The sequence below is a fragment of the Carboxydocella sporoproducens DSM 16521 genome, assembly GCF_900167165.1.
GTDB lineage: Bacteria > Bacillota.
Genome location: NZ_FUXM01000010.1, coordinates 1 through 57,671 on the forward strand (window position 1 = coordinate 1; position 57,671 = coordinate 57,671).

Genomic DNA, 57,671 nt, shown 5'->3' on the forward strand with positions numbered 1-57,671 from the left:
GAACCGGCCCAGATCAAAGCCGGACAGGTATTTGCCCTGGTGGTGGAAACGGCCACCACCCCTTATACCTGGGAAGAAACTGTTTATGAACAGCAGCCTGATGGCAGTGTTGTAGAAAAGAAAGTAAGACGAAGTCGGCCCTGTCCGGGAGCAAAATATGTACAGGCCCGCTTTCCTGATGGACAGCAGGTGCTGCTGGAACCGACAAATCCGGCCGGGACACCGGCTAACACCTGGCAATTGCCTGTTAATCCCCGGTCGAAAAACAGAGCTCGCATCCATTTCACTGATCCCTATTTACCGGATGGACTTTATCCGGTTACCATTATCGCTGGCGGGGCGGGGGATAATGGTAACCTTTCGGCCCGCACGGTGATAAAAGTGGTGATTAAGGGCAGTATACTGGAAGGAATTAAGAGCAGATTGACATATTGAAAAAAATCAAAAGAGGTCCCTTGCATTACATGCAAAGGACCTCTTTTCTTGTCTTAAAAAAGGCAAAATCGGCTTTGTTTATACTTCCATGATGATGGGCAAAATCATGGGTCTTCTCCTGGTCTTTTCATAAAGATATTTACCGATGCTGTCTCTAATTCCGGCTTTGATCGAAGCCCAATCAGCATTCCCTCTGACCTGGGTCTTCTCAATCGCGATCTTCACCTTCTCTTTGGCTTCTTCCATTAGCTTTTCCGCCTCACGGACATAGACGAAACCTCGTGAAACAATATCTGGACCTGCTACAATGGCACCGGTCTCTTTGTTCATTGTCACCACTACAATCAAAATCCCATCCTGGGCCAACTGCTTTCTATCCCGCAATACAATATTTCCCACATCGCCTACACCCAGGCCGTCAACCAGTACTTTACCGGCAGTGGTGCGACCTGCCACCCGTCCACTTTTGCGTGTAAACTCCAGCACCTGACCATTTTCAGCCACAAAGATATTGGCTTCATCCATTCCCATTTCTTTTGCCAGCTGGGCGTGTTTAATCAAATGGCGATATTCCCCATGTACCGGGACGAAAAACTTAGGCCTAACCAGGTTGAGCATCAGTTTTAGCTCCTCCTGGCTAGGGTGCCCGGAAACGTGAATACCGGAAAACTTTTCGTAAATTACTTCCGCCCCTTGTTTAAACAGGCTATTGATTACACGGGAAACCATGCGCTCATTTCCAGGGATGGGAGTAGCTGAAATAATTACCGTATCACCTGGTAAAATTTCCACTTGACGATGGTCTGCATTAGCCATGCGGGTAAGGGCAGACATAGGTTCACCCTGGCTACCAGTGGTCAAAATCACAACCTCATTGGCAGGATAGTCGTTGATATCATCCAGATCAATCATGATATCTTCCGGATAAGTCAAATACCCCAGCTCTGTGGCAATATTAACAACATTGACCATACTCCGCCCTGAAACAGCAACTTTTCTGCCATATTTGTGAGCCGCATTAATTACTTGCTGCAAACGATGAACATTGGAAGCAAAAGTGGCAACAATTATCCGGTTTTTGGCATTCTGAAAGGTTTCATCGAAAGTCAAACCTACTGTCCGCTCAGACATGGTATAGCCAGGGCGTTCCGCATTGGTACTATCTGCCAGTAAAACCAGAACTCCCTGATCGCCAAGCTCAGCGAATTTATGAAAATCGGTTACTTCCCCATCAACAGGAGTTTGGTCAAACTTGAAGTCCCCGGTATGCACAATCACACCTAACGGAGTTCTGACCGCTATTGCTACCGCATCAGGTATGCTGTGGCTGACCCGGATAAACTCCACTTTAAAAGGTCCGATGGTCACACTGTCTCTGGGTTTTACTGCCACTAACTTGCACTGCCCTAAAATCCCCGCCTCTCTCAACTTTCCCTGCAAAAGCCCTAAAGTCAATCTGGTCCCATAAACCGGCACATTCAGTTGTTTCAAGACATAGGGTAAAGCGCCGATATGGTCCTCATGTCCGTGGGTGAGGACTATCCCCCTGACCATTTCCTTATTTTCCAACAGATAGGTGATATCCGGAATCACAAAATCAATACCAGGCATATCATCTTCAGGAAACATCAAACCTGCATCAATAACCAGAATGTTATCCTCATACTTTACTACCATCATGTTTTTGCCAATTTCCCCCAGACCACCCAGGGGAATTAATGTAATTTTACCCTTGGCCGCAGCCATGGATACACCTCCTGACTTTTCTTTCTCTGCCCATCTTTGTGCCAGGAGAAGCAATCTTTTACCTCAGGTGATTCCGGATATAAGCCGCCCTTGCCACTTCGTAACAATTATACAGGAAAGCCAGTTCATTTACAAGTATTCCCCAAGAAAAGAAAAAAATCCGGGGCACCCCGGTTATAGCAATTTTGCTATTGCTGCTTTTATTTCTTCAGTAGCAGGGACTAAAGGCAGGCGTACACTGCCAACCTGAAAACCTTTAAGAGCCATCGCAGTTTTTACCGGTACTGGATTGGTAGTAATAAACAACCCCTTAAAAACAGGTATCAGTTCCCGATGCAAGCTGGCAGCAGTTTCGATATTGCCAGCAAGATAGCTTTCAATCATTTTTTTCATCTGCAGGCCTACAATATGAGCCGCTACACTAACTACTCCATAACAGCCCAGGCTTAACATGGGTAAAGTCAGACTATCATCACCGCTATAGACACGGAAGTTTGCCGGAACCAGACGTAGCAACTGACTTACCTGATCCAGGTTGCCGGAAGCCTCTTTAATAGCCACAATATTGGACACCTGAGCCAGTTCTGCCACCGTCTCCGGCAATAGATTGATTCCTGTTCTGCCCGGAATATTATAGAGCATAATGGGTAACCCAGTGGATTCTGCTACTGCCCGGAAGTGAGCTTTTAACCCGTTTTGACAGGGCTTATTATAGTAGGGAACTACCAGCATTACCCCATCTACACCCAGTTTTTCTGCTTCTTTGGTCAGAGCTATAGATTCTTTGGTATTATAGGAACCGGTTCCAGCAATAACCCGGGCTTTATTGCCCACCGCCTCCTTTACCGCCGCATAAAGCTTAATCTTTTCTTCTTTAGTAAGCGTAGGGGATTCACCAGTGGTCCCAGTCACAACTATTCCATCACTGCCGTTATCGACCAGGTACTGGGCTATCTTCTGAGCCTCAGAGTAGTTTACTTCATCATTTTCTGTAAAAGGAGTAATCATGGCGGTTATTAACCTGCCAAAATCCATTAATGTTTCCTCCCTTCTTATTGGTCCAAATAAAACTCAGTATGCAAGGCCCGTATTGCCCTTTCCATATCCTGATTTTTGACCAGTACCCAGATGGAGGTATAGGAATCAGCGGATTGCAGGATATTGATCTGTTCTCGATAAAGGGCGCGGGCAATTGCAGCCATTACCCCGGGAATGCCAGTCATACCAGCACCTACCACAGCTACTTTAGCGCATCCAGGGGTGAGATAAACTTGATAACCTAAATTAGCTAAGATGCTATATGCTTTTTCCGCCAGGTCATCTTTTACAGTAAAAGCTACCATTTGCGGATCAGCATTTATGAAATCCACACTGATGCCAGCTTCCGCCATGGCATGGAAGATTTTGTATTGTTCAGTGATGCCGTTTTCCTGAGCAAGGACAACTTTAACCTGGGTAATTCCAGCAATATGAGCTATCCCGGTAATCATTCGCTCTCGTTTAACACCATTATTGCCCTGAGCCTCCTGGTTACCAGTTACCAGTGTCCCCGGATGTTCGGAAAAAGTATTTTTAACCCAGATTGGGATGTTTTTTTGCATAGCAATTTCCACGGCACGGGGATGGATCACTTTGGCTCCTTCCTGGGCCAGCTGGCAAATTTCATTGAATGTAACCACATCCAGCAGTTTGGCTTTATCTACTATGCGCGGGTCAGCAGTCATAATGCCGTCAACATCAGTATAAATGTCAATATATTCGGCATTCAGGGCCACCCCCAGGGCAGAAGCAGTAGTATCACTGCCGCCCCGGCCCAGAGTGGTGATCTCACCTGCTTCAGTCATGCCTTGAAAACCTGCTACTACAGGGATTATATTGCGTTCCAGCAACTGCCGAATTCTTTTGGGTTCTACCCGCAGAATGCGGGCATCACCAAAATGGTCATCGGTAATTATCCCCGCCTGCCAGCCAGTCAGAAAAGAAGCTGCCAGCCCTCGCTCCAATAAGCCTGCCACTAAAACAACCCCGGAAATTATCTCTCCACAGACAGCCAGTAAATCCAATTCCCGCCGTGGCACTTTAGGGTTAGTTTTACGAACCAGATCCAGAAGGGTGTCGGTAGCATAAGGATCACCCCGCCGGCCCATGGCCGAAACGACTACTACCGGCAGGTATCCCTGTCGCACCGCACCAATAATTTTTTCCAGTACTTTTTCTCTGGTCTGCTCATTTGCTACCGATGTCCCACCAAACTTCTGGACAATAATCTTCATAAATTCGCACCTCGTCAAATACAATTATATTTGACCAGGAGTTCCGCTATTTGCACCGCATTTGTTGCTGCCCCTTTACGCAGCTGGTCGGCAACTACCCAGAGATTTAAACCATTGGCAAGGGAATTATCCTCCCGGATCCTGCCGACAAAAACTTCATCCCTATTGGAAGTGAAAAGTGGCATCGGGTACTGTTTTTCCTGGACATTATCAACCACAATAATACCAGGGCTATTGCGCAGTATTTCCCTGGCTTCAGCCGCAGTCAGCTTCCGCTCGGTCTCAATATTAATTGATTCGGAATGGCTGCGATAAACAGGAACCCGTACAGTCGTAGCTGTAACAGCAATATTGTCATCATGCAGAATTTTCTTGGTTTCCCGTACCATTTTCCACTCTTCTTTGGTATAATCCATGTCTTCAAAGACATCGATGTGAGGAATCAGGTTAAATGCGATTGGATAGGGAAACACCTGGGGCGGATACTCTTCCCCCGCCAGTACAGCCTGAGTTTGTTTGGTTAGTTCTTCAATGGCCTCAATTCCGGCACCAGAAACTGCCTGGTAAGTAGAAACAACAACCCTCTTAATTTTAGCAGCTTGATGCAGCGGATTCAATGCCACCACCATTTGAATAGTGGAACAATTGGGGTTAGCAATAATGCCTTTGTGCCATTTTACATCTTCGGGATTGACCTCTGGCACTACCAGGGGTACATCAGGTTCCAGCCGAAAGGCACTGGAATTATCAATAACTACACAACCAGCTTTGGCCGCGGAACGGGCAAATTCCTTACTGGCAGAGCCGCCAGCAAACAGCGCTATATCCACCCCTTGAAAGGATTCATGGGTAGTCTCCTCTACGATATAGCTTTTTCCCTGATATTGAATTTCCTTACCTGCAGAACGCTGGGATGCCAGTAATTTCAGGCCATTGATGGGAAATTCTCTTTCCGCCAGCACTTTTAGAATCTCCTGTCCTACTGCGCCAGTGGCACCTACTACAGCTACATTCAATTTTTTCACGTTCATCCCTCCATCTCTCTCTGTTATTTCGGTGGTCCTAACAAAACAGGCTGGATTTGGCGCCCGTTTAATGCCTCTATAATGGTATCAGGAATAAGTTCCATTTTAGCCACCAGTGAGTTGGGTTTTTGCCAGGGGTTATCCTGACAGAAAGGCACCAGATAGATATTTTTGCTGTTTAATAGTAATCCGATATTTTTAGCATTCATACCCAGTCCATCATTAGTCGAAACTGCAATGACCACCGGGCGGCCATTGCGCAAATGAGCTTTAGTAGCCATCAATACCGGGCCGTCGGTAATGCCATTGGCCAACTTGGCGATAGTATTGCCGGTACAGGGAGCGATCACTATCAGGTCTAACAGCTTGCCAGGACCGATGGGCTCTGCTGTGACTATTTCGTTTATTACAGGACCGCTACAATATTTAGAAAAGCGATTCAGCCAATCTTCTGCCTTGCCGAACTTGGTATCCGTCTGGTATGCCGCTTTGGACATAATCAGAGTGATCTCGGCACCCTCCTGAGCTAGCTGGTCCAGTACCGGTTCTACGGCAGCAAAGGTGCAAAAGGAGCCGGTGATAGCAAACCCGATTTTTTTACCCATGAGACGCATATCAGGCATCCCCCTTTTTAGTCAATCCAAGTTCCTGCATAATGATTTTGGGAATCACCTCAACCAGGATTTGGGCCGCTGTCACCGGTGCCACCTTGCCGGGGAGCCCCGGAGCCAGTACGGCTTTTATGCCGAGTCCGGCAGCAGTTTCAAAATCAACCCCGCCGGGATGGGAGGCCAAATCCAGAATATATGCGTCCGGGCGAACTTTTTTTAATTTTTCCCTGTCCAGCACCAGAGCTGGGACTGTGTTGAAGATAATATTCATACCAGGTAATACTCTGTCGATCTCAGCAAAGGCTACGGGAACATACCCGCATTCATAAATTCTTGCCAGGTCTTTTTGTTTTCTGGCTGCCACATAGGTATGCGCCCCAATGCCTTTGAGCATGCGAGCCAGAGTAATGCCAGTCCTGCCAAAACCGATAACCAGGGCATTAGAGCCATGGATAGTGATCGGTAAGGCTTCCATTGCCATCTGGATAGCCCCTTCAGCAGAAGGAATAGAATTGTAAATAGCAACATCATCTAGTTCCATATACTCGATAACCCGGTGACCAGTGCGTGCTACCAGTTGTTTTAAAGCCTTTTTAATCACTCCCACCAGGATTGGGACCCGTAATGGCAAATGGGCAAGCGTCTCCTCCGTTAAAATTAAAGGAACAGATAAATGGGGAGCGTAAACTCTGCCGCCATCTCCAATTCCTGGTACCGGCAATAACAGCACATCTGCGTCTTTCAGAGCCTCGTGGATGCTGGCAGCTTGAATAATCTTAGGTCCAGATTTAAGATTGGGAACCCCGATGACTTTTAAAATCGCCCCCATTTCCGCCAGGGCATTCACCAGAATAATCTGCCTCTGGTCCCCACCAACTACGGCTATGGTTACCCCGTTTAATACAGGCGTCATTTTTTCCCTCCCTCCCTGAGCCTAAATCCCAATATACTCTCATGGTAGTTGTAGTATATGGTGCTCAGGGAGAAGGCGTGCCTGTTAGAGTTCCAAAAAGTTATCTAAACCGTATATTAAGCCCTGGGTATGATAAATCTGGCGAATACCCAGCAATACCCCGGGCATAAAGGACTCCCGGCTGATGGAATCATGGCGAATGGTGAGGGTCTGGCCTAAACCGCCAAAAATAACTTCCTGATGAGCGACATACCCTGGTAATCGTACGGAATGAATTCTAATCCCACCAAAATTGCCACCACGGCTAGCAGGAATGGTTTCTTTTTCCTCCGGGTGACCCTGAGCTTTTTCGCCCCTGACAGTCATAATGGCTTCCGCTGTCTTGATGGCTGTGCCCGAGGGAGCATCCAGTTTTTGATCATGATGTAATTCAATTATCTCTACATCGGGAAAGTACTGGGCAGCTTTTCGGGCAAATTCCATCATCAGGATAGCACCTAAGGCAAAATTCGGAGCTACCAGGCAGGCAGTTTGATATTGCTGACACCAGCGCTTAATCTCTTCCAGGTCCTGCTGGGAAATACCAGTCGTCCCTACTACTGCTTTAGCCCCATTGGCTAAAATGGTATGTATGTTGCCCATCACATTTTCCGGGCTGGTAAAATCGACCACTACATCAGCTCCAGTGGACCGAATAGTTTCGGCCAAATCATTGCTTACATATAAATCTGTAATTGCAATTTTTTCCTTATTACCGCGTACATCTACTGCTCCCACTAAAAGCAAGTCCGAAGCACTATTTACAGCTTTGATGACTTCCTGGCCCATTTTACCTAATGCACCATTAACTATAACCTTAATCATCTAATCCCTCCTCCTGCTTAATAAAAAAGCGACTGCTGAGTATTTCTCTCAGTAGTCGCCCAATTCCCTATGAGCAGAGTTAAAAGAAATACTCACCTCTGTCCCCCAAATGAGTCAGTGCTCCATTAGGAAACGGGGATTTCCTAATGACAGTCCCGGACATCTTCTGCCCGGTCCCAGCAACAATAGCGCAGATCTATTGTCACTTCGGCGGTCTCCCCTTTCCCCTGACCTCCTCGAGTTCTGCCCTCTCCGTCAGGTTACTCATGAATCCCGCGACCTCTGACTCATCCCTCGTCGAGATGAGGATGATATTTTTTAATTTATATATTAGCATAATTTTTCTCCTCTGGCAAGGCTGGTTAATAGGCGTATTTCTGATAGTTGGGATAAGTATTATCCAGTTCTACAATTACCACTTCACTGCCTATTTTTTTTATCGCCGGCCATGGTATAATCAGATATTGTTTGTCCATCCAAAACCCCAGCATACCACCCCGATTAGGTAAAATAATGGATTCTATCTGCCCGGTTCTGGGGTCGATGACCACATCAGACTCGCCGATGGTGCCCAATCTGGCGCCATCCAGGATATTTATTACTTCTTTGCCAATTAACTCACTCAAGCGCATAATCACTCCCCCTTTGGAATTAAATATATCCAACAGGGGACAAAATTATGCTTTATCTGCCGGTATGACCAAATCCTCCCGTGCCTCGCTCCGTTTGAGGCAATTCATCGGTTATAACCCATTGGCCTTGAACTACTGGGGCAATTACCAGCTGGGCTATTCGCTCTCCCGGCTGGATGGTAAAAGGCTGTTGGCCGTGATTGATCAAAATAACTTTTATCTCACCTCGATAATCAGCATCGATGGTACCAGGGGTATTTAAGCAGGTGATACCATGTTTGGCAGCCAGGCCACTCCTGGGCCGGACCTGAGCTTCATAACCGGGGGGTAAAGCAATGGCAATCCCGGTATCTATTAACCTGTACTGGCCCGGTTCCAAAATAACAGGTGCCGGAATAGCTGCAATTAAATCAGCCCCGGCGCTCCCTTCTGTCATATAAACCGGGACCACATCTAGTGGTAAATCCGTAACTTTTTTCAGGGGGACTTTTATTTGTGCCAAGATTCAATCACCTCTTGGGTACCTTTCGGTCCGATTGCTGCCAATGACCACCCCTGCTGGTACCAGAATTTTGTACCAAGCTGTTTTACCTGTTCCACAGTAACCTGATCTATTTTGGCCAGTACTTCCTCTATTGGTGTAATCCTCCCCAGGGTAAGTTCCAGCTTACCCAGCCTGGACATGCGACTGCTGGCTGACTCCAGACCGAGGACAAAATTTCCTTTAATTTGCTGTTTGGTCCGATGGAGCTCCTCCTCATTTAAATCATTTAACATTTGCTCGAAATTCTCTTTAATTAAAGTTAAGACTTGAGGGATATTATTCATGGTCAAGCCGGCATAAATCCCCAGTATGCCCGTATCCATATAATTACTGGTATAGGAATATACCGAATAAGCCAAGCCTCGTTCTTCCCTTATGCTCTGAAACAAGCGGGAACTGATCCCACCCCCTAGTAAACTATTAAGACAGTGCAGCCCATAAATATCGGGATCTCCTGCTGCCAGACCATAACTGCCCAGGCAGATATGTACCTGTTCAATATCCTTGGTTTTAACCAGTACAGGTTGCTGTTCAAAAGTGTTTTGGCTGGTAACGGTTAGGGCATTTTCCCGCTGCCAGTTAACAAACAACTGGGTAAAACGATTCTTTACATATTCTGGCTCAAAAGAACCGGCAATAGCTATCACAGTGTTTTCAGGACGATAGGTTTGTTCTAAATAGGTCAAAATATCTTCCCGTCTGATGTTATTTATGATTTCTGTTGTACCAATGATCGGACGACCCAAAGCATGTCCGCTGAAAAGCGCTCGGGAAAGCAAGTCATGCACAATATCATCGGGAGTATCTTCATACATTTTAATTTCTTCCAGAATTACATTCCGTTCTTTATCAATAGCATCTGTGGCAAAAAGGGAATTGAAAAACATATCGGTCAGAACATCAATTGCGATATCAATGTATTCATCCAGTACTTTAGCATAATAGCAGGTATATTCCTTGGAAGTAAAGGCATTTAGTTGTCCGCCAACAGCATCAAGAGCTTCTGCCAATGCTTTAGCACTACGCTGGGTTGTTCCTTTAAACATCATGTGTTCAATAAAATGAGAAATACCGTTATTTTGTTCATTTTCTGATACAGAACCAGCTTTAACCCAAATGCCAATGGAGACGGATTTTACCCAGGGTAAGTGTTCATAAACAATCCGTACACCATTGGGCAAAACAATTTTTTCGATCATTCTATATCCTCCCTGAACCCACAAAATTACCTCTAAAAAATTCAACACGATCGAGCAAATTCCTGCTTATGACGACATATTTGTTAATAATTTTCCAATTGATTCAATCTCATAACCTTCCTGTCGGATCTGGTTAATTAAGGAAGGTAACGCTAAAACTGTTGGAGCTGTAGGGTGAATGAGTATTATTCCACCATTACGCAGTTTACGCTTTACCCGTTGTAAAATTATTTCTGGTGCCGGTTTTTGCCAGTCGATGGTATCGATGTTATTGATTACGGTAATATGGCCTGTTTCATAGGCAGTGCTGATAACAAAATCATTAAAGTCACGATAAGGGGGGTGGTAATAAACCGTTGGTTTTCCCGTCAGTCCCCGAAGGATTTCCGCAGTCCGGGTTATATCTTCAATTAGTTGTCTCCGACCCAAACGGGTAGGATAAACATGACGAAAACCATGGTTTTCCACCTCATGGCCATAGGCCACAATTTCTCTTACCAGGTCGCCATTTTTCTGGGCCCATTGCCCTTCCACAAAAAAAGTAATCTTAACATTTTTGTCTTTAAGTACCTTTAATAAAGGCGGTAAATATTCCTCCCCCCAGGCTACATTACACATTATAGCTACCGCCTTTTTATCACTTGGTCCTGATTCAACCAGCCCTTTGGCAATTACTGGTTGCGCCGCTTCTCTGTTATAAAATATAGTTACCAAAAAGATAAGCAAAATCAGTGAAAAAAAGAATAGTTTTTTTTTTCATTCCCAGTTTTCGCCTCCCTCCATTCTATTTTATTATTCTTTACTGTTTACGATGCCAGAAGTTCGTAATTATATCGCGATCAGGATAAAGCTCAATCCGGCCAATGAACTGGTTTCCAAACCAGAACTCCGCTTTTCCTACTGGTTGTTGAGCCTTAACCGGTAACTTAATATTAGGATTGATATATACTCTTTTTATAATCTGATTTTTTTCGGAGGCAGGCAACACCACTTCTATTCTTTTTTTACTGATTACATCAAATTCTAGCGGCCTATTGCCGCCCAGGCGCACTCTTTGCCAGTCTTGGTCAAAATCTACAATAATCTCCTTTGTACACCTTTCTTCAGTAAATCTCTTTAGTTTCAACATGTCACCCCAGCGTTCAGAACTATTTAGCACGATCCCAATAAAATGATGACCATGGGCGTCCCACGCCCCAGCCAGACATTTGCCAGCCAGGCTAGTGGTACCGGTTTTTATACCATAAATTCCCTGGTCACTAAAAAGTAAGCGGTTGGTATTGCGTAAGGTCAGCTTTTTTTCCTCTCCTTTACGCTTTATCATGATTTCTGCCTCTTTCATTCCTGCCAGGGCTTTAAATTCAGGATTACGCATTGCCATCGCTGACCAAACCGCCAGATCATAAGGGGATATGCGATGATTAGCTACTGACAAGCCATGAGTGTTGGTAAAACTGGTACTAGCAAGCCCAAAACCATAAGCAGTGCCATTCATTAGTTGTAAAAACAGCTCCAGGTCACCGGCTGTAGCTTCTGCAATCGCTATGGTAGCATCATTGGCAGAAACGATCATGGCCGCTTTCAATAAATCTTCAAATTTGATTTCATCTTCACTCTTTAGCCCAATGATAGAGCCAGTATTTAAATTTCCAGCTTTCTGTGATACAATCACCACTTTCTTATGGTCGCCAAATCTCAATCCTGTCAGGACAGTTGCTATCTTAGTCAAGCTGGCGGGATGAGCTTGCTTATTCATCTTTTTTTCCCAGATTATCAAGCCTGTATCCATGTCATAGAGAACGGCCTGGGCAGCTTTGAGCTGGAGGGATTGAGCAGCATGAGCACTTTCCACCGCTAAGAACAATATTAAACACAAACTAAACATGACTTTTCTAATCATTTTTATCCTCCTTCCCCTTTTATTATGCCCAGATAAACAAAAAAAGCTCAGGTAATTCCTGAGCTTAACCCTTTTGCTTTTCTTCCTGGATAGCTTGCTTGCGGGAAAGATTGATCCGCCCCAAATCATCAATCTTGATTACCTTAACAGGAATCTGATCGCCAACACTGACTACATCTTCTACTTTATTGACTCTCTGTTCGGAAAGCTGACTGATATGCACTAAGCCTTCCTTACCGGGCAGAACTTCGACAAAGGCGCCAAATTCTACAATCCGAACTACTTTACCGAGATAAGTTTTGCCTACTTCCACCTCCTCGGTGAGTTCCTCGATCATTTCCTGTGCTTTTCTACCAGCAGATTGGTCAATTGCATATATGAAGACTCGGCCATCATCTTCAATATCAATCTTTACTCCGGTTTCATCAATGATTTTCTTGATGGTTTTACCACCAGGGCCAATCACCGTCCTGATTTTATCCGGATGAATGGTCAGGAAAATCAGGCGCGGAGCCCATGGTGACAACTCCTTACGGGGTGCCGGTAAAGTCTCCAGCATCTTCTGAAGAATATACAGCCGTCCCTGTCGGGCCTGTTCCAGAGCCATCTTGAGGATCTGCCGGTCAATCCCAGCGATCTTGATATCCATTTGAATGGCTGTTACCCCGATTTCAGTACCTGCAACTTTGAAATCCATATCCCCCAGAGCGTCTTCCATACCCTGGATATCGGTCAGGACCCGGACAATATCTCCTTCCTTAACCAGACCCATAGCTACACCGGAAACGGGGCGCTTGATAGGTACACCTGCATCCATTAAGGACAAGGTGCTGCCGCAAACGCTGGCCATGGAACTGGAACCATTGGATTCCAGGACTTCGGAAACCAGGCGGATAGTATAGGGGAAGACCTTTTCATCAGGTATCATAGGTTCGAGAGCTCTTTCTGCCAGAGCGCCGTGACCGATTTCCCGTCGGGATGGAGCCCGGAGCGGTCTGGCTTCTCCTGTGCTATAAGGCGGAAAATTGTAATGATGCATATAGCGTTTTGATTCGTCTACTCCCAGGTCATCCAGAATCTGTTCATCCCCAATCGCCCCCAGAGTAGTAACGGTCAGTACCTGGGTCTGTCCTCTGGTAAAGATAGCAGAACCATGGGTTCTGGGCAAAACTCCGACTTCACACCAGATAGGACGAATTTCATCCAGTTTCCGGCCATCAGGACGGATTCCTTCAGTGATAATCATCTGCCGTACAGTTTCTTTCAAGATGTTATGAAATACTTTTTCCAGCTCTTTTTCCCGTTCCGGATATTGTTCCTGGAAATGTTCTAGCACTTTTTTCCTCAGTTCTTCTAATGTATCCTGCCGTTGCTGTTTGTCAAAAATTCGCACTGCCTGGTTGATCTCTTCGGCAATAAATGCCCTGACTGCCTGGTCCATTTCAGGATCTGGCTGGGCCAATGGAATTTCCCGTTTAACCACTGCCAGTTCAGTTTGAACCTGAATCTGAAATTCTACTATCTTCTTGATTTCTTCATGGGCAAACATGATGGCTTCCAGAATTTCATCTTCCGGAACCTCATTGGCAGCAGCTTCCACCATCATTACTGCATCTTTGGTTCCCGCTACGACGATGTGCATGTCGCTCTTTTCAGATTGTTCTAGATTAGGATTAATGATAAGCTTCCCATCAACGCGGCCAACGATAACAGCCCCAATAGGTCCGTTAAAAGGTATGTCAGAAATGGTTAGAGCAACGGATGCACCACACAAAGCCACAACCCGCGGGTCATGATCCTGGTCAACGGACATTACAGTAGCTACTATATGTACATCATTGCGAAAACCTTCAGGAAATAAGGGACGTATGGGTCTGTCAATCAAACGGGCAGCCAGAATGGCTTTTTCCCCCGGCCTGCCTTCCCGTTTGATGAAACCGCCTGGGATCTTACCAGCGGCATATAATCTTTCTTCATAATCTACTGTCAAAGGAAAGAAATCAATCCCTTCCCGGGGTTCCTTGGAACAGGTAGCCGTAACCAGGACCCGAGTATCGCCATATGCTGCCATCACAGCACCATTGGCCTGTTTTGCCAGTTTCCCGGTCAAAAAAGACATGGTCCTGCCGCCTACCTCTAACTGGAAGGTTCGTTCCATTGCTATATTTTCCTCCTCTCAATTTCGCCATTTAAGAATAACCTATAATTATTTCCACATTACCTATAGTATTTCCTGCTTATCTAGCAAAAAATACATTATTTTCCCATCATACAAATGATTGATATAAAACAAGCGGGGTCTATACCCCGCTTATTGTCTATCTTCTCAGACCCAGTTGCTCAACAATATTACGGTAACGATTGAAATCCTTTTCCTTCAAATAGTTGAGCAAGCCTCTTCTCTGGCCTACCATTTTGAGCAGACCCCGACGAGAATGATGGTCCTTCTTATGAACCTTCAGGTGTTCAGTCAGGTAATTGATTCTCTCGGTCAGGATAGCAATCTGCACTTCAGGAGAACCAGTGTCCATGTCATGCAGTTTGTACTTGGCGATAATAGCTTGCTTCTGTTCTGTAGTGAGTGCCATGGTTTTCACCTCCTATTCCTAATATCCCCACAAGCCAAGAAGAAGGGCGGAGCCTCCTCCCTCCGAGCCAGTGGTTCTTTATAACAAAGGGATTCCTTTGTTAACTCATTTTCCAATGACAGTGATCACTATCCGCAAATTATCACTGTCTTTAACAACAACATCAAACCATCTTCCTGAACCAGCGAGAAAATTTCTAAATCTGGTGGCAACCTGAATCCGTCCAGGAATACTGCTGGCTGCTGCCAGAACATCTTCAACCCGAATCAGTTGCTGTCTCTCTTCCTGCAAGCGCCTCCGGGCATGATCGCTGATAATCACATTCACCTTTACTCACCCTGAGTCAAGCAGGACACTTATAAAATATACCATATCGGCCCCGCTTTGTAAAGTATCCTGCTTAGATTATATGCAAGGTGAGTAAAAAAGGCCTCTAGCTTTGGCAATATCCAGCTTTATTTGCTCTTTCAATTCTGCCACACTGGTAAATTTTTTTTCATCCCTTAATTTTTTAAGAAATTCCACTTCGATAGTCTCGCCATAAAGCTCGGGCACATTATCATTTAAAATAAAAACTTCCAAACCCAGCTGGCCTTGTTCATAAAAAGTAGGCCTATGTCCTAGATTGGCTACTCCCGGCCACTGCTGTTCCTGCCACCTAACTTTGACAGCATAAACTCCTTGCGCCGGAATGACCAGTTTCCTGTCAACTGCTACATTAGCAGTAGGAAACCCTAGTTCCCTCCCCCGCGCATCACCATGCTTTACTTCACCGGCAAGATAGGGATAATAGCCCAAACAGGTTGCCGCTGCTTCCATATTGCCCTGCTGGATATAGTGACGAATCAGGGAACTGCTTACCCGCTGCCCGTCAACAGTTACAGGAGGCACTATTTCTACCGGTACATTATAGACATTCCCCAGTTCCTGCAAAGTTTCTGCAGTACCTTTTCCGCCCTGGCCAAAGGTATAATTATACCCTACCACCAGACCCCTAACTCCTACTTGTTCCAGTAACACTTCTGTAAAAAAAGCCCGGGGCAAAAGTTCAGCAAAAATCCGGGTAAAGGGCACCACCAGAACGACTTCTATCCCTTTACTGGCCAACAATTGGAGTTTTGCCTTCTGATCGAGAATCATAGGAGGTAATTTTTGAGGGGCAAGTAATTGCAAGGGATGGGGATCGAAGGTCATGACACCCGGAATAGCGTCCAGCTGTGCCGCCAGTTGTAAAGTTTTCATCAACAAAGCTTGATGGCCGCGGTGTACCCCGTCAAAATTCCCCAGAGCCAGAACCAGCCTTCCTCTCAGGTCCCGCCCAAGATCAGACAGGTCTCTTAATATCAACATTCCTTACCCCTCCCGGAAAACAATCACAGGTTGCAGATGACCATTCTCTATGCTTTTGGCCACAGCTAATAACCTGCCCTGTTGATTGCACAGCAAGATTCTTTCCGCCTGGTCTGGAAATGTTTTAGTATAAGGCAAATTGATCCTGTTCCCGTTTTCCACTTTTCTTGCTTCTTCTGCGGAAACAATAACTACCGGCCAATCCGGAAAAACCTGCTCAACAGAAAAAAGATAATCCTTTATTTGGTCTCCGTCCATCTCTTCTAACTCTTCCAGTGCTAAGCCATTCTTCAGGTTAAAAATCCCGACTTCTGTCCGTTCCAGTGCTGTCATGACTGCCCCTGTTCCCAGTTTCTGCCCCAGGTCGTGCACCAGGCTCCTGATATATGTTCCTTTTGAACAATGGACCTCTATTTCTACTAATGGGTGGTCACTGCCCAGCTGTTCTATTTTTTCAAGTTTTATCTGATAGATCTCGACAGGACGAGCCTCCCGTTCCACTACAATTCCCTGCCGGGCCAGCTCATATAAGGGCTTACCCTGCCTTTTAATAGCAGAGAACATAGGAGGTACCTGCATTATTTGGCCTTCGAACGTTTGTAAAGCTAATACAATCATCTCCCCGGTAATGTGACTGGCCGTGGTTTCGGCTATCACACTGCCTTCCCGGTCATAAGTATCGGTCTCAATCCCCAGTTGCAGCTGGGCCCGGTATTTTTTACCCATGTTGCTCACATACTCAGCCAATCGGGTAGCTGGTCCTAAACATAGAGGAAGTACCCCCGTTGCCAGCGGGTCCAAGGTACCAGTATGGCCGATTTTTATTTTACCGGTTTTTTTCTTAACCCTTTGTACTACTTGTTGAGATGTTAGTCCAGCTGGTTTTAGTACATTAAGAAAACCAAAATGCATATTTATGCCCCCGCGCCCTCAGTTATTAATATGGCCTGTTCAATTATTTTCTGTTCAGCCTCTGTTAAGGGACCACGGTAACGACAGCCAGCGGCTCTCTGATGGCCGCCTCCCCCAAATATCTGGGCCAGCGCATTGACATCAACAGCCTTCTTGGAGCGGAAGCTGACCTTAACTAGATCTGGCTCAGCTTCTCTGAGCAGAATCCCAACCTCTACGCCCTTCTGGGCTTTGGCATAATTAACTATACCTTCCAGATGCTCATCCCGGGCCTGTAAACGGGTCAAAGTTTGCTTATCCAGTACCAGCCAGCAGACTTTGCGCTGGGGTGAATATTGAAAGTGGGCAAAGGCATACCCAAGCACCGCCAGGGTTTCTGGCGGTATTTCTTCATAGATCTGGTGATTGATTGTTTCAGTATCGGCACCGGCCTCTTTCAATTCTGCTGCAATCCGGAAAGTGCTGGCGGTGGTATTAGGAAAACGAAAAGAACCGGTATCGGTCACAATGGTAACATACAGACAGGTGGCTATTTCCCTTGATAATGGCACCCCAGACATTTTCACCAGCTCATATATGATTTCACCGGAAGCAGCCCGTTCAGGAACTACCAGGTTAAAATCAGCAAAAAGCTTGTTACTGATATGATGGTCAATATTGAAGAGGGTGCTAGCCTGACGGTAATAAGGCAAAATTTCATCCCCACAGCGTTTCGGTTCAGAACAGTCGACAAAGATCAGGTTTTTCCCCTGCCAGTCTCCTGCCTGGGGGCAAGAGAAACGTTGCACCCCCGGCAGGAAATGATAAAGCTCCGGTACTGGGTCCAGATTCCAGAGTTCAACCTTTTTCCCCAGACTCTCCAGCATAAAGGCCAGGGCCAGAGCAGAACCGATAGTATCACCATCAGGATTGATATGGCCGATGATAGCAAAATCATCCAGCTCTTGTAGCTTAGCCAGGAAATTTTTAATCTCTTGATTCTTCATTCTGGTTCACCTTGTTTAAAAGCTCCATTATCCTGGCACCATGCTCTATCGACTCATCATAGACGAATTGCAGTTCCGGAGCAAACCGCAGGCGCAGGCGTCGACCCAGCTCCCCTCTGAGCCAGCCGCTGGACTTTTCCAGCAGCTCAGCAACTGCTCCTTTATCACCCTTGCCACCCAGCAGGGTGAAATAAATTTTGACATACCGCAGGTCAGAAGAGACATTGACCGCTGTAACAGTGACCAGTCGTAAAACTTCTTCTTTAACATCTTCGCGCAGGATTTTAGCCAGTTCCTTTTTAATTTCTTCAGCTACACGTTGCGGTCTGTGACCTCCCATTTTAGTTCACCTGCCCTAAATTTCTCTTTTTATTTTTTCAAAGGTAAAGAACTCAAGAATATCTCCTTCTTTGATATCATTATACTTTTCAATGGTCAAACCGCACTCATATCCCTGGTTAACTTCACGTACATCATCTTTAAACCGCTTGAGAGATTCCAGTTTACCCTCGTGCACGACGATTCCATTGCGGATTAACCGTAAATGGCTATCCCGGGTAATTTTGCCTTCCAGCACATAGCAACCTGCGATGGTACCGATTTTGGAGGCCTTGAAAGTCTGACGCACTTCCGCCCGCCCCAGGACTACTTCCTTGATTTCCGGCTCCAGCAAGCCACTCATAGCGGCTTTTACATCTTCGATAGCATCATAGATAACCCGATACAGTCTGATATCGATTTTTTCCTTTTCAGCCGCCTTACGGGCATTGCTGTCCGGCCGGACATTAAAGCCAATTATAATAGCATTAGAGGCTGAAGCCAGCATAATATCGGTTTCAGTTATAGCTCCAACCCCGCCGTGAATGGGTTTAACTCTTACTTCATCATTGCTCAGATTTTCCAGGGACTGCTTCAAGGCCTCTACTGAACCTTGCACATCCGCTTTAACAATGACATTTAGTTCCTTGATTTCCCCTTCTTTAATACGGGCAAAGAGGTCCTCCAGACTAACCTTGCTGTTAGCCTTCAGTTCCTCTTCCCGCTTGCGATCCAGCCTGATTTGCACCAGTTGCTTGGCCTTTTTCTCATCATCAAAAGCATAGAAAACATCCCCAGCTTCTGGTACTTCTGACAACCCCAGGACCTCAACCGGCATCGAGGGTGGTGCTTTCTTGACCTGTCTTCCCTTATCATCGGTCATGGCTCTGACCCTACCAAAGGCAGTACCGGCAACGATGGCATCACCAATTTGCAGGGTACCATTTTGCACCAGCACAGTAGCCACCGGTCCGCGGCCTTTATCCAGTTTAGCCTCAATCACTGTACCTTTGGCCAGGCGTTTGGGATTAGCTTTCAGCTCCAGCATTTCAGCCACCAGCAGAATCATTTCCAGCAAGTCACTAATTCCTTGCTTGGTTTTGGCAGAAACATTTACACAAATGGTATCTCCGCCCCATTCTTCCGGCAGCAGACCGTGTTCAGTCAGTTCCTGTTTTACCCGATCAGGGTTAGCTCCTGGTTTATCCATTTTGTTAATGGCAACTATGATCGGTACATTGGCAGCTTTTGCGTGGTTGATAGCCTCAACAGTCTGGGGCATTACCCCATCATCAGCCGCTACCACCAGGATAGCGATATCAGTAACCTTTGCCCCCCGGGCTCGCATTGCTGTAAAAGCTTCGTGACCGGGAGTATCCAGGAAGGTAATTTTCTGCCCATTGTGCTCGACTTGATAAGCGCCAATATGCTGGGTAATTCCACCAGCTTCTGAAGCAGTAACATTAGTCTGACGGATAGCGTCGAGCAAGGAAGTTTTCCCATGGTCAACATGCCCCATTACCGTAACCACACAAGGACGGGCTACCAGATCCTCAGGACTATCTTCCTGCTCCAACAGCTCCAGAATTTCTTTTTCCGGGTCCTCGATTTTGACCTGAACTTCCACCCCGTAATCAGCGCAGATAATTTCAGCGACTTCTGCGTCGATTTCCTGGTTGATGGTAGCCATAATGCCCAGGCCGATTAACTTTTTAATCAATTCAGCGGCTGGTTTCTTTAAACGATTAGCCAGCTCCTGTACAGAAATGGAAGCTCCCATAATGATAGGCCCAATAACTTCCTGATTTTCATTGCTCGCCCTTTGCTGTTTGTTTCCTTTTTTGGCTTTACCGCGGGTTTTTTGCTTCTCCAGCAATTTTTGTTCTTCCCGTTCCCGGCGTAATTCGATAATGTTCTTTTCCTCTTTTTCCAACGGTTTTACCTTTTCCCGCGGCTGCTCCTTTTCCGGTGGTACTACCGGAGGTATACTAGCAGCGGCCTGGGGTCGCGGACGGCGCTGGTCGTCCTTACGGAATTGGGGCTGATTAGCCGCTGCGGCAGGGGCCTGACCCGGTTTTCTGTCCCGATTCTGCTCCCGCTGCCGATCACGCCTTTCACCTTGCGGTACTGGTCTGTTTCCAGGTCTGTTATGCCGGTGCTGTTGACCCTGAGGCCGGTGCTGTTGCTGTTTCGGTTGCTGTTGTTGTGTGGTAGTTTCTGTCTGCTGTTTTTTGGCTGTCTGCTGCTTAGGCACGGATTTCTCCTCTTTTTTCTCTTTTTGACCTTTTGCTTTTGCCCGTAGCATTTCTGCTACATCATCTTCAATTGTGCTCATGTGATTTTTTACCTCTATTCCATGGTTTTTTAGCCAGCTGATCATATTTTTACTTTCTATCCCCAGTTCCTTTGCCAGCTCATGCACCCTGATTTTACCCATGAATTCACCCCCAGAAGTTATGCTTTTAGACCAGATTTTCATATACGGCTTTTGCCAGTTCGGCATCAAGAATCAGTACCACGGCTCTGGGAGATTTGCCCAGTGCTATGCCCAGTTCCGTTTTCGTTCCGGCAATTACGCTCTTTATACCCAGGGACTTAGCCCAGTGTTGATAAACATTTATCCGTTTACTATTTAAATCTCCTGCCAGAACCAGTAATTCTCCTTTGCCTTTTTTCAACATGGCCTCAACAGCCGCTTCGCCCGATACCACTTTCCCTGAACGTTGCCCCAGCCCTAAGAGACCTAACCATCTGTTTCGCATGCCGCCAACTCCTGTTCCAGTTGACTGATTAGTTCAGGAGGAATGGTAACCGACAGGGCTCTGTCCAACCGCTTGCCTTTGACTGCTTTTTTTAAACATTCCAAATTGGGACAGATATAAGCCCCACGCCCATTCTTTTTCCCAGTCGAGTCGACCAGCACCTCTCCTTCTGGAGTCCGTACTATCCGTACCAGTTCTTTTTTAGGCTTCATCTCCTGACAGCCTACGCATTTTCTTTCCGGAATCTTTTTTACCTTCATCAGCCTCACTCCAGTTCGGCAGCTTGACTCTCACTCTTGATATCGATTTTCCAGCCTGTTAATTTCGCTGCTAAACGCGCATTTTGTCCTTCTTTACCAATAGCCAGAGAAAGCTGGTAATCCGGCACAATTACTCTGGCCATTTTCTCCATATCCCTTATTTCTACTTTAACCACTTTGGCAGGGCTCAGGGCAGCAGCCACAAACACTGCCGGGTCTGGATGCCAGGGGATAATATCAATTTTTTCGCCCTTCAATTCATTTACCACCATCTGCACCCGGGCCCCTTTTTGACCGACACATGCTCCCACCGGATCAACATTTTCATCTCTGGAATGGACGGCAATCTTGGAACGGTATCCTGCTTCCCGGGCCACCGCCTTGATTTCCACAATTCCTTCCCGAATTTCAGGTACCTCCAGCTCAAACAGGCGTTTCATCAGCCCCGGATGGGTACGGGAAACATAGACCTGAGGGCCTTTATTGGTACGCTTGACCTCAACCACATAGGTTTTAATCCTGTCCCCGGAATGGTATTCTTCCGTAGGCATTTGCTCACTTTTGGAGAGCAAGGCTTCGGTTTTGCCCAGATCGATGATAACATTATCCCGTTCGATGCGCTGTACAATCCCGGTAACAATGTCCCCTTCCCGATTGGCAAATTCCTCATAAATCAGACCTCTTTCAGCTTCCCGCAGCTTCTGGATTACCACCTGCTTGGCATTCTGGGCCGCAATCCGACCAAAGTTACGGGGAGTTACTTCCAGTTCCACCACATCGCCCAGGTCATAGCGGGGGTTAATTTTTCTGGCCTCGGTCAGGCTGATTTCCTGGGTTTGGTCAGCCACTTCTTCTACTACAGTTTTTCTGGCAAAGACTTTAAGTTCCAGCGTATCCCGGTTAATATCCACCCTGACATTGTCTCCGGTACCAAAGTTCTTTTTGTAGGCTGAAACCAGAGCTGCTTCCAGTGCTTCGATAATTACTTCCTTGTCCAGTCCCTTTTCCCGCATCAAATCAACCAGTGCTTCCAGTAGTTCACCACTCATTGCCTGTGCCTTCCTCCTTAAAAATCTATTTCTAATTTAATTTTGGCTATTTGATTACGTGGGATGCTGGTTTCCAGCATCTCTTCTCCTATCCCAATAACCACTCTTTCTTTAGAAAAAGCCCGTAGAGTACCTATCCATTCTTTTTTCCCTTCAAAAGGGGCAAACAAACTGATTCTGACTTTCTTACCCAAAGACCGGGCCAAATCCTGGTCGTTTTTCAGGGGCCGGTCCAGTCCTAAAGAAGATACTTCCAGATGATATGGGAAGGGTATCGGATCGTGATTATCCAGAACAGGATCAATTTGCCTGGAAATCATTTCACAATCATCGATATTGATGCCTTCCGGTTTATCAATAAAAATGCGCAAATACCATTCACCATGTTCTTTTTCCAGTTCCACATCAACAACTTCAATTCCCAGGGGTTCCGCAATTTCCTGCGCCCATGTGAGTACCTTCTGGCAAACCTCTTTCTTATTCAATTTTTTTCACCTCTTCAACAAATATTTCCACTGGTTATTATTTCCCAGGCTCTATCCTTTAATAGCCATTCCATCTCTGCAAAAGGAAAGAGTGGGTATGGACCCACTCTTTATCCGCTCCATTCATGGGATACTATAACAATTATACCATAGTACAACTATAATAGCAACCCCATCATTACTTCATCAATATACTCCGAGCCAATTCGATATTGTCTTTTCCTTCTGCCTTCTTCCTGGAAACCGTGTTTTTCAAAGAGATGGATTGAGCGACGGTTGGTGGTAAAAATCTGGGCTGTTAGTTTGCCGAAGCCTTTCTCTTTGGCCCATTCGATTGCATAAGCCAGCATTTGACTGCCAATCCCGGCCTCCCGATAATCCTTAACCAAATGCAGGCCTATTTCCAGCACATGCTGCAGTTTGGGATACTTGCCTCCCCCTGCCTGGGACGCTCCCAAACCGCCGATAACCTTATCTTCATGCAAAGCGACCAGCAAAAGATTGTGCTGAGTATCCAGGTTAGCGATATATTTAGCTTCTTCTTCCACTGTTCGTCCCACATTTTCGGTGAGGATAAAACTGCGCTCCCTGGCAACTGAAGCTATACTGCTGAGAATCCCTTCAGCATCTTCCGGCCGGGCAGGGCGGAGCCAAATTTCCCTCCCTTTTTGGTCAATAAAACGCCACTCTCTCTCCATACTTTAACCTCCCATCTTTAATCTTAAGCCATAGTAAAAAGCTGCAACTGACTGGTAGCCGGCAAACCTCTTAAACAACCATGCCGGTCTAACACCTCGATGACGGTTTTGGTCAGGCGGGCCCTGGTCCGCAAATCCTCAATGGACACAAAGGGGGCTTCTCGCCGCGCCTCCACAATATTCTGGGCTGCAGCTTCACCTACTCCCTGTAAACCAGCAAAAGGCGGCAGTAATCCTTCCGGGGTGATGATGAATTTCTTGGCCTCCGATTCTTCCAGGCTGATCCGGCGCATTTTGATTCCACGCATATACATTTCCAGAGCCAGTTCTAAGATGGTCTGCAGGTTTTTTTCTTTCTGCGTAGCGTCAGAGCCTTTGGCCTCGATCTCTTCAATGGTCTTACGTACAACCTCTGGTCCCTGACAAATGAGCTCCGCATCGAATTCATCGGCACGTACGGTGAAATAGGTAGCGTAAAAGGCTTCAGGATAATAGACTTTAAAGTAGGCTATCCGGAACGCCATCATGACATAGGCTACCGCATGGGCCTTGGGGAACATGTATTTTATTTTCTTACAGGATTCTATATACCACTCCGGCACATTATGCTTGCGCATTTCTTCTTCATCTTCCGGTTTTACCCCTTTACCTTTCCGTACGCCCTCCATAATTTTAAAAGCTCGGCTGGGTTCCAGTCCTTTATAGATCAGATAGATCATAATATCATCCCGGGCCGAAATGGCCTCTCCCAGCTGACAGATGCCATTTTTGATTAAGTCCTGGGCGTTATTTAACCAGACATCGGTTCCGTGAGAAAAACCGGAAATTCGCACAAGTTCTGAAAAAGTTTTGGGTTTGGTATCTTCCAGCATCTGTCTTACAAATTTAGTCCCGAATTCAGGTATACCGTAAGTGCCCACATTACTCCGAATTTGTTCCGGTGTCACCCCCAGTGCCTCCGTACTGGAAAAAAGGGATAATACTTTCGGTTCATCCAGGGGTATGGTTTTGGCATCCACTCCGGTCAAATCCTCCAGCATTTTTATTACCGTCGGGTCATCATGTCCGAGAATATCCAGTTTAACCAGACGGCTGCTGATGGAATGGTAATCAAAATGAGTGGTAATCACCCCGGATTTTTTATCATCGGCCGGATACTGCAAAGGAGTAAAATCGTGAACATCACAATCCCGCGGTACTACCATGACCCCTCCTGGATGCTGGCCTGTTGTCCGCTTTACACCGGTACAGCCCTTGACCAGGCGGAGCAGCTCTGGATTGCGTTTGGGAATCCTGCGTTCCTCAAAATACTTTTTCACAAACCCGAAAGCGGTTTTTTCGGCAATGGTACCGATAGTACCAGCACGGAAGACATTTCCCTGGCCGAACAATTCCTCAGTATATTTATGGGCCCGGGGCTGATACTCACCCGAAAAGTTTAAATCAATATCAGGTACCTTGTCGCCTTTGAAACCCAGGAATACTTCAAAGGGTATATCATGGCCATCTTTTTTGTATTTACAACCGCAGTCAGGACAGTTCTTATCAGGCATGTCCGCACCAGAGCCTACCGACCCGTCCAGGATAAATTCGCTTTTCTTACACTGCGGACAAACATAATGAGGGGGTAAAGGGTTAACCTCCGTAATCCCGGTCATGGTCGCCACAAAGGAAGAACCGACAGAACCCCGGGAACCGACCAGATAGCCATCATCATTGGACTTTCTTACCAGTTTATGAGCAATTAAGTATAAGACCGCAAAACCATTATTGATAATAGAATTCAGTTCTTTATCTATCCTGGCCTGTACTATTTCCGGCAGGGGGTCACCATAAATTCTTTTTGCCGTCTCATACGTCATGTTGATAATTTGCTCCTCCGCACCTTCTAGAACGGGAGGATAAAACTCATCCGGAATGGGTTTAAAGACTTCTACCGATTCCGCTATTTTCTGCGGGTTTTCAATTACCACTTCCCGCGCCTTCTCTTCCCCGAGATAGGCAAATTCCTCTAGCATCTCCTCGGTAGTTTTAAAATAGAGTGGTGCCTGGTCATCAGCATCGGTAAAGCCCTTGCCTGCCATTAATATTCGCCGATAAACTTCATCCTCAGGATTGAGGAAATGCACATCACCAGTAGCTACAACGGGAATCTGCAGCTTTTCCCCCAGCCTGACAATTTCCTGGTTCAGCCGTTGTAACTCTTCTAAATTCTTGACGGCATTTTCTTTCAATAAAAATTGATTGTTGCCAAGGGGCTGAATCTCCAGGTAATCATAAAATGTGGCGATTTCTTCCAATTTTTCCTGACTGGTCCCGTCGAGCAAAGCCCTGTAAAGCTCTCCAGCTTCACAGGCAGAGCCGATGATCAAGCCTTCACGATGTTTTATCAGCTGACTTTTGGGAATGCGGGGATGACGATGATAATAGTGCAGGTGGGACAAGGTAACCAGTTTGTACAGATTTTTGAGACCAGTCTTATTTTGGGCCAGTAAAATAATATGGTAAGATTTCAGACTATCCAGATTGATGTTTTTAATCAAACTGTTAATTTCCTGAATCTCATTTATGCCTTTTTCCCTTACCAGTTCCAGCAGTTTAAGAAAAATCAGGGCAGTAGCCTCAGCATCACAATCGGCACGATGATGCTGTTCCAGGTCTACTTCAAAGTGACGGGCCAGCTGATCTAGTTTATAATTTTTCATTGTCAGTAAGCAGCGAGCTAGCGATAAAGTATCCAGGAGGGGGTTAGTCAATTTTTCGCTGAAATACTGTTCAATTTTCACCCGGATAAAACCAGCATCAAAAGTGGCATTGTGAGCCACCAGAACAGCCCCTCGAATGAAGTTAAGAAAATCCTGCAACCCTTGTTCTGGCTCCAGAGCCTCAGCAAGCATTTCATTAGTAATACCTGTTAATTGGCTAATTTCTTCACTAATTGGCCGGGATGGCTTGAGAAAACAGTGGAATCTGTCTTGAATTTGTCCAGCCCTTATTTTTACGGCACCGATTTCAATAATATCATTGGTTAAGGGACTAAGTCCTGTTGTTTCCAGGTCAAAAATAACATAATCCGATTCGGCAATTGGTCCATTAACTTCACCGATCAGAATCGGCTGACCATCATCGATTAAATAACCTTCCAGGCCATAGATAACTTTAATGCCATACTTCCCCGCAGCTTCAGCCGCTTCCGGGAAAGCCTGTACTACGCCATGATCGGTAATGGCTATTGCCGCATGTCCCCACCGGGCAGCGGTTTTAACCAAATCCGCAGCACTGGCCACTCCATCCATCGCACTCATCTTGGTATGGGCATGGAGCTCAATCCTTTTTTCAGTCGCCTGGTCCTGTCGTTCAGGTATCCCTTCGGCAATGTTAATATCATAGGCCATTACCACCAGTTCCCGGCAAAAAGGGTCATATTGCACTGGTCCCCGTACTTTCAGCCATTTACCTTCTTTTAGCCAGGAATTCTCCTGTTCCTCATCCTTTTTCTCGCTGAAAAACTTGACCAGAATGGAATCGGTAAGATCTGATATGGCAAAAGTTGTCACAGTCCGACCGGATTTTAATTCCTTGCGTTCAATATTGAAGATTTGCCCCTGGATAACCACATTCCGTTCTTCTTCCAGAACGTCCTTAATCAGGACAGGAGTAGCGGTAATAGGCTTGCCTTTTAAAACAGGACTTTCCTTCTCTTCTTTTCTTTGCTCTTTATTTTCCTGCTCCTTATCAGTTTTTTCCTCTTTTGCTATTGCTTCAATCCTTTGAGTCAAAATGGTCTGCACATCCGGCAGGTCTTCCTCTAAGCTCGGCTGGTGACCGATATCCAGAAGCACCTCCGGACTAAACTCAAAATGTTTCAGGCAATATTCCCTGATTAGTTCGGGAATCTTCTTGTCCTTTAATACCTGAACTCCCAGCAGGTTAGGCATTGAAATCAGAATACGTCCGGCCTCAATTTCCACTTCCGACATTTCCAGCCACTTGCGGCAAACTTCTGATTTTTCGCCTACAGCCTCAAGCAGATAAGACTTTAACTGGACTGACTGCTGGCTCAAATCCGAGGCTGGACAATATAACAATAGCTTCAGTTTAGCGGGCAGAATCAGTTTATTCCCCAGCCCCTGTTCCAGTATGTTTAATTCCTCCAGAGGCAGAAGCCCGCCGATTTTCAAGTGAACCAGCCACAACCCCTGTTTCTGGCTGATTTCCACTTTGATTATCTCTGCTTCTGCCAGCAGCGCACAGCTTTCCGGAGAAAGGCGCGATTCCTCTGCCAGTTGCCCGAAATCTATTCTGCGCATAGTAATTACCACCCTGTTAAGGATTTAGCAATTTCCCAGTACATTTTCATTCTGGCCTGCATCCCTTTAACCAGGCCAAACTTTTCTTCTTTCATTCGATGGGTAAGATCAAAAAGTTCTACCTCCAGCACTTTCCAACCTTTCTCCCGGGCCAGACTGTTAATAAAAACTTCTACCCCGTAGCGGGTGCTGGCCAGTTCATCATAGGGGGTAATTAAGTCCCGTAAAAGGGCCCTTTGTCCGGACAAACTGGGGGTAATTTTTTGCGCCAGGTCAGTGGTTAACCTACCCCCGCTAAATATACCTACTGTCATTTCAGCTTGTCCATTTAGAATTGGATTCAAAAGATTGGTGATATGTTCATCTCTAAGACCGATCAGATCAGCATCAAGAAACAGCAGAACGGAATGAAGAGCAGCTCTGGCGCCAACTAGCAGAGCTGCTCCCTTGCCTTGATTGTAAGGTAGTTCGATCACTTTTGCTCCTGCTTGCTCAGCAAGGATGGCGGTTTGGTCCTGACAGCCATCGCAAACAACGATCACTTCATCTACCAGAGCATGATTCCTGGTTGTTTTCACCACTGGCGCGATAGTTTTTGCTTCATTATAAGCCGGGATTATGGCAGAGCATCCCATGGTACAACCTCCACAAGTTAGTATCTGGCTAATTCTTCTTTGACCAGATTAGCAATCACCTGTGCAGCTTCCTCTACATCGAGTACCCGGGTGTTACCTGTTCTCCGTTCCTTGAGCTCTACTTTACCCTCGGCCAGGGTTTTGCCTACAGTAAGGCGATAGGGGTAACCAATCAGGTCTGCATCCTTGAACTTGACGCCGGCCCTTTCAACCCTATCATCAATTACAGTTTCAATCCCCAGCTGAGTTAACTGACTATAGATTTTTTCCGCTGCTTCCCGCTGTTGCTGATCTTTTTCGGATACAGGTATAACCACCACATGATAGGGAGCTATGGCCAACGGCCAGATGATCCCATTTTCGTCATGGTTTTGTTCAATAGCAGCTGCCATTGTCCTGGTAATACCGATACCATAGCAACCCATTACCATTTCTTTTTGTTTGCCATTTTCATCCAGAAAAACAGCATTCAGAGCTTTACTGTATTTTGTCCCTAACTGGAATACTTGTCCAACTTCAATACCTTTTGCTGTCAGCAATTTGCCTTCTTCACAGCGCGGGCAATGTTCTCCTGCCTCAACCATCCTTATATCTGCAACCAGGTCAACTGCATAATCCCGGTCATAATTAACGTTTTTTAAGTGATAGCCGTCTTCATTGGCTCCACAAACCAGGTTGTTCTGCTGGACTACTTCCGGGTCCGCAATGACCTGCCATACCTTGCCTTTTAGACCCACCGGTCCGATTGAACCAGGAGCTACACCGATCTTTTCTACTACTTCTTCATCACTGGCCAGATGCAATTGCAAAGTATCAACCAGGTTTTGCAGCTTGATTTCATTAACCTGTCTGTCTCCTCGCAGCACAGCAGCTACCAGACCTTTTTCAGTATGATAGATCAGGGTTTTAATAGTCTGTTCAGGAGCTATTCCCAGAAAGGCCGCTACCTCATCAATGGTCTTTTGTTCCGGAGTGGCGATTTTCTCTAAAGGCTGGGCTTCCTGTTTTTCCCTGGCAATCAATCTGGACTCAGCCTTTTCCACATTGGCAGCATAGGTACAGGTATCACAGTACACAATGGTAGCTTCACCCGCATCAGCAAGTACCATAAACTCATGGGTACTGCTGCCCCCAATGGCACCTGCATCGGCCTCTACTGGCCTGAATTTGAGGCCCAGCCTGGTAAAAATCCGGGTGTAGGCATCAAACATTTTTTGATAGCTGATTTGCATGCCTACTTCATCTTTATCAAAGGAATAAAGATCCTTCATGATAAACTCGCGCCCTCGCATCAGTCCAAACCGTGGCCGGCGCTCATCCCGGTATTTGTTGGCAATCTGATAGAGCAACAGGGGCAGCTGTTTATAGGAATGCACTTCATTGCGCACCAGGTCAGTAATGATTTCTTCATGGGTTGGTCCAAGGGCGAATTCGCGACCGTGCCTGTCTTTTAAACGGAAGAGCTCGTCACCATAAACATGCCAGCGCCCTGATTCCAGCCAGAGCTCTGCAGGCTGGATGATGGGCATGGTAATTTCCTGGCCCCCGGCCCGATTCATTTCTTCGCGGACGATTTGCATTATCTTATGCAAAACCCGCTGTGCCAGAGGCAAATATGTATAAACACCAGCGGCAGCTTTGCGGATAAATCCCGCTCTGAGCAGCAGCTGATGACTGATAACTTCGGCTTCAGCCGGAGTCTCTCTCAAAGTGGGTGCTAATAACTGGGATGCTCTCAACTAATCCAACCTCCTTATTTCTTCTAACAAAGCTGATAATAACTGTTCTTCCGGCACCTTGCGGATAACCTGTCCCTTTTTGAATAATAATCCGGCTCCTTTGCCCCCGGCAATGCCAATATCAGCTTCCCTGGCTTCGCCGGGACCGTTAACTGCACAACCCATAACAGCTACTTTCAGGGGCCGGTCTATCTGGTAAAGAATCTGATCAACCTCTTCTGCCAGCTTAATTAAATTCACCTGGCAACGACCACAGGTGGGACAGGAAACCAGCTCCGGGCCAGCCTGACGCAGATTCAAACTCTGCAAAATCTGCCAGGCAGTTCTCACCTCATAAACGGGATCAGCGGTCAGGGAGACCCTCATTGTATCACCTATACCTTCAGACAGCAATATTCCCAGACCTACTGATGATTTTATCACACCACGGAACAAGGTGCCAGCCTCTGTAACACCTATATGCAAGGGATAAGGCACTTTTTGTGCCAGCAGTCGGTAAGCAGCCAGCAAAACCGGAACCCGGGAGGTTTTCAGGGAAATTTTTATTTCCTCATAGCCAAATCGCTCCAGTAATGCTACATGCCTGAGAGCGCTTTCAACCAGCGCTTCGGCACAGGGATGGCCGTATTTTTCCAGCAAGTCCTTCTCCAGAGAGCCGGCATTAACCCCGATTCTTATTGGTACTGCTCGCTCCCTGGCAGCTGCCACAACTTCTTTTACCCGATCTTCACTTCCGATATTGCCAGGATTAATGCGCAGGCCTGCAACTCCATGGGCCAGAGCCTTTAAGGCCAGGCGATAATCAAAATGAATATCGGCAATCACCGGCAAGGGAGACCTGCGGCAGATTTCCTTGAGTGCCTGAGCTGCTTCTTCATCAGGTACGGCCACCCGAATAATTTCACATTTTTCCCGGGCCAGTACCTCAATCTGCTGCAGGGTAGTCTCCACATCCCTGGTATCGGTATTGGTCATGGACTGAACAGATACAGGCGCTCCGCCTCCGATTAATATATTCCCTATCTTAATCTGTTTTTTACTGGCCAAAAACAACTCCCCCTATTTCATCAGCTGGGAAATATCATTTACAGTTACCACTACCATTAACACCAGCAACAGAGCAAAACCCACCAGGTGAACGATGTTTTCCCGTTTGGGGTCTACCCGGCGACCGACCAGCCCCTCCCAGCCTACAAACAGCAGTCGGCTGCCATCAAGAGCCGGAATGGGCAACAAATTAAATAATCCCAGCTGCAAACTCAATAAAGCAGCTAGCTGCAGCAAGTTCAGCCAACCTGCCTGAGCAGCCTTGCCTATCTCCATACTAATACGAGCCGGACCAGCCAGCCCTGCCGTCGGGTCGGGCATCTTAAACAAGTTAGCCAGATAGTGTAAAACAGTAGAAGTAATTTTACCTGTATATAGTACCCCATAACCGGCTGCTTCCCAGAGGTTAACTGATTTCATTTTTGGTGGCTGAGGGGAAATACCAATCATACTCTGCCCTGTTGCCGGGTCCTTTTTGGGTCTAAGCTCGATCAGCATCTTCTTCTGATTCCGGAGAATTTCCAGAGAAACTCGCCCTTGTTCCTGCTTTCTGATTTCCTGGACTACTTTTTCCCAATCCGTTACGGTCTTGCCATTGACCGCAATAATTCTATCTCCCGGCTTTAGTCCTGCAGCTTCGGCAGGCATGTTTTTTATCACTTCACCGATAACCGGCTCAATTACTGGTACACCCAGTTTGAAGAAAATTCCTGCTAGAATCAGGATAGTTAAGACAAAATTCATTAACGGTCCTGCCAGGATTACCAGTCCTTTTTGCCAGGGTTTCTTTTCATTAAAGCCTTCCCCCGGCCGGTATCTGAGCGCCCCATCTTCATCGGTATCTTCTTCCTCATCCATCCCGGCAAATTTAACAAATCCTCCCAGTGGGATAGCCCGTACACTATATAGAGTTTGGTTGCGTCCGGTTTTACCAAAAAGCATAGGGCCAAAACCGATAGCAAACTCATAAACTTTCACGCCTACCGCTCTGCCGGCAAAATAGTGTCCGGCCTCATGTACCAGCACCAGTAAACCAAGAACCAGGATAGTAGCGATTACCGAGACAAGAAAACTGGTCATTTTAATCACCGACCTTTCTTAATCAACTCAGCAGCCTTATAGCGCGCCTGCTGGTCGATATGAAGCACAACCTCCAGATCTTCAGCCTTCTGAGGCGAAAACTGGTCCAGGGTGGCTGCAATGACATCTACAATTTCCACAAACTTTATTTCCTCATTTAAAAATGCTGTAACCGCAACTTCATTGGCTGCATTGAAAATCGTTGGCGCCAGTCCCCCTGCCTGACCAGCCAGATAGGCTAATTTCAATCCTGGATACTTGGCATAATCCGGCAGCGAAAAAGTTAAGCTGCCGATACTTGCCAGATCCAGCCGCGGCCAGGCCCCACTCCAGCGCTGCGGCCAGGAGAGGGCGTACTGAATGGGCAGGCGCATATCCGGTAAACCTAATTGAGCCAGCTGGGAGCCATCACAAAACTCCACCAGTGAATGGATAATACTCTGGGGGTGGAGCAGCACCTGGATCTGTTCATAGGGTATACCAAACAGCCAGTGCGCTTCGATCACTTCAAGACCTTTATTGATCATGGTAGCGGAGTCAATGGTTATTTTGGCTCCCATAGACCAGTTAGGATGAGCCAGAGCATCTCTAACTGTTGCTTCCTGGAGGCGCTGGATATCCCACTCGCGAAAAGCCCCTCCGGAAGCGGTTAAAATCAATTTACTAACTTCATTTTTCTTTGACCCTTGAATACATTGAAAAATAGCAGAATGTTCGCTGTCTACCGGGATAATTTTGACGCCATGTTTTTCGGCCAGGGCCATCACCAGTTCTCCTGCTGCTACCAGGGTTTCCTTGTTGGCCAGAGCAATATCAATTCCTTGTTTAATAGCGGCAATAGTAGGCAACAGCCCCCGGGCACCAGTAATAGCCGTCACAAGCAAATCTATCTCAGCTTCAGTAGCTGCTTTTAATAAACCTTCAGTACCCCAGTAGATTTCTGGAACCCAGCTTTCAACCCGCAGTTGCTGAGCTAGCCACTCAGCGTCCTTCGCTTCTGCAACTGCTACTACCTCTGGCTTAAACTCCCTAATCTGAGCCAGCAATAAATCCACGTTACGTCCTGCAGCAAGGCTTGATACTTGCAGATTTTCCCGCTGGGCACGGACTACTTCCAATGTTTGTGTCCCAATGGAACCTGTACTGCCGATTAGTCCTATTTTGCGCATGTCTGAACCCCGTTTCTTTCTATTATATCCGTGTTATCCCAGTTTTAATAACCGCCTGAATAGCGATTAACAGGATAGGACCCAATACTACCCCCAGAGCGCCCCAGAGCTGATAGCCTGTATAAATCGCTATTAAAGTGGCCAGGGGATGCAGGCCCACATTATCAGCGACCACTTTTGCTTCCAGTAGCTGCCTGACCAGGCTCAGCACCCCATACAGGATAACCAATTTCAGAGCAAAAAAGCCCTGGCCGTGAAAGTAACTGAGCAGAGCCCAGGGTAACAATACTGAGCCAGGGCCCAGCACCGGAATAAAATCCATTAACCCTACCACAATTCCCATGGTTAGAGCAAATTGACTGCCCGTCAGGTAAAGACCACCAATGGCCAGGATAGTGGTAATTGTAATAAGTATAAGCTGGGCCTTGAGATAGCCAGTAAAGGCCAGTATAATTTTCGATCCCACTTCTAAAGTCGTTTCTCCCCAGGGAGGATTTAGCAGTTGTAACCAGAAACGGATAATTTTTTCTTTGTCCTTGAGGAGAAAAAAGGCTGCCAAAATGGCGATAATCAATACAACAAAGCCGCCAGTAATACTGGCTGGTAATACTTGTACTGACCTCAGTAAAGTCTCTGATGCTGAAATAATCAGCTGCTGGCCTTTAGCCACAATATTATCTATATTGTCCTTGACAGCCTGATGGAGCTGCGGTGGCAACTCCCGGTAAAATGCAACCCCTTTTTCCAGCAATGCGTTAGCTTTTTGCCAGACGTGATCAACAAAAATAATGATCTGTTCCCGGTATTCAGGCAGTTCTCGGGTTAAGCGAAGGGTTTCCAGAATCAATCTGGCTAAAATCAGGGCCCAGATAACTATAAATCCGCCTACTACACCAGATAAGGTTAATAAAACAGCCAGAGACCTTTTTAATTTAAATCTTGCCTCCAGTTTATTAACCAGTGGATCCAGCAGGACTGCCAGAAAAGCCGCCAGGATAAACGGTAATGAGATATAAAGAAACTTTCCGAGCCAGGGCATCAAAAATGGTAAAAAGTAAGCCCCACCAAAATAGAGGGTGAGTAAAATCAGCAAGGCCGTCAGCCATTGATAATAATTGGAAGCCATCCGCCTCATCCATTGCCCCCCCTAACAAACCAATCCAGCAAAACATAGGCCAGCGGCGCTGTAAACATGATCGAATCAAACCGGTCCAGTACTCCTCCATGGCCCGGAAAAATGTTACTACTATCCTTTACCCCTGCCGCTCTTTTCAAAGTGGATTCTGCCAGATCTCCCAGCTGTCCTCCCAGACTTATGACAATCCCAAAGCCAGCCCAGAAAAGGTAAGAAAAACCGGTCAGTTTAGGCCCCAGCATTGCCAGCACCAGGGCAGCAGTGACCGCTCCACCAATAACCCCCTCGATGCTTTTTTGGGGACTGATCACTGGTGCCAGGGGATGTTTTCCCAGGGCCCGCCCTGTAAAGTAAGCCCCGGAGTCGGCCAGCCAGTTAGCAATAAAAAACAATGCTGTCAACCATAATCCCTGATCTTGCTCTCGGAGGAGTAGAATGTAAGTGAGAGAAACAGTTACATATACAATACCAAAAAAGCCTGCTCCTAGATCTGACCAGCGTAGGCGCGGAAAAGATATAACCGCAATCAGCAATGTCCAGAGCAACAGAAAGGTTATTCCATAATCAAGACGATGATTAATCATGCTGAAAAAGACCAGTATTACCCCCGGTCCAGCCAGCAGCCAGCTGACCTTTATCCCCAGATGCTGAAGGATATTTTTCAGCTCCCACTGGCCCAGCAGCGCTAGGATCAGAATACCTCCTCCCAGCCAGCTTCCCCCCTGCCAAATAAGCCAGAGAGCCAGAGGTATTCCGATAATGGCAGTTATAACCCTGTATACCAGCACAAAATCACCTCTATAGTTATAGCAAGCCGCCAAAACGGCGCTCCCGCTTTTGATAATCCACTATAGCCTGTAAAAAATGCTCTTCCCGGAAATCAGGCCAGAGCACATCTGTGAGCCAGAATTCCGTGTAAGCTAACTGCCAGAGCAAATAATTGCTGATGCGCAATTCTCCAGCAGGGCGAATCAATAAATCAGGATCTGGGATATCTCTGGTGTAAAGAAACTTTTCTATCACCTCTTCATCAATAGAACCGGGGTCAATTTTCCCTGCTTTCACTTCTGCCGCAATCTGATTTACCGCTTGCACTATTTCAGCTCTACCGCCATAGTTTAGACACAAGCCTAAAACCAGTTTGTTATTTTTGGCAGTTAAATTGATAGACCTGGTCAGTGCCTGCTGGGCAGCAAGGGGTAACCCGGCCAGATCGCCATAAGCCCGAATCTGAACTCCTTGCTGATTTAACTCTGCCACCTCTTTTTCCAGATATTCCACCAGTAAATTCATCAGTGTATCCACTTCTTCTTTAGGCCGCTTCCAGTTTTCCGTGGAAAAAGCATATACTGTGAGATATTTTATACCAATGTTTGTACAAACTTTCACCGCTGTACGCAAGCTTTCCACACCGGCACGATGACCAACACTTCTTGGCAATCCCCTTTTTTGTGCCCAGCGGCCGTTGCCATCCATAATAATGGCAACATGTTGGGGTAATCGAGACAGATCTATTTCATTAATTTGGTGATTGTCCGCTTGTTTTTCCGGCAAAACCGCAGAACCCAACATGCGCGATATCCATTTGGCCACGGGCAATCCTCCCTCCGATAATTTACCATAAATATATTATAACATGAAAAAACCCCCTCGGCGAGGGGGCTTTTTCCCGCAATTTAGCCCTGGCTGATTGCGCCAGTGGGGCAAGCTTCTGCACAGCTACCACAATCTACACATGCATCAGCATCAATGGAGTAGATATCCCCTTCCTTGATGGCGCCATTCGGGCAGGTATCCATGCAGGTACCGCAAGCTACACACTCATCGGAGATTTTGTAGGCCATTCCTCACACCCCCTTTCCCTATGTGGAAAATTAAAGTTCCATAATTTCTTCTTCTTTATGTTCAGCTAATTTATCGATTTCTTTAATATATTTGTCAGTCAGCTTCTGAACCTCATCCTGACCGCGTCTAACTTCATCTTCAGAAATGCCTCCAGCTTTCTCCTGAGCTTTCAGCTCATCATTTGCCTCTCTTCTCACATTCCGCACAGCAACCCGTGCCTCTTCCGCCTTTTTCTTAACCACTTTTACCAGCTCAGTCCGCCGCTCCTGGGTCAATTGCGGAATAGCAATACGAATTACGGTACCGTCATTGTTGGGGGTCAGCCCCAAATCGGATTTCATTATCGCTTTCTCAATTTCATTCAAAACACTCCGGTCCCAGGGTTGAACTACCAGCAACCTGGGTTCAGGAGCGGAAATATTAGCCAGCTGGTTAACAGGAGTTGGCACACCATAATAGTCCACTGTTACCTTCTCCAGCAAAGCGGGAGTTGCGCGTCCAGCCCGCAGAGAAGCCAGTTCTTTTTTTAGTACAGCCACTGCTTTTTGCATTTTCTCTTCATGCTCACGAATGATTTCTTTAATCATTTCGTCTCTTCACCTCCAACTAATGTACCGATCTTTTCTCCCAGTACTACTTTCTGGATATTGCCCTCTTCATTAAGGTTGAAGACAATAATGGGAATACTGTTATCCATACACAGGGAAGTGGCGGTTGAATCCATTACCCCCAGCCCCAGTTGTAAGACATCCAGATATGTAAGTTCTTTAAACAGTCGGGCAGCGGGGTTTTTCTTGGGATCAGAGTCATAGACCCCATTTACCTGCTTGGCCATCAGGATAACTTCCGCTTCTATTTCGGCAGCCCGCAAAGCTGCGGTGGTATCAGTAGAAAAATAGGGGTTACCAGTGCCGGCTGCAAAGATCACCACCCGTCCTTTTTCCAGATGGCGAATCGCTCTCCTTCTTATATAAGGCTCAGCTACCTGCCGCATCTCAATGGCCGTTTGTACCCTGGTATCCACGCCCAGGTTTTCCAGGGCATCCTGCAGGGCCAGAGAATTCATCACAGTAGCCAGCATACCCATATAATCAGCAGTAGCCCGGTCCATGCCTTTAGCACTACCGGCCACTCCGCGCCAGATATTACCTCCACCCACAACGATAGCAACCTGGACTCCCAGTTTTACAATTTCACTAATCTGGCGGGCAATGTTCTGAACAGTATGCTGGTCAATGCCAAAACCCTGTCCACCAGCCAGCGCCTCACCGCTTAGTTTAAGAACAACCCGTTTATATTTTGGAACTGTCATGGGCCAACCTCCTGTATTTGTATAATCAATTCTACAACGGTGGCCGATTTCCTTTTGTTTTCAGAAATATTTTTACAAAAAAGAGAACACAAAAATGTGTTCTCTTTTATTACCAACTACCGCTGCAGCTCCTTCATAACTTCGGCAGCAAAATCATCCTGCCGTTTCTCCAGACCTTCACCCATTTCGTAACGAACAAACCGTCTGACATTAATATTTTCACCGATTTTGGCAATTTTTTCCTTGATAAGTTGTTCTATGGTGATGTCCGGATTTTTAACAAAAGGCTGCTCCAGCAAGCATACTTCTTTGTAGAACTTTTCAATTCTTCCTTCCACCATTTTTTCGACGATATTTTCGGGTTTGCCTTCATTAAGAGCTTGAGCCCGCAGAATCTGCTTTTCTTTTTCAATTACATCAGCAGGCACTTCTTCCCGCCGGACATACTGAGGCTTGGAAGCAGCAATTTGCATAGCAATATCCTTGCCCAACTGCTGGAATTCCTCGGTTTTGGCCACGAAGTCAGTCTCACAGTTAATTTCCACCAGGACACCTACACGGCCGCCAGCATGTATGTACGATGTAACGATCCCTTCAGCTGCAATCCGGCCAGCTTTTTTGGCTGCTGCAGCCAGCCCCTTTTCCCGCAGATATTCAACAGCCTTTTCCATATCACCATTGGTTTCCTGCAATGCCTTTTTGCAGTCCATCATCCCGGCACCGGTTCTTTCTCTTAGTTCTTTAACTGCCTGTGCAGATATCATCACGATAACCTCCTTAAATTTTTGTAATAAAAAGGGTGGGCCCGAGTTTCCCGGCCACCCACCCGACTTTACTACTCGGTCATTTGCTGTCCTTGCAAACCTTCCAGAATAGCATCTGCCATTTTGCTGGTTAACAGCTTTACCGCCCTGATGGCATCATCATTACCGGGAATAACGTAGTCTACCTCATCTGGATCACAGTTAGTATCCACAATAGCGACCACCGGTATACCCAGTCGCCGCGCTTCAGCAACAGCAATTTTTTCTTTCCGCGGGTCGACCACGAACAAGGCACCGGGCAGTTCCTTCATATCCTTAATGCCGCCCAAGAATTTTTCCAGTCTGGCTTTTTCTTTTAACAGTTCGGCCACCTCTTTCTTGGGCAGTACGGCAAAGGTACCATCCTGTTCCATTCTCTCCAGCTCATGCAGCCGTTCAATTCTTTTCCGAATGGTGGTGAAGTTGGTCAGCATACCACCCAACCAACGCTGATTTACATAGAACTGACCACAGCGGACAGCTTCCTCTTTCACAGCTTCCTGCGCTTGTTTCTTGGTTCCTACAAACAGCACAGTCTTGCCTTCTTCAGCTACACTGCGCAGGAAATTGTAGGCTTCCTCTACTTTCTTAACAGTTTTTTGCAAATCGATAATGTAAATTCCGTTCCGGTCAGTGAAGATATATTCCCGCATTTTGGGGTTCCACCGCCGGGTTTGGTGTCCGAAGTGAACACCGGCTTCCAGTAATTGTTTCATGGAAACGACTGACATATTTACACCTCCATTAGTTTTACCTCCGCCCCCATCTTCTTCGCTGCCCACCTGTCTCCAGGCACTCGGCAGCGAATCCGGAGACGTGTGTATTTTACACACCATTTGCTATTTTAACATAACTTGATTTAATTGGCAAGGGTTCAGTGGGTCAGGGTTTTAAGAATGTCAGCAACCGATGTGTTTTGTTTTATCTGATAAGTTCCCGCTTTAAACTTCCGGGCCAGTCCCGCCTTATCCACTTCCATCAGAAAAGCTTTTTTATCCTGGATTAATCCTTCTGCCAGCAGAATATCCGCTATTTTTTCTGAAGTAACCCCTTTGGGCAAAACCACTAGAACCATGCGTTCTGCTGATGGTTGCTGGGCAGGCTGGACCGGCAAACGTTGCTGGGCTTGTTTTTCCCATTCTTTCCTGGCGTTGGCCAGTTCCTGGGCTACCTTTTCCGCCGCCTCCTGTCGAGTAATCATACCCAGAGAGCGGGCCCGGCTGATTAGTTCTGCTTCTGATAACTGCAGGTTGCTTTTTGCAAAAAACAGGGCTAAACCGCCCAGTACCAGGCCTATGCCCAAACCGCGCCAAAAGGCTTGCCTACCCATTATCGCCCTGCCTCCTTGCCAAATAAATCTATAATCAGCTGAGCTTCCCCTTTGCCTATTCCCAGACGGGCCGCAATTTCATCTATCGATAGCCCTGATTGCCATAAGGCTATGATTTCATCTTTATTTTTAAACCGTGAATCCATTTTCTTCTGCGGCTCCTTATCTTTTTCCCGGTTTTCTTTAACTTTGTCCTTAGTTTTAGGCTTTTTCATAACCTGTGGGTCTCCATCCGATACCACTGTTTTTTCCAGCCTGTTAACCAGTTTTTCTGCCGCTTCTTCCACTTCTGTCAATAACAAGGCTACATCTGCTTTTGCCTGTTCAACCCTGGTCAATATCGTTAATAGTTCGTCCTGACGTTTCAGATTTTCCCTTTTTTCCAGCCAGAAACTCCAGCCCAGAGCCAGTATACCTGCTAACAACATCCACCATTCTAATGTCACCGCAAATCGTCTCCTATACCAGAATATCCAGATGTTCCTTTTTCCCTTCTTCCCGTTCTTCCTGCTTTTCTTTGTCTTTTTCCGTTTTTTTTCGTACACGACTGCCCAGCGTTTTGCTGCTGGCTTGAATCTTTTGTTTCACATTTCGGGTCTGTTTATCCAGTTGAGCGCTGAATTCCTGATTAGCCTGCTGGCGAGCAGCCAGCTCAGTTTGCTGGATTTTGCTTACTTCCTGAACTTTAATGAAAGTATTTTGCATATCAACAGGCTTAATACTCATCGCTCTCCCCCTAACGCAAAGGCCGCATTTCGATTTCACCTTCCTGATTCAGCTGAAAAGACACGTATTGCACGGGTTCATCGATAATCAGGGTCTGGTCACCAATGACGATCCGGGTTCCGGGATGGACAATTTTTTCTATCATTATTTTGCCTTCAATTGAGGTTTGCAATAAAGTTAATAGCTCCTGCTCCTCGACTATCAAATTTTTTAATTCAGCTTCCAGATTAATTACTGATCGTTTTACCTTAATTAACAATGCCTTCTTTTCATCAGGAAGCTCACCGGCCTTTTCCTTCATTCGCTGCAGAAGGTCAATGATTTGCTTTGCTTTGGTCAAACTTTGTTGAACTGCTGTCAGCCCGGATACAGTCGCTAAATATCTAAGTTTCAGTTTCGGGCTTACTCCAGCTTCCAGCAAAGTATGAGTCCCCATCGGTGCTCCCACAGTTTTGGCCCGGATGTCCCGTCCAGCCCGGACTTCCCCGCCGGCAATCAGAGCTTTGCTGCCTTCCACTATGACCGAACCTTCCGCAATTACCTGGCTGTGCATAATCCCTTTCCCGATTTGCACATTCCCGCCACATTCAATGAATGCGTTTTCAACATAGGCTGCAAACAGGTTACCCTGACAGGATATCTGAGCGCCTTTTTTGCCAATAATGCCATTACGTACCCGCAAATGTCCCCCGGCCTGGATACTGCCTCCTAAGACAGCACCACCTACTTCCACATCAGCGGTAGCTTTGACCTGAAATCCGCCAAGCACATCACCGGTGATACGGATGGTGCCATCAAAATCAATGTTTCCGGTGGAAAAATCCACATTACCCCGCACCTCATATATATCAGATACGGTTACTTTGCCATTAATCAAGGCCACATGTCCGTTTTTTTCTGCAACAATTATATTTTCCTCCTGCAAAAGGCGCGTTCCTTTTCCTGCTTTCAAGACCACATCTTTTGCCTTTTTAGCAGGAATCACCCGACCAAATATGTCCATTCCATCCTGGCCAGGTACAGGAGGAACCCGCTCGGCCAGCACATCCCCGGCTTTAACCTGTTGAATCAGTTCCAGGTTATAATAGTCGACCGACCCGTCCTGACGGGCTTTGGGAGTTAGAGGGAGCCCATTAATTTCAAAATGATATTTAATACAAGCATCTATTCCAGCTACAGGTTCCCGGCCCCGGGCTAGTAGAATTTTTTCGCCATTCCGTTTTACAATAGCGGTTTTAATATTTTCCTCAATCAAACCATATTTAATCTTCCGTTCATTGATAGCTTTCCAGATCAATTGTTCCAGTTTCTGGTCACTTTCTTCTGCTGCTGCAAGCAGCTGTAAAAAGGCTGTCATGTTATCCGCACTGGTTTCGAGACTTAAAACGATTTTCTTTTCTTTCTGCTGATCCATGACAGCCCCTCCCGCGGTTATTCCGCAAAAATCTTTTGCTTCTGTCGACTGAGCCGGCCCCGTAACCGGAAAATTGCTTTGGTATGCAGCTGTGAAACCCGGGATTCACTAACTCCAATTACTTGTCCTATCTCCTTTAAGGTCAAACCATTATAATAATACAGGGCTACAACTAGTTTCTCCTTTTCTGGCAGTTTGGCAATAGCGTCGGCAAGAATTTGCTTGACTGCTTGAAGCTGAACCTGTTCCTCAAGGGTTGGTTGACTTTTGTCGGCGATCAATTCATGGAATCCGGCAGTATTTTCTTCTTCCCCAGGAATCAATTCATCAAGGGAAAAAATAACCCCCTGGGAGCTCTGTACCAGCAACTGCTGATATTGCTCCTCTGACAAACCTAAAGCCTGGCAAATTTCTTCATCCGTAGCCGACCTACCCAAACGCTGTTCTAACTCCCAAATTCCCTGTTCTAATTTCTTTACTCTGGCTCTTACTGAAGCTGGCATCCAATCCAGCTGGCGCAAGCCATCGATTATCGCCCCTTTGATGCGGGCTACCGCATAAGTTTCAAATTTGATGCCTCGCTCAGGCTCAAACCGTTCGATGGCTTCCAGTAAACCAAAGGTACCAAAACTTAATAATTCATCATAAGTGATACTGGATGGCAAGCCTGAAATAAGCCTGCCCGCCACATATTTAACGAGATGAGCATAACGTTTAATGAGGGCCTCCTTCAACTCTGGTCCTTTTTTTTCTTTATATTCTGCCCAGAGCTGTTCATCCTTTTGCCCGCTCAATTTAATGGCCAACATGGGCTCACCTCTTTAGATATGATAGTTTTTAGCTGCCATAGTACGAATATGCACAAGCCCTGTTTCCAGGTCAAATTCAATGGTTCGCCCGATATTTCCTCCAGTGTCCTCCGCCAGCAAAGGAATATCCCAGGCAGCAAGGGCTGTTTTTACCGCTTCCACATTTCTCTGTCCCACTTTCATGATTTCATGTTCACCACCAAAGGAAAACATCTGGGCCCCGCCTGCAATCTTAGCTTTTAACCGACGGCGGCAAGCCCCATGGTTTTCCAGCAACTGGATTAGTGCCGGTACGGCTGTATCAGCAAATTTCGCGGGATTTCCCGCTACCCTGGCTTTAGTGCTATCTGGCAGCATAATATGGGCCATGCCGCCTTTTTTGCTGAGAAAATCCCAGAGACATATGCCTACACAGGAACCCAGACCAGAAGTCAATAACCGGGCAGGAGCCTGTCCTATCTTTAAATCAGCCATCCCAACTTTTATAATCTCCATCTCAACTTACACTCCCAGCGCCGTAACTATAACTCTAAGGGAATCAGGCTCAGGCAAGAGGAAAAAGTGCCCGATCATTTCCTTGTGATTTAGCTTGAATATGGTCTCTATTATCAGTACCTCATTGGAAACATGCCCTAGTTCCGCAGCAACACTAGAAAGGATATTGCAGCCATAATCCAGGGCCACCCCCGGTATCGAAGGATAAAATCTGATACCAGTAAAGCCAGTAATGGCCGCTAGAAAACCTCCTGTTACGATATTTCCGACTTCAGCCAGGGCCGATAACTCAAACTGATTAAAACTCCCCGTCTCAGTTACAGAGCGCTGTAACAGCATTTCCACCAGCTGCTGGGCCATGGATTGCGGCAAGAGCCATAAAACTTCTCCTGGAGCTTGCCCCTTAATCTTCTGGTAAATACCATAAACAGTTTCCTGGCAAATAGGCGATGCTTCCAGAATCTCCTGATAAGAAACAATATTTATCTCCGGCACTGACATCTCTACTCTCTGACCCAGCATGGTGGCCAGAGCAGTGGCACCATTACCAGCACCAATATTGCAAACTTCCCTGATTACATCCAGCTGCGCTTCACTCAATTTTTTGAATTCCCCCACCCCAATTCCTCCTTAAATTGCCGTTTCAATACCATCACTACCCGATCTGGCAATTTAACAAAAGCGTCAATATATTTTTCGTAGATATCAGTTTGAATCTGATCTTCTCCTACCTTGGTTACACTGCTAATTTCATCAGCCAGTACCCCAAACATACCCTCCTGTTCAGTCAAAATTATAATTCGGCTTTCTTCAGTGATTAACGGTTCCGGCAAGCCAAACAACCGGTGCAAAGAAAGGACTGGTACTACTGTTCCCCGCAGGTTTATCACCCCGAGAATATAGGAGGGTGTCCGCGGCACCCTGGTAATTTTAACGAGCGGAAAAATTTCCTTCACTCTGTTGATATAAAGACCATACCATTTGTTTTGTAAACGAAATACAACAATTTGAACCTCCACTGCCTTTACCTCCCCGTCAATAGGGATGGGACATCCAGGATCAAGGCAACTTCACCATTGGCTAAAATGGTAGCACCTGCAATGCCTGAAATCCCTGTCAAAAGTGGGCCCAGGGACTTGATGACGATTTCCTGCTGTCCCAGCAGTTCGTCCACGATCAACCCTATCCTCTGTCTCCCTGTTCTGACAATAACCACAGGCAATTCTGTTTCCGGCTCTGGTATCTCCCAGGGGTGTTCCAGCAATTCTTTTAAAATGTACACAGGAACCAGTACTTCCCTTAGTTTTATATAATAAGCCCCCTGTAGTTCCAGAATATCCCTTTGTAAAATTGCCGCTGTTTCTTCGATATAGCCGATCGGTACTGCATAGGTTTCCTGACCGATCTTGATAAGTAAGCTCTGCAAAATCGCTAAAGTTAAAGGCAAAATAATGTGCACAGTGGTGCCCTGATGCAAACGAGAATTCAGCATAATCCGCCCATTGAGGGATTCAATTTTTTTCTTCACTGCATCCATTCCCACACCACGGCCAGAAATATCGGTCACTTTTTCTGCTGTACTCAATCCCGGTCGGAAAATCAGAGCCAGTTTTTCCTCTTCACTCATTTGTTCCGCTTCAACGCTATTGATAAGACCGTTCTGCAAAGCCTTTTGTACTACTTTCTCAGTATCAATCCCTTTGCCATCATCCTTAATTTCAATGACCACATGATTCCCTTCATGAAAAGCCGAAAGACTGATGGTTCCGGCAGCTGGTTTTCCTTTTGCCAGCCGCTCAGCAGGGGATTCAATACCGTGGTCAATGGCATTTCGCAGTAGATGCACCAGTGGCTCCCCAATTTCATCTATCACCGTGCGATCCAGCTCTGTATCAGCTCCATAAACCTGAAAATCGATCTCTTTTCCCAGTTCTCTGGCCAGATCCCTAACCATGCGAGGAAAACGATTGAACACCGTCTCAACTGGTACCATGCGAACTTTCATTACCAGGTTTTGTAATTCGGAGAAAATAAAATCCATTTGTTCGATAGTCTCGTTAAGTTCTTTCAGTCCATTTTTCCTGGCGATGGCGAATAAGCGGGTTTTATTTATTACCAGTTCTCCCACCAGGTTCATCAATATATCCAGTTTCTGAATATCCACCCTGAGGGTTTGAGCTTTCAACTGTCCTGACGGTTTCTTATCAGATTCTACCGCTGGTTTTATCGTTTCCTGCCCTGATGATACTGCCGGTTTTTCTGTTTTTGTTTCCTGTACCGGTCTGGCCTGAAGCTGAAAGGCTTCGATGTGATAGCTTTCCAGTTCAGAGACAGATTGCATAGCTGTTTCTACTGCACTGGCTGATTCGGAGCTTATTAACAGAAATTCCACTATCCGGTCAAAATTGTCTTCTTCAATTTCCGATGTGTCAGGTACGGTTTTAATAATTTCCCCCAGCTGCTCCAAATTGCGATAAACCATCAATACCCGGGGCACTTTCATTAAACAATCTTCCCGTAGAATTACTTTGATTTTCCAGACATTTAACCCCTGGCTACTGGCATCCTGTACCACTCTTACTTCATACTCATTGAGTACCATAGCAGGTGCGGGGGAAGTTGTCGGTTTAGACTCTTCATTTTTTTTGGTAGTAACTGATTCAGCGGCCTCAGGTTGATGATTCCTAAGCTGATTGATAATATCCTGCGGCGATGTTTGAATACTGCCCTGGCTGGCGACTTCCTCCAGCATAATTTCCAGCGTATCAGCTACTTTCAGCAAAAGGTCAATCCCATTGGAACTGATACATTGCTGGGTTCCCCGGTAGGGTTGCAAGAAACTTTCCATTTCATGGGTAAGTTCGGCCATCTGGGTAAAACCCATCGTTGCCGACATTCCTTTCAAAGTATGGGCACTGCGAAAGAGCTCATTGATGGTTTCCAGGTTACACGGATCTTTTTCCAGCTCCAGCAAACACTCACTGATTTTTTGCAAATGCTCCCGTGCTTCCTCAAAAAATATGGTTAGATACTGGGACAGATCCACAATTCTCCCCTCCCCTGGGCTATAGCCATTTCATTATCTCCAGGGCAATTTTATTCAAAGGCACAACTACATCAACGCCACCTTTTTGGATTGCTACTTTTGGCATACCAAAAACCACACATGAACTTTCATCCTGGGCGATAGTTTTACCCCCGGACTTTTTGATTTCCACCATTCCATCAGAGCCATCCCCACCCATACCGGTCATAATCACCCCGATTTTGGGCAGATTTAAGCGGGCTACTGATTTCATCATTACATCTACTGATGGTCGATGTCCGGAAACCGGTGGTGACTGGTTTAGACTGATAAAGTAACTGCCCTGATTTTGACGAACTTCCATATGATAGTCTCCAGGTGCGATATAAACGATCCCGTTTTTGATTTCCTCTCCATCTTCCGCTTCCTTGACTACTAAATGAGAAATGCTGTCCAGTCTCTCTGCCAGCGATTTGGTAAATCCTCTGGGCATATGCTGTACAATCAGGATAGCCGCCGGTAAATTGCGTGGAAACTGGGTCACCACTTCCTGTAAGGCCCTGGGCCCTCCTGTGGATGTACCGATTGCAACCAGCTTGGAAACACGCTGAAAAGCAGTGAGCTTTGCCCCTGTCTGAGGAAGGAGCGAGAGGCTGCTGCTCGTTTTTTTCAATTTGGCCAGAGCAGCATTGCTTACTTTAATGATTAGTTCCTCCTGGACTTTATCCAAATCAAAACTAATTTGTCCTGAAGGTTTGGCTACAAAATCCACCGCTCCCAGTTCCAGAGCTTTAATGGTAGCTTCTGCCCCTTCTGTCGTCAGAGAACTGAGCATAACCACTGGGAGTGGGAATTGTTCCATAATTATTTTTAAAGCTTCCAGGCCGTTCATGACCGGCATTTCCACGTCCAGAGTCATCACCTGGGGTTTTAGTTCCTGGACCTTTTCTATGGCTTCCTGACCATTTTTGGCATATCCGACTACTTTGATTTTACCGCTGCTTTCTAAGATCCTAGTGATGTACTGGCGCATAAATGCTGAATCATCAACAACTAAAACTTTTAATGGTTCCATAGCCAAACCCCCTATAACAATCCCTTCTTTCTCAGCTCCCGTTGCCGATCGAAAATGTATTTTATGATTTTATCCCTGTCCCGTTCTTCAATAATAGTAAACTGTATACCGATATTGTAACCTTTTTTGGGTTTTTCCAGGGGCAGGCAGCGTACTACCTTGCCTACGGCGATGATTTTATCCTTTGGCAGTTTTAAATGGAGTTCCAGTTCGGTCCCCAGTTCCAGGGGTTGCGGGATTTCGATGCGCACGCCGCCACCGGAAATATCTTTGGTTACAGTATCAGTTCCGGTTATATCATCTTCTTGCAGTTTATAAAAGGTCAGGGGAACGCTGTCATCCAGGCGGACGTAGTTGCGTCTCTGTACCCGATTTACTGATTCTGGAATGCTAATGGATAATATCGCTTGGGGAGCTGTGGCCCTGGAAATTACTTCAGATTTAAAGCTGTATATTGCCGACTGGTCAAAATACCGCACCAGAATTTGGCTTCCTACTCTTACGGGAACAGGTACTCCTTTACTAAAGGGCAAAGCGAGGATGATTCTGTCAGGTGCAATCTCTTCTACTCGGCTGCGGTAAACCCCGGAAAGATTTTCTTCCAGCAATTCTATTTCAACATTCTGGTTTACCGACAGCTGCGGTACTACCGCCACTCAAATCCCTCCCTCAACTGAAGAAACCAATAATTTTGTTAAAAAATGATTTAACTCCACCTGGCGGTTTTTGGGTATCCTGCCCCGTTAATAATTTATCGGCAATTCCTTTCATACAGGTACTGGCCAAGCAATTGGGGTATTTTAAAACAAAAGGTTCCTGATATTTTACCGCCTTGGATACATGGAGATCATCCCAGATAAAACCCAGTTGCTCCAAATTCAATTTCAAGAAACGCTGTGAAACCATGGTTAGTTTATTGGCTGTATTTTTGCCTTCCTCCATGTTTTCGACCCGGTTGACCACCAGACTAATGCGGGCATCCGGTTTCTTGCTATGCAAAGCCTTTATTAAACCATAAGCATCTGTAATACTGGTCGGCTCCGGTGTGCAGACCACAATTACTTCATCTGCCGCCTGCACAAAAGCTAGCACATTCCGGTTCAGACCGGCACCGGTATCGATAAGGAGTATGTCTGCCATACCCTCTAATTCCTGCAGGCTCTTAATAAAGGTATTGAGTTTTTTGCGGGATATATTAGCCAGTTCCTGAATTCCCGACCCTCCTGCAATGATCCCCAGTCCACCCGGGCCAGTTGTAATTATATCTCTAATATTCATCTCATCTTTAATGAGATTATAAAGGGTATATTTAGGAGTTACACCCAGGACTACATCCACATTGGCCAACCCCAAATCAGCATCGAAAACCAGTACCTTTTTACCTAATTTTGTTAAAGTAAGGGCCAGGTTAATGGTAAAATTGGTTTTACCGACCCCGCCTTTCCCTGACGTTACAGCAATAACCCTGGTTCGGTTAAAGCGCGGATCTTTTTCTCTCAGCTCAGCCTCAGCCTGTTTCTTTAAATTCAAAGCCAGTTGCCGTAGTTTTTCTGCCTGATCAGCCATGGCTTATCTCTCCTTTATCAGTTTACCAGCTAACCAGGTCGGGTCAGCTTCACTGATATCATCTGGTACTTCTTGTCCCGTTGTAACATAGACTAAAGGCTTCCTGGTTTTTTGCAGAACTGAGAGAATACCGCCAAAAGAAGAAGTTTCATCAATTTTGGTAAGAATAATTTTGTCAAACTCTATATCCCGGTAATTTCCAACAATCTCCAGCATATCTTTTCGTTTTGTCGGTGCACTCAGAACCAAATAGGTTTCATCGGGCTGGGCCGCAGCAATAAAGCTTTTGAGTTCCACCATTTTATCTTTGTTGCGGTGACTGCGCCCGGCCGTATCGATTAGCAGTAAATCTTTATCCTGATGTTTTTCGATGGCCTCTTTCATGTCCTTAGGCGAATAAACTACTTCCACAGGCAGCCCCATAATATCTCCATAGGTTTTTAGTTGCTCAACTGCTGCAACCCGATAAGTATCTGAAGTCAGTAACGCTACTGCAAAATTTTGCTTGATAGCAAAGTTAGCAGCAATTTTAGCAATCGTGGTAGTTTTACCAACCCCTGTTGGCCCAATGAAAGAGACAACCAGCGGTCTTTCTTTGGTTTTATTCTTTTTTACAGTAATAGGTTTACCTTTTTTAAAATATTTCTCCAGGACATGCAGTATCTTCTCCTCTTCTGTTTGACTCTCTTCCTCACTTGCTCTAAGCTGTTTAAAAATCTTTCTTAATATGTTTTCTTCAACTTCCTTGTCCTGAAGCAGGGCCCAGTATTTTTTCCCTTCTTCTGACAACTCGGCTGGGATTTTCTTTTCATCCACTATTTCTGCCATACGGTCAATTTTCTCTTTCAGTTCATGAATTTCCTGCTTCAATTCGACATTTATTTGTTTGTCCTGGATCTCAACAGGCTGTGACGGTACTGGAGGAGAGGAAATTTTTTCTTCAACCGCAGCGGTAACCTCTACCATCTGGCGGCCAAAGAGCCCGAAAAATCCACCCTCACGAAATTTGCGGGTATGGATGATCACAGCATCTCGCCCCATATCATTTCTGACTTTCAGCATCGCCTCATTAACTGTAGGTGCCACAAAGCGTTTTACTTTCATTTCAGATGGTCACCGTCCCAACCGCTTGAATTTGTACATTTCCTTCCAGTTCATTGTAGGAAAGGATGGGTAAATCCGGTAATACCCGTTCCACGATTCTGCGGATATAAATTCGCAATAAGGGCGGACAAAGCAACACAGGCTGAATCCCCCGCTGCCATTGCTGATTAACAGCATTCTGTAAACTGGTGTAGAATTTCTGAGCCGACATCGGATCTAAAGCGATATAGGAACCATGTTCTGTCTGCTGTAGATTTTCTCTCAATTGCTGTTCCAGCTCCGGGGCCAGGGTCAGGACAGCTATTTGTCCGTCTCGTGCGAACTGTCTGGTAATCTGTCTTGATAAAGCTTGACGAACATATTCAGTCAGCACATCAATGTCTTTGGTGGCCCGGGCCTGGTCTGCCAGGGTTTCCAGAATGGTAACCAGATCGCGAATGGAGATTTTCTCCCTTAACAGGTTAGCCAGAACCTTCTGGATTTCACCCAGATTCAACAGGTCAGGCACCAGTTCCTCAACCACCGCCGGATTGGTTTCTTTCACATTATCCAGCAGTTTTTTCACATCCTGCCGGCCCAGAATCTCATGGGCATGAGACTTGATGATTTCCGTCAAATGAGTTGCCAGTACCGAGGATGGGTCTACAACAGTATAACCTTTTAGTTCCGCTTCTTCTTTCAGATGAGCAGGAATCCACTTGGCCGGTAAGCCAAAAGCCGGTTCAACCGTGTCTATTCCTGCTATATCATCCTCCGCCAGACCAGCATTCATTGCCAGATAGTGGTCGACCATCAATGTACCGGAAGCAACTTCTACTCCTTTGATTTTTATAACATAGCTGTTAGGTCTAAGCTGCATATTGTCCCGCATCCGAATGGGAGGCAAGACAATTCCCAGCTCCAGGGCACACTGACGGCGAATCATTACTACCCGGTCCAGCAAATCCCCACCCTGTGAGCTGTCTACCAGTGGAATCAAACTGTAGCCCAGCTCCAGTTCCATCAAATCCACCTGTAACAGGGAAAGCACATTTTCCGGCTTGCGGGCTTCTTCCGCTTCTTTAACTACTTCCTCTTCTACCGTCTCCTCACTGGTCTTTGCAGCCCGGTTTATTTGCCAGGCCAGTCCCCCCAGGATAGAGGCCAGTAATATCATCGGCAAAGGAGGCATGCCCAGCAAAGCCAGCAGCAGCAAGGCAGCCGCAGCTAAAGCCAGGGCCCGTGGACTATTAAACATTTGTCCGACCAGTTCCTGTCCCAGACTGGATTCCGAAGCAGCCCGTGTTACTGTGATACCTGTGGCCACTGAAATCAGCAATGCAGGAATTTGAGTAACCAGACCATCACCAACCGAAAGCACCGTATAAGTCCTCAGGACCTGGGTAATATCGCTGGCTCCATTTTGAACGAGCCCGATTATAAACCCACCGATGACATTGATTGCAGTAATAACCAGAGAGGCGATAGCATCTCCTTTTACGAACTTGGAAGCACCATCCATAGCCCCGTAGAAATCAGCTTCCCGCTGAATATTTTTCCTGCGCTCTTTCGCTTCCTGGTCATTGATTAAACCAGCGTTTAAATCAGCATCAATACTCATTTGCTTACCGGGCATCGCATCCAAAGTAAAGCGAGCAGCAACTTCCGATACCCGCTCTGCCCCTTTGGTAATGACCAGAAACTGAATTACCACCAGGATTAAGAAAATAATAAAACCAACTACCGCATTACCTCCAATAACAAACTCACCAAAGGTTCTGATTATCTCCCCCGCTTCCCCCCGGTTCCCCAGAATCAAGCGAGTAGAAGATACATTCAAAGAAAGCCGGTAGAGAGTCATAACCAGCAACAAAGTGGGAAAAGCGGAAAACTCCAGGGCATCTTTAATATACATTGTCACCAGCAAAATTACTAAAGACAAGCTGATATTAATGGTCAGCAATACGTCCAGAAGCCGCGGCGGCAGAGGGATAACCATCAACAAAATCATCATGATTACTGCTCCTGCTACCACTATATCGCTATTGCGAAAGCCTCTCGAAGCCGCTGTTTGTGGTGTTGCCACAACGCCACCTCCTTCGGGCTATATTTTCCCTTTTAGCTTGTAAACATAAGCCAGCACTTCAGCCACAGCTTGAAATAGTTCTGGCGGGATAAACTCACCGATTTCAACACTTTTATATAAAGCTTGTGCCAGTGGCTTGTTTTCAACAGTAACAACCCCGTGTTCCCGGGCAATTTCTTTTATTCGTTTTGCTAACAAATCTGTACCCTTGGCTACTACCACAGGAGCAGGCATTATGCCAGCCTGGTATTTGATAGCCACCGCAAAGTGGGTCGGGTTAGTTATAACCACATCAGCCCTGGGAACTTCTTGCATCATTCTTCTTTGAGCCAGAGCTCTCATTCTTTCTTTAATTTTAGCTTTAATTTGCGGGTTACCTTCCGTTTGTTTGTATTCCTCTTTAATTTCTTCCTTACTCATGCGCAAAGATTTGTTAAATTCCCAGCGCTGATAAGCATAATCAAATAATGCCAGCACCACCAGCATACCTGATGTGTATAACCCAATCTTAATAATCATATGGCCGATAAAAGCGAGACCAGTATTTAATTCAACGGTTTGCAGACCGGGAAAAAACATAATCTGATTTTTAATGATCCCATAGGCAACAAGAGCAACAATAGTTACCTTAAACAGAGATTTAATTAATTCCACCAGGGTTCTCTTGCTGAAAATCCGTTTAAAACCTTCAACGGGATCTATGCGCTCCCACTTCATCGTTAACCCTTCAGTAGTTAACAGAAAACCCGTTTGAATCAGATTAACCGCTACACCGGCGATGATTGCCCCCAGCAAAAGCGGTATGAGGATCTTGGCTCCAACGAGAATCCCCTGCCAGAGGAGAACTGGAATAGTGTTGGTTGTTAGTAAATGCTCTTTTAACTGCACACCGTAGATATTTCGAATAAATTCTCCCATAGTCTGGTAGGCAAAATTACTGGTCAAATACAAAATAGTAAAGGCACTTAGCAATACGAAGGCTGAACCAACTTCAGGGCTCCGGGGAACCTGACCTTTTCTGCGCGCTTCTTGCCGGCGTTTAGGGGTGGCCTCTTCGGTTTTTTCACCGGCAAAAAGCTGTAATTGCTGTAATTTTAGTTCCAGCATGTCCGTCCCCCTTATCCATGCATGAATGTGGCCAGCAAATCAAACCCCTGCCAGAAAACCTGATTTAAAATCTTTACATAGAGAGGCAGACTTAGCATCAAAAAAATCAAGCCAATAAAGATTTTCAATGGTAAGCCCACAACAAAAATATTCATTTGAGGTACAGTGCGAGCTAGAATCCCCAGCGCTATATCAACTACTAGTAGAACCCCCACTACCGGCAAAGCAATTTGTAACCCGGTAATTACTGTAAAAGGAAACCAGTTAAAAACCAGGGTACTAACCCCCATCTCCAGCCAGGGCTGGCCAGGTTTTAACAAGGTAAAACTCTTGATCAGTGTCATGACCAGTAAATGATGACTGTCAGTTAACAAAAAAATCAGTACTGCCAGCATGTTCTTAAAATTGCCAATCAATGGCATGGCCTGTCCAAAAGTTGGATCCACCAGGGTGGCCATGGATAAACCGATTTGCAGGTCTATCATCTCTCCTGCCAGACTGATGGCCGCAAAAACCAGATAGATCACAAATCCCAGCGCCAGACCAAAAGTGAATTCATTGAGAGCTAACCAGACAAACCCGTAAATATTAGTGAAGGCAGGTAGCTGCTGAGGTGGCAGGCTGATGGTAACTAAAACAGCTAGAATAAGAGCAATAGCTATTCTCAGTTGTTGGGGAAGTACACGAGCACTGAAAACCGGTGCGATTACCATCAGTCCACCAATACGGAAAAAAGCCAGAAGAAAAACTGGCAATTTTTGCTCTATTAATAGTAATTCTTGCATAGCTCAACCCCTGTTAACCGATAAATTTATGCAAATTCCCCAGTAGATTACCGGCAAAACTCAATAAAACATTCATCATCCAGGGGCCAAAAATCAGCAGCACTGCCAGGACTGCCAGGATCTTGGGTACAAAAGCCAGGGTAGCCTCTTGAATTTGGGTGGTTGCCTGAAAGATACTAACCAGCAAACCCACCAGTAAGCTGCCCAGCAACACCGGCGCGGAAACCAAAACAATAGTAAATATTGCTTCTTTTCCCAGATAAATAATAAAGTCCTGGGTCATAGTTTTTCACCCTATCTAAAACTCAAAATTAATGACTGCACAACCAGATCCCAGCCATCTACCAGTACAAACAGCAATAACTTGAAAGGTAGTGAAATCATCATTGGAGGTAACATCATCATACCCATGGACATTAAGGCGGAAGCTACAATCATATCAATCACAATAAATGGGATAAAAAGGAGAAAACCCATTTCAAAAGCTGTTTTTAATTCACTAATAACAAAAGCAGGAATAATTACATAAGTGGGTATATCTCGATAAGTCCTGGGTTTCTCCAGTTTATGCAAGCGGATAAATAAGGCCAGGTCTTTTTCCCGGGTTTGCTTCAGCATAAATTCGCGTAAAGGATCTATTGCCTTAGTTAAAGCTTCCTGCTGGGTAATTTTCCCTGCAAAATAAGGTTGTAAAGCATTTTTATTAACCTGATTAAAGGTAGGTGCCATAGTGAAAAATGTCAAAAAGAGAGCTAAACCTATGATCACCTGGTTCGGTGGCATTTGCTGAGTAGCCAGGGCCTGGCGCAAAAAACCCAAAACCACTACGATTCTGGTAAATGAGGTCATCAGGATTAGCAGCGCCGGCGCCAGAGACAGGATAGTTAATACCAGAAGAATTTGTAAACTGGAGCTCAAATCACCATTTTGACCGGTTGTCTCTACTCCTAATTTAATCCCTGGTATAATGGTCCCGGAAACAGCCAGCAGAGGGGTCATTAGCAAAGACATTTTACTGGTCGCCCCCTTTCCCGGCCAGATTGCGAATTTTTTCGATCTGCTTTTGTAACTGACTGGTAAAATCAACCAGCTGTCTGTCCAGCTGCTGGGGTGAATTTCCCTTAGCCGCCATCAGCTCCTCAATCAGTTCCTGGTCAGTTATTTCCGTCAGCAAATTCACACCACCAGAACCTGTTCCCAGCAAGTAAAAGCGACTGCCAACCTCGACGATAATTAAGGAATTGCTTACGGATAAATCGAGTTTGTCGACTACCCTTAATACCTGACTATCCAGCTGGCCAGGTAGGTTTACCCGGTAATAGCGATTTTTTACCCAGTAAACCGCTGCGCCAAGCAGGCCCAGAGTGATGACTACTTTTAAGAGATATGCACCTATACTGGGCAGCTCGGTCTGAGCCGCTGTCTTAACTGTTTCCTCACCAAGGGCGGGTGGCAAAGGTTGATCCTGGAAAGAGGTCGGGGCCGCACCAGCCAGTTGTCCCGGCAAGATTAGCAAGGCTGCAAAAATAATGCTAAATAGTTGTTTTTTCACCCCGAAACCCCCTTTGTTTTTTCTTTAAAGTAATGCTTTTTTTACAGCCTCAATTACCCGTTCAGGCTGGAAAGGTTTAACAACAAAATCCCGGGCTCCGGCCTGAATGGCATCAATTACCATCGGTTGTTGCCCCATGGCACTGCAAATAATAATTCTCGCTTTTGGATCGATTTTCCTGATCTCTTTCAAAGCTGTTAATCCATCCATATCCGGCATGGTTATATCCATGGTTACCAGATCTGGTTTCAATAGTTGATAAAGTTCTACTGCTTTGCGGCCATTTTCCGCTTCAGCCACTACATTATAGCCCGCCTTGGTCAAAATGTCCTTAATCATCATCCGCATAAAGGCAGCATCATCCACTACCAGAATTTTGGCGCTCATCATCTTCCCCCCAGCTTAATATTACGTTAACTTGCCAAATCGTTCCATCGGGCTGACAATATCTGTGATCCTGACGCCAAAGTTTTCATCAATAACTACTACCTCACCTTTGGCCACCAGTTTTCCATTAACCAGTACATCCACAGGCTCACCAGCTAGCTTATCCAGTTCCACCACTGACCCCGGTCCTAATGTTAAAATTTCTTTAATGGTTTTCCGTGATTTACCCAGTTCCACTGTTATCTGCAGGGGAACATCCATGATTAAATCCAGGTTTTGCGGCATTTCCGCTTTGGCTCCGCCTTTATCCAGGGGAGCAAATTCAACGGGTTGCACTGTGACTTTTTTCGTTTCACCTGCCATTGACTGAACCCCTCCATTTCCCCCTCTGCTTACCTGGTCCTGTATGGGTTGCTGGATAACCGGCGCCAGCTCTGGTTCCGGTATATAGGCAGGTGTTTCTGGAACAGATAGCATCTCCCCTTTGTTGATATCACTCAGCATTTGTTCTACCAGCTTCCTTCCCAAATCGAGGGGAATCAGCTGAAGTAGATGGCTGTTAACCAAATTTCCAATTTGCATGGAGAATGTTATTAAAATCACAGGCGCTTGTTCGTCCTGGCCAGTTACCAGTTTTTCACTGGCCAGATTGATGGTACGGGTTCGCGGTGGACCAATCTCAACCCGTCCGGCCAGAATCTGGGACATGGCTGTTGCTGCTGAACCCATCATCTGGTTCATCGCTTCGGCGACCGTAGATAGGTAAAATTCATCCAGCTCCTGAGGGGGATTAGAACCATCATTACCCATCATAAGATCAGCTATGATCAAGGCATCCTGATTCTGAATAACAAAAAGATTAGTTCCATGCAGTCCTGAAGTATAGTCTACTTCTACCAGAACGAAGGGCATAGGATAGCGGTTTTCTAGCATTTGATAGGTAATTATTTCAACCTGTGGAGCTGTAATCTCGACCCTGGTATTGAGCAATGTAGAAAGTGCTGTGGCAGCCGCTCCCATCGCCATATTTCCCAGCTCACCCAGAGTGTCTTTTTCTATATCACTTAGTAAATAATCCAGGTTATCATGTCCGGCGGTCGCCTCTTGCTGAGAACTATCGTCCTGAAGAGTAGCAGAACGGAGGAGAGCATCGATTTCTTCCTGTGATAATACGCCGTTATTCATAGGCTATCTTCTCCTTCTTCAATAACTCGCACTATTCGAACCCCCAAACGGCTTCCTATAGTTCCAGGCAATCCTAAAAATTTAGGCGTCTGCCCTATATATAAACGTACTAGTTCATCGCTTTTTGTATCAAGCTTAATAATATCCCCAACTTCCACTTCAAGTAGTTCTTTTATCGAAATCGTCCCTTCTCCCAATCGCACAGAAATATTAACATTGATTTTTTGCAGTTTGTTTTTCAATTTCTGTAAATATTCGACATCTGTTTCTTTCCTGCTTGTACCATACCAAATATGCGCATTTAATCTTCCTATGATTGGTTCTAATGTTAAATAGGGAATACATATCGAAAGCATACCCGTTTGTTGCCCAATTCTTGCCTCAATCCCAATCAGTACAACCATTTCACTTGGTGAAACTA

61 protein-coding genes, 1 pseudogene and 1 riboswitch (1 of these 63 running past the window's edge) are annotated in these 57,671 nt (G+C 46.0%); of the genes and pseudogenes, 1 reads left to right on the forward strand and 61 read right to left on the reverse strand.

The window, feature by feature from the left end; all coding sequences use genetic code 11:
- Positions 1-435: hypothetical protein (locus tag B5D20_RS13835; protein WP_159444461.1), on the forward strand; the 435-nt coding region annotated here is incomplete at its 5' end.
- A gap of 78 nt (positions 436-513) precedes the next feature.
- On the opposite strand, the gene B5D20_RS05490 is transcribed toward B5D20_RS13835, so the two are convergent.
- From B5D20_RS05490 to fliM, 61 genes and pseudogenes are all read right to left on the reverse strand, one after another.
- Entirely contained in the window at positions 514-2,181 is a 1,668-nt protein-coding gene (locus tag B5D20_RS05490) for a ribonuclease J (protein ID WP_078665226.1), read from the reverse strand.
- Between the two features lie 174 nt (positions 2,182-2,355).
- A complete protein-coding gene (gene dapA / locus B5D20_RS05495; protein WP_078665227.1) occupies positions 2,356-3,216 on the reverse strand; it encodes a 4-hydroxy-tetrahydrodipicolinate synthase in 861 nt (286 codons plus the stop codon).
- A gap of 17 nt (positions 3,217-3,233) precedes the next feature.
- Entirely contained in the window at positions 3,234-4,454 is a 1,221-nt protein-coding gene (gene dapG / locus B5D20_RS05500; RefSeq protein ID WP_078665228.1) for an aspartate kinase, read from the reverse strand.
- Between the two features lie 14 nt (positions 4,455-4,468).
- On the reverse strand, positions 4,469-5,479 hold the full coding sequence (locus B5D20_RS05505) for an aspartate-semialdehyde dehydrogenase (protein WP_078665229.1): 1,011 nt from the start codon (positions 5,477-5,479) through the stop codon (positions 4,469-4,471).
- A gap of 23 nt (positions 5,480-5,502) precedes the next feature.
- Entirely contained in the window at positions 5,503-6,093 is a 591-nt protein-coding gene (locus B5D20_RS05510) for a dipicolinate synthase subunit B (protein WP_078665230.1), read from the reverse strand.
- Between the two features lies 1 nt (position 6,094).
- Positions 6,095-7,003: a dipicolinate synthase subunit DpsA gene (gene dpsA / locus B5D20_RS05515; RefSeq protein WP_078665231.1), complete on the reverse strand. Its 909-nt coding sequence runs from the start codon at positions 7,001-7,003 to the stop codon at positions 6,095-6,097.
- An 84-nt stretch (positions 7,004-7,087) separates the two neighbouring features.
- Positions 7,088-7,867 carry a 4-hydroxy-tetrahydrodipicolinate reductase gene (gene dapB / locus B5D20_RS05520; RefSeq protein ID WP_078665232.1) on the reverse strand — a complete coding sequence of 260 codons (780 nt, stop codon included), beginning with the start codon at positions 7,865-7,867 and terminating at the stop codon, positions 7,088-7,090.
- A 107-nt stretch (positions 7,868-7,974) separates the two neighbouring features.
- A riboswitch (Lysine riboswitch) is annotated at positions 7,975-8,160 on the reverse strand.
- Positions 8,161-8,229: 69 nt separating this feature from the next.
- Entirely contained in the window at positions 8,230-8,499 is a 270-nt protein-coding gene (locus B5D20_RS05525; RefSeq protein ID WP_078665233.1) for a YlmC/YmxH family sporulation protein, read from the reverse strand.
- A gap of 52 nt (positions 8,500-8,551) precedes the next feature.
- On the reverse strand, positions 8,552-9,001 hold the full coding sequence (gene dut, locus B5D20_RS05530) for a dUTP diphosphatase (protein WP_200803473.1): 450 nt from the start codon (positions 8,999-9,001) through the stop codon (positions 8,552-8,554).
- Positions 8,989-10,242 carry a M16 family metallopeptidase gene (locus tag B5D20_RS05535; protein WP_078665235.1) on the reverse strand — a complete coding sequence of 418 codons (1,254 nt, stop codon included), beginning with the start codon at positions 10,240-10,242 and terminating at the stop codon, positions 8,989-8,991. Before B5D20_RS05535 ends, dut begins: the two co-directional genes overlap by 13 nt.
- A 66-nt stretch (positions 10,243-10,308) precedes the next feature.
- The gene (locus tag B5D20_RS05540) at positions 10,309-10,968 is read right to left on the reverse strand and encodes a polysaccharide deacetylase family protein (RefSeq protein ID WP_341429560.1); all 660 of its coding nucleotides are present in this window, start codon (positions 10,966-10,968) and stop codon (positions 10,309-10,311) included.
- A 73-nt stretch (positions 10,969-11,041) separates the two neighbouring features.
- Positions 11,042-12,142 (reverse strand): D-alanyl-D-alanine carboxypeptidase family protein, encoded by a 1,101-nt coding sequence (locus B5D20_RS05545; protein WP_159071880.1) that lies wholly within the window; start codon positions 12,140-12,142, stop codon positions 11,042-11,044.
- Positions 12,143-12,206: 64 nt separating this feature from the next.
- Positions 12,207-14,300 (reverse strand): polyribonucleotide nucleotidyltransferase, encoded by a 2,094-nt coding sequence (locus B5D20_RS05550; RefSeq protein WP_078665238.1) that lies wholly within the window; start codon positions 14,298-14,300, stop codon positions 12,207-12,209.
- Between the two features lie 160 nt (positions 14,301-14,460).
- A complete protein-coding gene (gene rpsO, locus B5D20_RS05555) occupies positions 14,461-14,730 on the reverse strand; it encodes a 30S ribosomal protein S15 (protein WP_078665239.1) in 270 nt (89 codons plus the stop codon).
- 105 nt (positions 14,731-14,835) lie between these two features.
- Positions 14,836-15,057, reverse strand: a complete 222-nt coding sequence (locus B5D20_RS05560) for a hypothetical protein (protein ID WP_078665240.1) — start codon at positions 15,055-15,057, stop codon at positions 14,836-14,838.
- A 78-nt stretch (positions 15,058-15,135) separates the two neighbouring features.
- On the reverse strand, positions 15,136-16,080 hold the full coding sequence (locus tag B5D20_RS05565; protein ID WP_078665241.1) for a bifunctional riboflavin kinase/FAD synthetase: 945 nt from the start codon (positions 16,078-16,080) through the stop codon (positions 15,136-15,138).
- A gap of 3 nt (positions 16,081-16,083) precedes the next feature.
- Positions 16,084-16,992 (reverse strand): tRNA pseudouridine(55) synthase TruB, encoded by a 909-nt coding sequence (gene truB, locus B5D20_RS05570; protein ID WP_078665242.1) that lies wholly within the window; start codon positions 16,990-16,992, stop codon positions 16,084-16,086.
- Positions 16,993-16,994: 2 nt separating this feature from the next.
- Positions 16,995-17,978, reverse strand: a complete 984-nt coding sequence (locus B5D20_RS05575) for a DHH family phosphoesterase (protein ID WP_078665243.1) — start codon at positions 17,976-17,978, stop codon at positions 16,995-16,997.
- Positions 17,959-18,318: a 30S ribosome-binding factor RbfA gene (rbfA, locus tag B5D20_RS05580; RefSeq protein ID WP_078665244.1), complete on the reverse strand. Its 360-nt coding sequence runs from the start codon at positions 18,316-18,318 to the stop codon at positions 17,959-17,961. The genes B5D20_RS05575 and rbfA overlap by 20 nt, the downstream gene beginning before the upstream one ends.
- Before the next feature lie 15 nt (positions 18,319-18,333).
- Complete coding sequence (gene infB, locus B5D20_RS05585) at positions 18,334-20,733, reverse strand: translation initiation factor IF-2 (protein ID WP_078665245.1); 2,400 nt, start codon at positions 20,731-20,733, stop codon at positions 18,334-18,336.
- Positions 20,734-20,758: 25 nt separating this feature from the next.
- Complete coding sequence (locus tag B5D20_RS05590; protein WP_078665246.1) at positions 20,759-21,058, reverse strand: L7Ae/L30e/S12e/Gadd45 family ribosomal protein; 300 nt, start codon at positions 21,056-21,058, stop codon at positions 20,759-20,761.
- Positions 21,040-21,318 (reverse strand): RNase P modulator RnpM, encoded by a 279-nt coding sequence (gene rnpM, locus B5D20_RS05595; RefSeq protein WP_078665247.1) that lies wholly within the window; start codon positions 21,316-21,318, stop codon positions 21,040-21,042. Before rnpM ends, B5D20_RS05590 begins: the two co-directional genes overlap by 19 nt.
- Positions 21,319-21,323: 5 nt before the next feature.
- On the reverse strand, positions 21,324-22,367 hold the full coding sequence (nusA, locus tag B5D20_RS05600; protein ID WP_107753463.1) for a transcription termination factor NusA: 1,044 nt from the start codon (positions 22,365-22,367) through the stop codon (positions 21,324-21,326).
- A 17-nt stretch (positions 22,368-22,384) separates the two neighbouring features.
- Positions 22,385-22,852 carry a ribosome maturation factor RimP gene (locus B5D20_RS05605; RefSeq protein ID WP_078665248.1) on the reverse strand — a complete coding sequence of 156 codons (468 nt, stop codon included), beginning with the start codon at positions 22,850-22,852 and terminating at the stop codon, positions 22,385-22,387.
- Between the two features lie 158 nt (positions 22,853-23,010).
- A complete protein-coding gene (locus B5D20_RS05610) occupies positions 23,011-23,550 on the reverse strand; it encodes a GNAT family N-acetyltransferase (protein ID WP_078665249.1) in 540 nt (179 codons plus the stop codon).
- A gap of 23 nt (positions 23,551-23,573) precedes the next feature.
- Positions 23,574-27,860 carry a PolC-type DNA polymerase III gene (locus B5D20_RS05615; RefSeq protein ID WP_078665250.1) on the reverse strand — a complete coding sequence of 1,429 codons (4,287 nt, stop codon included), beginning with the start codon at positions 27,858-27,860 and terminating at the stop codon, positions 23,574-23,576.
- A gap of 5 nt (positions 27,861-27,865) precedes the next feature.
- The gene (locus B5D20_RS05620; RefSeq protein ID WP_078665251.1) at positions 27,866-28,495 is read right to left on the reverse strand and encodes a glycosyltransferase family 2 protein; all 630 of its coding nucleotides are present in this window, start codon (positions 28,493-28,495) and stop codon (positions 27,866-27,868) included.
- Positions 28,496-28,512: 17 nt separating this feature from the next.
- Positions 28,513-30,234 (reverse strand): proline--tRNA ligase, encoded by a 1,722-nt coding sequence (locus B5D20_RS05625; protein ID WP_078665252.1) that lies wholly within the window; start codon positions 30,232-30,234, stop codon positions 28,513-28,515.
- Positions 30,235-31,287, reverse strand: coding sequence for a flavodoxin-dependent (E)-4-hydroxy-3-methylbut-2-enyl-diphosphate synthase (gene ispG / locus B5D20_RS05630; RefSeq protein ID WP_107753467.1), 1,053 nt, complete (start codon positions 31,285-31,287; stop codon positions 30,235-30,237).
- 6 nt (positions 31,288-31,293) lie between these two features.
- A complete protein-coding gene (rseP, locus tag B5D20_RS05635; RefSeq protein ID WP_078665254.1) occupies positions 31,294-32,361 on the reverse strand; it encodes an RIP metalloprotease RseP in 1,068 nt (355 codons plus the stop codon).
- A gap of 5 nt (positions 32,362-32,366) precedes the next feature.
- Positions 32,367-33,530, reverse strand: a complete 1,164-nt coding sequence (locus B5D20_RS05640) for a 1-deoxy-D-xylulose-5-phosphate reductoisomerase (protein ID WP_078665255.1) — start codon at positions 33,528-33,530, stop codon at positions 32,367-32,369.
- 22 nt (positions 33,531-33,552) lie between these two features.
- Entirely contained in the window at positions 33,553-34,665 is a 1,113-nt protein-coding gene (gene ytvI / locus B5D20_RS05645; RefSeq protein WP_078665256.1) for a sporulation integral membrane protein YtvI, read from the reverse strand.
- Positions 34,662-35,453, reverse strand: coding sequence for a phosphatidate cytidylyltransferase (locus tag B5D20_RS05650; RefSeq protein WP_159071881.1), 792 nt, complete (start codon positions 35,451-35,453; stop codon positions 34,662-34,664). Before B5D20_RS05650 ends, ytvI begins: the two co-directional genes overlap by 4 nt.
- 16 nt (positions 35,454-35,469) lie before the next feature.
- Complete coding sequence (locus tag B5D20_RS05655) at positions 35,470-36,237, reverse strand: isoprenyl transferase (RefSeq protein ID WP_078665303.1); 768 nt, start codon at positions 36,235-36,237, stop codon at positions 35,470-35,472.
- A gap of 104 nt (positions 36,238-36,341) precedes the next feature.
- Entirely contained in the window at positions 36,342-36,509 is a 168-nt protein-coding gene (locus B5D20_RS05660) for a DUF362 domain-containing protein (RefSeq protein ID WP_078665258.1), read from the reverse strand.
- 30 nt (positions 36,510-36,539) lie between these two features.
- Positions 36,540-37,097, reverse strand: a complete 558-nt coding sequence (gene frr, locus B5D20_RS05665) for a ribosome recycling factor (protein ID WP_078665259.1) — start codon at positions 37,095-37,097, stop codon at positions 36,540-36,542.
- Positions 37,094-37,822, reverse strand: coding sequence for a UMP kinase (gene pyrH / locus B5D20_RS05670; RefSeq protein ID WP_078665260.1), 729 nt, complete (start codon positions 37,820-37,822; stop codon positions 37,094-37,096). The genes frr and pyrH overlap by 4 nt, the downstream gene beginning before the upstream one ends.
- 116 nt (positions 37,823-37,938) lie before the next feature.
- A pseudogene (gene tsf / locus B5D20_RS05675) lies at positions 37,939-38,595 on the reverse strand (translation elongation factor Ts); the annotation flags it as partial.
- Between the two features lie 62 nt (positions 38,596-38,657).
- The gene (gene rpsB, locus B5D20_RS05680; RefSeq protein ID WP_078665262.1) at positions 38,658-39,356 is read right to left on the reverse strand and encodes a 30S ribosomal protein S2; all 699 of its coding nucleotides are present in this window, start codon (positions 39,354-39,356) and stop codon (positions 38,658-38,660) included.
- Positions 39,357-39,499: 143 nt separating this feature from the next.
- On the reverse strand, positions 39,500-39,955 hold the full coding sequence (locus B5D20_RS05685) for an endolytic transglycosylase MltG (RefSeq protein ID WP_078665263.1): 456 nt from the start codon (positions 39,953-39,955) through the stop codon (positions 39,500-39,502).
- A complete protein-coding gene (locus B5D20_RS05690) occupies positions 39,955-40,401 on the reverse strand; it encodes a DUF6115 domain-containing protein (protein WP_143311824.1) in 447 nt (148 codons plus the stop codon). Before B5D20_RS05690 ends, B5D20_RS05685 begins: the two co-directional genes overlap by 1 nt.
- Positions 40,402-40,414: 13 nt before the next feature.
- The gene (locus tag B5D20_RS05695) at positions 40,415-40,681 is read right to left on the reverse strand and encodes a hypothetical protein (protein WP_078665265.1); all 267 of its coding nucleotides are present in this window, start codon (positions 40,679-40,681) and stop codon (positions 40,415-40,417) included.
- A gap of 10 nt (positions 40,682-40,691) precedes the next feature.
- Positions 40,692-42,095: a DUF342 domain-containing protein gene (locus B5D20_RS05700; protein WP_078665266.1), complete on the reverse strand. Its 1,404-nt coding sequence runs from the start codon at positions 42,093-42,095 to the stop codon at positions 40,692-40,694.
- 17 nt (positions 42,096-42,112) lie between these two features.
- On the reverse strand, positions 42,113-42,904 hold the full coding sequence (locus B5D20_RS05705) for a FliA/WhiG family RNA polymerase sigma factor (RefSeq protein ID WP_078665267.1): 792 nt from the start codon (positions 42,902-42,904) through the stop codon (positions 42,113-42,115).
- 12 nt (positions 42,905-42,916) lie between these two features.
- A complete protein-coding gene (locus B5D20_RS05710; RefSeq protein ID WP_078665268.1) occupies positions 42,917-43,399 on the reverse strand; it encodes a chemotaxis protein CheD in 483 nt (160 codons plus the stop codon).
- Between the two features lie 6 nt (positions 43,400-43,405).
- Positions 43,406-44,017 carry a chemotaxis protein CheC gene (locus B5D20_RS05715; RefSeq protein WP_078665269.1) on the reverse strand — a complete coding sequence of 204 codons (612 nt, stop codon included), beginning with the start codon at positions 44,015-44,017 and terminating at the stop codon, positions 43,406-43,408.
- Positions 43,996-44,418, reverse strand: coding sequence for a chemotaxis protein CheW (locus B5D20_RS05720; RefSeq protein ID WP_159071882.1), 423 nt, complete (start codon positions 44,416-44,418; stop codon positions 43,996-43,998). The genes B5D20_RS05715 and B5D20_RS05720 overlap by 22 nt, the downstream gene beginning before the upstream one ends.
- Before the next feature lie 5 nt (positions 44,419-44,423).
- On the reverse strand, positions 44,424-46,445 hold the full coding sequence (locus B5D20_RS05725) for a chemotaxis protein CheA (RefSeq protein WP_078665271.1): 2,022 nt from the start codon (positions 46,443-46,445) through the stop codon (positions 44,424-44,426).
- Positions 46,446-46,464: 19 nt separating this feature from the next.
- Positions 46,465-47,499 carry a protein-glutamate methylesterase/protein-glutamine glutaminase gene (locus B5D20_RS05730; RefSeq protein WP_078665272.1) on the reverse strand — a complete coding sequence of 345 codons (1,035 nt, stop codon included), beginning with the start codon at positions 47,497-47,499 and terminating at the stop codon, positions 46,465-46,467.
- Positions 47,500-47,510: 11 nt separating this feature from the next.
- Positions 47,511-48,155, reverse strand: a complete 645-nt coding sequence (locus B5D20_RS05735; RefSeq protein ID WP_078665273.1) for a flagellar brake protein — start codon at positions 48,153-48,155, stop codon at positions 47,511-47,513.
- A gap of 13 nt (positions 48,156-48,168) precedes the next feature.
- Positions 48,169-49,065 (reverse strand): MinD/ParA family protein, encoded by an 897-nt coding sequence (locus B5D20_RS05740; RefSeq protein WP_078665274.1) that lies wholly within the window; start codon positions 49,063-49,065, stop codon positions 48,169-48,171.
- A 3-nt stretch (positions 49,066-49,068) separates the two neighbouring features.
- The gene (flhF, locus tag B5D20_RS05745; RefSeq protein WP_078665275.1) at positions 49,069-50,169 is read right to left on the reverse strand and encodes a flagellar biosynthesis GTPase FlhF; all 1,101 of its coding nucleotides are present in this window, start codon (positions 50,167-50,169) and stop codon (positions 49,069-49,071) included.
- Between the two features lies 1 nt (position 50,170).
- Positions 50,171-52,234 carry a flagellar biosynthesis protein FlhA gene (gene flhA / locus B5D20_RS05750; RefSeq protein ID WP_078665276.1) on the reverse strand — a complete coding sequence of 688 codons (2,064 nt, stop codon included), beginning with the start codon at positions 52,232-52,234 and terminating at the stop codon, positions 50,171-50,173.
- 18 nt (positions 52,235-52,252) lie between these two features.
- The gene (flhB, locus tag B5D20_RS05755) at positions 52,253-53,341 is read right to left on the reverse strand and encodes a flagellar biosynthesis protein FlhB (protein WP_078665277.1); all 1,089 of its coding nucleotides are present in this window, start codon (positions 53,339-53,341) and stop codon (positions 52,253-52,255) included.
- Between the two features lie 11 nt (positions 53,342-53,352).
- Positions 53,353-54,126 (reverse strand): flagellar biosynthetic protein FliR, encoded by a 774-nt coding sequence (gene fliR / locus B5D20_RS05760; protein WP_078665278.1) that lies wholly within the window; start codon positions 54,124-54,126, stop codon positions 53,353-53,355.
- Positions 54,127-54,139: 13 nt separating this feature from the next.
- Complete coding sequence (gene fliQ, locus B5D20_RS05765; RefSeq protein WP_078665279.1) at positions 54,140-54,409, reverse strand: flagellar biosynthesis protein FliQ; 270 nt, start codon at positions 54,407-54,409, stop codon at positions 54,140-54,142.
- 11 nt (positions 54,410-54,420) lie between these two features.
- On the reverse strand, positions 54,421-55,137 hold the full coding sequence (fliP, locus tag B5D20_RS05770) for a flagellar type III secretion system pore protein FliP (RefSeq protein WP_078665280.1): 717 nt from the start codon (positions 55,135-55,137) through the stop codon (positions 54,421-54,423).
- A gap of 1 nt (position 55,138) precedes the next feature.
- Positions 55,139-55,678, reverse strand: coding sequence for a FliO/MopB family protein (locus B5D20_RS05775; protein WP_078665281.1), 540 nt, complete (start codon positions 55,676-55,678; stop codon positions 55,139-55,141).
- Positions 55,679-55,702: 24 nt separating this feature from the next.
- Positions 55,703-56,065 (reverse strand): response regulator, encoded by a 363-nt coding sequence (locus B5D20_RS05780; protein ID WP_078665282.1) that lies wholly within the window; start codon positions 56,063-56,065, stop codon positions 55,703-55,705.
- A 21-nt stretch (positions 56,066-56,086) separates the two neighbouring features.
- On the reverse strand, positions 56,087-57,250 hold the full coding sequence (fliY, locus tag B5D20_RS05785; protein ID WP_078665283.1) for a flagellar motor switch phosphatase FliY: 1,164 nt from the start codon (positions 57,248-57,250) through the stop codon (positions 56,087-56,089).
- Positions 57,247-57,671, reverse strand: partial view of a flagellar motor switch protein FliM gene (gene fliM / locus B5D20_RS05790; protein WP_078665284.1) — the end only. It continues 610 nt past the right edge of the window; only the last 425 of its 1,035 coding nucleotides appear in the window; the start codon falls outside the window, past its right edge; it ends in the stop codon at positions 57,247-57,249. The genes fliY and fliM overlap by 4 nt, the downstream gene beginning before the upstream one ends.

Bases quoted from the DNA above. Each gene is read 5' to 3' on its own strand.
- B5D20_RS05710 (WP_078665268.1), bottom strand. From the start codon at position 43,399: ATGGAGATTATAAAAGTTGGGATGGCTGATTTAAAGATAGGACAGGCT.
- frr (WP_078665259.1), bottom strand. From the start codon at position 37,097: ATGATTAAAGAAATCATTCGTGAGCATGAAGAGAAAATGCAAAAAGCA.
- pyrH (WP_078665260.1), bottom strand. From the start codon at position 37,822: ATGACAGTTCCAAAATATAAACGGGTTGTTCTTAAACTAAGCGGTGAG.
- rpsO (WP_078665239.1), bottom strand. From the start codon at position 14,730: ATGGCACTCACTACAGAACAGAAGCAAGCTATTATCGCCAAGTACAAA.
- B5D20_RS05575 (WP_078665243.1), bottom strand. From the start codon at position 17,978: ATGAAGAATCAAGAGATTAAAAATTTCCTGGCTAAGCTACAAGAGCTG.
- nusA (WP_107753463.1), bottom strand. From the start codon at position 22,367: ATGAGTGGTGAACTACTGGAAGCACTGGTTGATTTGATGCGGGAAAAG.
- B5D20_RS05685 (WP_078665263.1), bottom strand. From the start codon at position 39,955: ATGGGTAGGCAAGCCTTTTGGCGCGGTTTGGGCATAGGCCTGGTACTG.
- rnpM (WP_078665247.1), bottom strand. From the start codon at position 21,318: ATGAAGGTAAAAAAGATTCCGGAAAGAAAATGCGTAGGCTGTCAGGAG.
- flhB (WP_078665277.1), bottom strand. From the start codon at position 53,341: ATGCTGGAACTAAAATTACAGCAATTACAGCTTTTTGCCGGTGAAAAA.
- rpsB (WP_078665262.1), bottom strand. From the start codon at position 39,356: ATGTCAGTCGTTTCCATGAAACAATTACTGGAAGCCGGTGTTCACTTC.
- B5D20_RS05525 (WP_078665233.1), bottom strand. From the start codon at position 8,499: ATGCGCTTGAGTGAGTTAATTGGCAAAGAAGTAATAAATATCCTGGAT.
- B5D20_RS05660 (WP_078665258.1), bottom strand. From the start codon at position 36,509: ATGGCCTACAAAATCTCCGATGAGTGTGTAGCTTGCGGTACCTGCATG.
- rbfA (WP_078665244.1), bottom strand. From the start codon at position 18,318: ATGGGAGGTCACAGACCGCAACGTGTAGCTGAAGAAATTAAAAAGGAA.
- ytvI (WP_078665256.1), bottom strand. From the start codon at position 34,665: ATGAGGCGGATGGCTTCCAATTATTATCAATGGCTGACGGCCTTGCTG.
- B5D20_RS05490 (WP_078665226.1), bottom strand. From the start codon at position 2,181: ATGGCTGCGGCCAAGGGTAAAATTACATTAATTCCCCTGGGTGGTCTG.
- B5D20_RS05700 (WP_078665266.1), bottom strand. From the start codon at position 42,095: ATGGATCAGCAGAAAGAAAAGAAAATCGTTTTAAGTCTCGAAACCAGT.
- B5D20_RS05620 (WP_078665251.1), bottom strand. From the start codon at position 28,495: ATGGGATGCTCTGCCATAATCCCGGCTTATAATGAAGCAAAAACTATC.
- B5D20_RS05615 (WP_078665250.1), bottom strand. From the start codon at position 27,860: ATGCGCAGAATAGATTTCGGGCAACTGGCAGAGGAATCGCGCCTTTCT.
- B5D20_RS05545 (WP_159071880.1), bottom strand. From the start codon at position 12,142: ATGATTAGAAAAGTCATGTTTAGTTTGTGTTTAATATTGTTCTTAGCG.
- rseP (WP_078665254.1), bottom strand. From the start codon at position 32,361: ATGACCAGTTTTCTTGTCTCGGTAATCGCTACTATCCTGGTTCTTGGT.
- fliY (WP_078665283.1), bottom strand. From the start codon at position 57,250: ATGAATAACGGCGTATTATCACAGGAAGAAATCGATGCTCTCCTCCGT.
- B5D20_RS05780 (WP_078665282.1), bottom strand. From the start codon at position 56,065: ATGAGCGCCAAAATTCTGGTAGTGGATGATGCTGCCTTTATGCGGATG.
- B5D20_RS05740 (WP_078665274.1), bottom strand. From the start codon at position 49,065: ATGGCTGATCAGGCAGAAAAACTACGGCAACTGGCTTTGAATTTAAAG.
- B5D20_RS05610 (WP_078665249.1), bottom strand. From the start codon at position 23,550: ATGGAGAGAGAGTGGCGTTTTATTGACCAAAAAGGGAGGGAAATTTGG.
- truB (WP_078665242.1), bottom strand. From the start codon at position 16,992: ATGCATTTTGGTTTTCTTAATGTACTAAAACCAGCTGGACTAACATCT.
- infB (WP_078665245.1), bottom strand. From the start codon at position 20,733: ATGGGTAAAATCAGGGTGCATGAGCTGGCAAAGGAACTGGGGATAGAA.
- B5D20_RS05550 (WP_078665238.1), bottom strand. From the start codon at position 14,300: ATGGAACGAACCTTCCAGTTAGAGGTAGGCGGCAGGACCATGTCTTTT.
- B5D20_RS05535 (WP_078665235.1), bottom strand. From the start codon at position 10,242: ATGATCGAAAAAATTGTTTTGCCCAATGGTGTACGGATTGTTTATGAA.
- B5D20_RS05565 (WP_078665241.1), bottom strand. From the start codon at position 16,080: ATGTTGATATTAAGAGACCTGTCTGATCTTGGGCGGGACCTGAGAGGA.
- B5D20_RS05705 (WP_078665267.1), bottom strand. From the start codon at position 42,904: ATGTTGGCCATTAAATTGAGCGGGCAAAAGGATGAACAGCTCTGGGCA.
- fliR (WP_078665278.1), bottom strand. From the start codon at position 54,126: ATGCAAGAATTACTATTAATAGAGCAAAAATTGCCAGTTTTTCTTCTG.
- fliQ (WP_078665279.1), bottom strand. From the start codon at position 54,409: ATGACCCAGGACTTTATTATTTATCTGGGAAAAGAAGCAATATTTACT.
- dapG (WP_078665228.1), bottom strand. From the start codon at position 4,454: ATGAAGATTATTGTCCAGAAGTTTGGTGGGACATCGGTAGCAAATGAG.
- B5D20_RS05695 (WP_078665265.1), bottom strand. From the start codon at position 40,681: ATGAGTATTAAGCCTGTTGATATGCAAAATACTTTCATTAAAGTTCAG.
- B5D20_RS05510 (WP_078665230.1), bottom strand. From the start codon at position 6,093: ATGCGTCTCATGGGTAAAAAAATCGGGTTTGCTATCACCGGCTCCTTT.
- B5D20_RS05590 (WP_078665246.1), bottom strand. From the start codon at position 21,058: ATGCGAAACAGATGGTTAGGTCTCTTAGGGCTGGGGCAACGTTCAGGG.
- B5D20_RS05640 (WP_078665255.1), bottom strand. From the start codon at position 33,530: ATGCGCAAAATAGGACTAATCGGCAGTACAGGTTCCATTGGGACACAA.
- B5D20_RS05655 (WP_078665303.1), bottom strand. From the start codon at position 36,237: ATGTTGGGTTCTGCGGTTTTGCCGGAAAAACAAGCGGACAATCACCAA.
- dapB (WP_078665232.1), bottom strand. From the start codon at position 7,867: ATGATTAAGGTTATAGTTAATGGTGCATTAGGTAAAATGGGCCAGGAA.
- flhF (WP_078665275.1), bottom strand. From the start codon at position 50,169: ATGAAAGTAAAACGCTTTGTGGCACCTACAGTTAATGAGGCGATGCTG.
- fliP (WP_078665280.1), bottom strand. From the start codon at position 55,137: ATGTCTTTGCTAATGACCCCTCTGCTGGCTGTTTCCGGGACCATTATA.
- B5D20_RS05730 (WP_078665272.1), bottom strand. From the start codon at position 47,499: ATGGAACCATTAAAAGTTTTAGTTGTTGATGATTCAGCATTTATGCGC.
- dpsA (WP_078665231.1), bottom strand. From the start codon at position 7,003: ATGACGCCTGTATTAAACGGGGTAACCATAGCCGTAGTTGGTGGGGAC.
- dapA (WP_078665227.1), bottom strand. From the start codon at position 3,216: ATGGATTTTGGCAGGTTAATAACCGCCATGATTACTCCTTTTACAGAA.